50 protein-coding genes (1 of these 50 running past the window's edge) are annotated in these 57,671 nt (G+C 40.5%); 21 read left to right on the top strand and 29 right to left on the bottom strand.

Annotated features, from left to right (window positions below; genetic code table 11):
• Window positions 1-120: the 3' end of a sensor histidine kinase gene (locus OA91_RS22410; protein WP_046017786.1), read on the top strand. It extends 567 nt beyond the left edge of the window; 120 of the gene's 687 nt are visible here — the last part of the coding sequence; its start codon lies off the left edge, out of view; the stop codon is at window positions 118-120.
• A gap of 20 nt (window positions 121-140) precedes the next feature.
• Here OA91_RS22410 and OA91_RS22405 read toward each other — a convergent pair whose 3' ends face one another.
• The 12 genes from OA91_RS22405 to nadC all read right to left on the bottom strand — a co-directional run bounded on the left by OA91_RS22405 (window position 141) and on the right by nadC (window position 11,331).
• Window positions 141-800, bottom strand: a complete 660-nt coding sequence (locus OA91_RS22405; RefSeq protein WP_046017785.1) for a sensor histidine kinase — start codon at window positions 798-800, stop codon at window positions 141-143.
• On the bottom strand, window positions 787-2,013 hold the full coding sequence (locus OA91_RS22400) for a response regulator (protein WP_046017784.1): 1,227 nt from the start codon (window positions 2,011-2,013) through the stop codon (window positions 787-789). The genes OA91_RS22405 and OA91_RS22400 overlap by 14 nt, the downstream gene beginning before the upstream one ends.
• 23 nt (window positions 2,014-2,036) lie before the next feature.
• On the bottom strand, window positions 2,037-2,258 hold the full coding sequence (locus tag OA91_RS22395) for a DNA gyrase inhibitor YacG (RefSeq protein ID WP_046017783.1): 222 nt from the start codon (window positions 2,256-2,258) through the stop codon (window positions 2,037-2,039).
• Window positions 2,248-2,865 (bottom strand): dephospho-CoA kinase, encoded by a 618-nt coding sequence (gene coaE / locus OA91_RS22390; RefSeq protein WP_063339906.1) that lies wholly within the window; start codon window positions 2,863-2,865, stop codon window positions 2,248-2,250. The genes OA91_RS22395 and coaE overlap by 11 nt, the downstream gene beginning before the upstream one ends.
• Window positions 2,866-2,871: 6 nt before the next feature.
• Window positions 2,872-3,675, bottom strand: coding sequence for a prepilin peptidase (locus OA91_RS24140; protein WP_442919133.1), 804 nt, complete (start codon window positions 3,673-3,675; stop codon window positions 2,872-2,874).
• A gap of 24 nt (window positions 3,676-3,699) precedes the next feature.
• Entirely contained in the window at window positions 3,700-4,749 is a 1,050-nt protein-coding gene (locus OA91_RS22380) for a type II secretion system F family protein (protein ID WP_063339904.1), read from the bottom strand.
• A 4-nt stretch (window positions 4,750-4,753) separates the two neighbouring features.
• The gene (locus OA91_RS22375; RefSeq protein WP_231870443.1) at window positions 4,754-5,686 is read right to left on the bottom strand and encodes a GspE/PulE family protein; all 933 of its coding nucleotides are present in this window, start codon (window positions 5,684-5,686) and stop codon (window positions 4,754-4,756) included.
• Window positions 5,683-6,162 (bottom strand): pilin, encoded by a 480-nt coding sequence (locus tag OA91_RS22370; RefSeq protein ID WP_197477858.1) that lies wholly within the window; start codon window positions 6,160-6,162, stop codon window positions 5,683-5,685. Before OA91_RS22370 ends, OA91_RS22375 begins: the two co-directional genes overlap by 4 nt.
• Window positions 6,163-6,236: 74 nt before the next feature.
• Complete coding sequence (locus OA91_RS22365) at window positions 6,237-7,031, bottom strand: putative metalloprotease CJM1_0395 family protein (RefSeq protein ID WP_063339902.1); 795 nt, start codon at window positions 7,029-7,031, stop codon at window positions 6,237-6,239.
• A 117-nt stretch (window positions 7,032-7,148) separates the two neighbouring features.
• Window positions 7,149-9,239: a phosphate acetyltransferase gene (gene pta, locus OA91_RS22360; RefSeq protein WP_046017779.1), complete on the bottom strand. Its 2,091-nt coding sequence runs from the start codon at window positions 9,237-9,239 to the stop codon at window positions 7,149-7,151.
• Window positions 9,240-9,289: 50 nt separating this feature from the next.
• Window positions 9,290-10,480: an acetate/propionate family kinase gene (locus tag OA91_RS22355; protein WP_063339901.1), complete on the bottom strand. Its 1,191-nt coding sequence runs from the start codon at window positions 10,478-10,480 to the stop codon at window positions 9,290-9,292.
• Between the two features lie 2 nt (window positions 10,481-10,482).
• Window positions 10,483-11,331: a carboxylating nicotinate-nucleotide diphosphorylase gene (gene nadC / locus OA91_RS22350; protein WP_063339900.1), complete on the bottom strand. Its 849-nt coding sequence runs from the start codon at window positions 11,329-11,331 to the stop codon at window positions 10,483-10,485.
• 489 nt (window positions 11,332-11,820) lie between these two features.
• Here nadC and OA91_RS22345 point away from each other — a divergent pair, with 489 nt between their 5' ends.
• The 3 genes from OA91_RS22345 (at window position 11,821) to aceF (ending at window position 17,780) form a co-directional block, all read left to right on the top strand.
• Window positions 11,821-12,876: a Leu/Phe/Val dehydrogenase gene (locus OA91_RS22345; protein WP_231870442.1), complete on the top strand. Its 1,056-nt coding sequence runs from the start codon at window positions 11,821-11,823 to the stop codon at window positions 12,874-12,876.
• A gap of 193 nt (window positions 12,877-13,069) precedes the next feature.
• The gene (aceE, locus tag OA91_RS22340) at window positions 13,070-15,736 is read left to right on the top strand and encodes a pyruvate dehydrogenase (acetyl-transferring), homodimeric type (protein ID WP_063339899.1); all 2,667 of its coding nucleotides are present in this window, start codon (window positions 13,070-13,072) and stop codon (window positions 15,734-15,736) included.
• Window positions 15,737-15,824: 88 nt separating this feature from the next.
• Window positions 15,825-17,780 (top strand): pyruvate dehydrogenase complex dihydrolipoyllysine-residue acetyltransferase, encoded by a 1,956-nt coding sequence (gene aceF / locus OA91_RS22335; RefSeq protein ID WP_063339898.1) that lies wholly within the window; start codon window positions 15,825-15,827, stop codon window positions 17,778-17,780.
• A 114-nt stretch (window positions 17,781-17,894) separates the two neighbouring features.
• Here aceF and OA91_RS22330 read toward each other — a convergent pair whose 3' ends face one another.
• Genes OA91_RS22330 through OA91_RS22300 form a run of 7 tightly spaced genes read right to left on the bottom strand, consistent with a single transcriptional unit; the run spans window position 17,895 to window position 24,608 of the window.
• Window positions 17,895-18,914 carry an NADP-dependent oxidoreductase gene (locus tag OA91_RS22330; protein WP_063339897.1) on the bottom strand — a complete coding sequence of 340 codons (1,020 nt, stop codon included), beginning with the start codon at window positions 18,912-18,914 and terminating at the stop codon, window positions 17,895-17,897.
• A gap of 30 nt (window positions 18,915-18,944) precedes the next feature.
• Window positions 18,945-19,712, bottom strand: a complete 768-nt coding sequence (locus OA91_RS22325) for an SDR family NAD(P)-dependent oxidoreductase (protein WP_063339896.1) — start codon at window positions 19,710-19,712, stop codon at window positions 18,945-18,947.
• A gap of 53 nt (window positions 19,713-19,765) precedes the next feature.
• Window positions 19,766-20,530, bottom strand: coding sequence for an SDR family oxidoreductase (locus tag OA91_RS22320; RefSeq protein ID WP_063339895.1), 765 nt, complete (start codon window positions 20,528-20,530; stop codon window positions 19,766-19,768).
• Window positions 20,531-20,588: 58 nt separating this feature from the next.
• Window positions 20,589-21,563 (bottom strand): NADPH:quinone oxidoreductase family protein, encoded by a 975-nt coding sequence (locus tag OA91_RS22315; RefSeq protein WP_063339894.1) that lies wholly within the window; start codon window positions 21,561-21,563, stop codon window positions 20,589-20,591.
• Entirely contained in the window at window positions 21,560-22,657 is a 1,098-nt protein-coding gene (locus tag OA91_RS22310) for a phosphotransferase (protein WP_063339893.1), read from the bottom strand. Before OA91_RS22310 ends, OA91_RS22315 begins: the two co-directional genes overlap by 4 nt.
• A 2-nt stretch (window positions 22,658-22,659) precedes the next feature.
• The gene (locus OA91_RS22305) at window positions 22,660-23,880 is read right to left on the bottom strand and encodes an acyl-CoA dehydrogenase family protein (protein ID WP_063339892.1); all 1,221 of its coding nucleotides are present in this window, start codon (window positions 23,878-23,880) and stop codon (window positions 22,660-22,662) included.
• A gap of 29 nt (window positions 23,881-23,909) precedes the next feature.
• On the bottom strand, window positions 23,910-24,608 hold the full coding sequence (locus OA91_RS22300; RefSeq protein ID WP_063339891.1) for a histidine phosphatase family protein: 699 nt from the start codon (window positions 24,606-24,608) through the stop codon (window positions 23,910-23,912).
• Window positions 24,609-24,790: 182 nt separating this feature from the next.
• Between OA91_RS22300 and OA91_RS22295 the strand changes: the two genes are divergently transcribed.
• A complete protein-coding gene (locus OA91_RS22295) occupies window positions 24,791-25,678 on the top strand; it encodes a LysR family transcriptional regulator (RefSeq protein ID WP_063339890.1) in 888 nt (295 codons plus the stop codon).
• A gap of 57 nt (window positions 25,679-25,735) precedes the next feature.
• On the opposite strand, the gene OA91_RS22290 is transcribed toward OA91_RS22295, so the two are convergent.
• Window positions 25,736-26,821, bottom strand: coding sequence for an extracellular catalytic domain type 2 short-chain-length polyhydroxyalkanoate depolymerase (locus OA91_RS22290; protein WP_063339889.1), 1,086 nt, complete (start codon window positions 26,819-26,821; stop codon window positions 25,736-25,738).
• 293 nt (window positions 26,822-27,114) lie between these two features.
• Here OA91_RS22290 and OA91_RS22285 point away from each other — a divergent pair, with 293 nt between their 5' ends.
• Window positions 27,115-28,371, top strand: coding sequence for a DEAD/DEAH box helicase (locus tag OA91_RS22285; RefSeq protein ID WP_063339888.1), 1,257 nt, complete (start codon window positions 27,115-27,117; stop codon window positions 28,369-28,371).
• 8 nt (window positions 28,372-28,379) lie between these two features.
• On the opposite strand, the gene OA91_RS22280 is transcribed toward OA91_RS22285, so the two are convergent.
• Complete coding sequence (locus OA91_RS22280; protein ID WP_231870441.1) at window positions 28,380-29,294, bottom strand: LysR family transcriptional regulator; 915 nt, start codon at window positions 29,292-29,294, stop codon at window positions 28,380-28,382.
• Window positions 29,295-29,417: 123 nt separating this feature from the next.
• On the opposite strand from OA91_RS22280, the gene OA91_RS22275 reads away from it, so the two are divergent.
• From OA91_RS22275 to OA91_RS22260, 4 genes are all read left to right on the top strand, one after another.
• Window positions 29,418-29,792, top strand: a complete 375-nt coding sequence (locus tag OA91_RS22275) for a YybH family protein (RefSeq protein WP_046017764.1) — start codon at window positions 29,418-29,420, stop codon at window positions 29,790-29,792.
• Window positions 29,793-30,250: 458 nt separating this feature from the next.
• Window positions 30,251-30,748: a GNAT family N-acetyltransferase gene (locus tag OA91_RS22270; protein WP_063339886.1), complete on the top strand. Its 498-nt coding sequence runs from the start codon at window positions 30,251-30,253 to the stop codon at window positions 30,746-30,748.
• Window positions 30,749-30,967: 219 nt separating this feature from the next.
• Entirely contained in the window at window positions 30,968-32,680 is a 1,713-nt protein-coding gene (locus OA91_RS22265) for a SulP family inorganic anion transporter (protein WP_063339885.1), read from the top strand.
• A 193-nt stretch (window positions 32,681-32,873) separates the two neighbouring features.
• Window positions 32,874-33,860 (top strand): GGDEF domain-containing protein, encoded by a 987-nt coding sequence (locus OA91_RS22260; RefSeq protein WP_063339884.1) that lies wholly within the window; start codon window positions 32,874-32,876, stop codon window positions 33,858-33,860.
• 408 nt (window positions 33,861-34,268) lie between these two features.
• Here OA91_RS22260 and OA91_RS22255 read toward each other — a convergent pair whose 3' ends face one another.
• A complete protein-coding gene (locus tag OA91_RS22255; protein ID WP_063339883.1) occupies window positions 34,269-35,453 on the bottom strand; it encodes a vWA domain-containing protein in 1,185 nt (394 codons plus the stop codon).
• A 29-nt stretch (window positions 35,454-35,482) separates the two neighbouring features.
• The gene (locus tag OA91_RS22250) at window positions 35,483-36,322 is read right to left on the bottom strand and encodes an AAA family ATPase (RefSeq protein WP_046017761.1); all 840 of its coding nucleotides are present in this window, start codon (window positions 36,320-36,322) and stop codon (window positions 35,483-35,485) included.
• Window positions 36,323-37,055: 733 nt separating this feature from the next.
• Here OA91_RS22250 and OA91_RS22245 point away from each other — a divergent pair.
• From OA91_RS22245 to rarD, 4 genes are all read left to right on the top strand, one after another.
• On the top strand, window positions 37,056-38,639 hold the full coding sequence (locus tag OA91_RS22245) for a BCCT family transporter (protein WP_063339882.1): 1,584 nt from the start codon (window positions 37,056-37,058) through the stop codon (window positions 38,637-38,639).
• Between the two features lie 112 nt (window positions 38,640-38,751).
• Window positions 38,752-40,623 (top strand): putative nucleotidyltransferase substrate binding domain-containing protein, encoded by a 1,872-nt coding sequence (locus OA91_RS22240; RefSeq protein WP_052702210.1) that lies wholly within the window; start codon window positions 38,752-38,754, stop codon window positions 40,621-40,623.
• Window positions 40,623-41,351, top strand: a complete 729-nt coding sequence (locus OA91_RS22235; RefSeq protein WP_046017759.1) for a 3'-5' exonuclease — start codon at window positions 40,623-40,625, stop codon at window positions 41,349-41,351. The genes OA91_RS22240 and OA91_RS22235 overlap by 1 nt, the downstream gene beginning before the upstream one ends.
• A 235-nt stretch (window positions 41,352-41,586) precedes the next feature.
• Window positions 41,587-42,483: an EamA family transporter RarD gene (gene rarD, locus OA91_RS22230; protein ID WP_046017758.1), complete on the top strand. Its 897-nt coding sequence runs from the start codon at window positions 41,587-41,589 to the stop codon at window positions 42,481-42,483.
• A gap of 16 nt (window positions 42,484-42,499) precedes the next feature.
• Here rarD and codB read toward each other — a convergent pair whose 3' ends face one another.
• A complete protein-coding gene (gene codB, locus OA91_RS22225; protein ID WP_231870440.1) occupies window positions 42,500-43,750 on the bottom strand; it encodes a cytosine permease in 1,251 nt (416 codons plus the stop codon).
• Between the two features lie 766 nt (window positions 43,751-44,516).
• On the opposite strand from codB, the gene OA91_RS22220 reads away from it, so the two are divergent.
• The 5 genes from OA91_RS22220 to OA91_RS22195 all read left to right on the top strand — a co-directional run bounded on the left by OA91_RS22220 (window position 44,517) and on the right by OA91_RS22195 (window position 49,904).
• Window positions 44,517-45,971, top strand: coding sequence for a hypothetical protein (locus tag OA91_RS22220; RefSeq protein WP_063339880.1), 1,455 nt, complete (start codon window positions 44,517-44,519; stop codon window positions 45,969-45,971).
• A gap of 858 nt (window positions 45,972-46,829) precedes the next feature.
• Entirely contained in the window at window positions 46,830-47,174 is a 345-nt protein-coding gene (locus OA91_RS22210; protein ID WP_231870439.1) for a LysE family translocator, read from the top strand.
• Between the two features lie 57 nt (window positions 47,175-47,231).
• A complete protein-coding gene (locus tag OA91_RS22205; protein WP_063339878.1) occupies window positions 47,232-48,209 on the top strand; it encodes a transposase in 978 nt (325 codons plus the stop codon).
• Between the two features lie 370 nt (window positions 48,210-48,579).
• Window positions 48,580-49,206, top strand: a complete 627-nt coding sequence (locus tag OA91_RS22200) for a LysE family translocator (RefSeq protein ID WP_046018916.1) — start codon at window positions 48,580-48,582, stop codon at window positions 49,204-49,206.
• An 8-nt stretch (window positions 49,207-49,214) separates the two neighbouring features.
• Complete coding sequence (locus OA91_RS22195) at window positions 49,215-49,904, top strand: alpha/beta fold hydrolase (protein WP_063339877.1); 690 nt, start codon at window positions 49,215-49,217, stop codon at window positions 49,902-49,904.
• A gap of 62 nt (window positions 49,905-49,966) precedes the next feature.
• On the opposite strand, the gene OA91_RS22190 is transcribed toward OA91_RS22195, so the two are convergent.
• Together OA91_RS22190 and OA91_RS22185 are read right to left on the bottom strand one after the other, a co-directional pair.
• The gene (locus OA91_RS22190) at window positions 49,967-51,223 is read right to left on the bottom strand and encodes an SGNH/GDSL hydrolase family protein (protein WP_063339876.1); all 1,257 of its coding nucleotides are present in this window, start codon (window positions 51,221-51,223) and stop codon (window positions 49,967-49,969) included.
• Between the two features lie 330 nt (window positions 51,224-51,553).
• Window positions 51,554-52,078, bottom strand: coding sequence for a peroxiredoxin (locus tag OA91_RS22185; protein ID WP_046018919.1), 525 nt, complete (start codon window positions 52,076-52,078; stop codon window positions 51,554-51,556).
• A gap of 199 nt (window positions 52,079-52,277) precedes the next feature.
• Here OA91_RS22185 and OA91_RS22180 point away from each other — a divergent pair, with 199 nt between their 5' ends.
• Window positions 52,278-52,754, top strand: coding sequence for a hotdog fold domain-containing protein (locus tag OA91_RS22180; RefSeq protein WP_082828076.1), 477 nt, complete (start codon window positions 52,278-52,280; stop codon window positions 52,752-52,754).
• 62 nt (window positions 52,755-52,816) lie between these two features.
• Here the strand turns inward: OA91_RS22180 and OA91_RS22175 are convergent, their stop codons facing one another.
• The 3 genes from OA91_RS22175 to bluB form a co-directional block, all read right to left on the bottom strand.
• A complete protein-coding gene (locus OA91_RS22175; protein WP_063339875.1) occupies window positions 52,817-54,151 on the bottom strand; it encodes an aspartate aminotransferase family protein in 1,335 nt (444 codons plus the stop codon).
• A gap of 176 nt (window positions 54,152-54,327) precedes the next feature.
• Complete coding sequence (locus tag OA91_RS22170) at window positions 54,328-54,720, bottom strand: MAPEG family protein (protein ID WP_063339874.1); 393 nt, start codon at window positions 54,718-54,720, stop codon at window positions 54,328-54,330.
• Between the two features lie 56 nt (window positions 54,721-54,776).
• A complete protein-coding gene (bluB, locus tag OA91_RS22165; protein WP_063339873.1) occupies window positions 54,777-55,457 on the bottom strand; it encodes a 5,6-dimethylbenzimidazole synthase in 681 nt (226 codons plus the stop codon).
• Window positions 55,458-55,934: 477 nt separating this feature from the next.
• On the opposite strand from bluB, the gene OA91_RS22160 reads away from it, so the two are divergent.
• Window positions 55,935-57,521 carry an ABC-F family ATPase gene (locus OA91_RS22160; protein ID WP_046018923.1) on the top strand — a complete coding sequence of 529 codons (1,587 nt, stop codon included), beginning with the start codon at window positions 55,935-55,937 and terminating at the stop codon, window positions 57,519-57,521.
• Window positions 57,522-57,671: the final 150 nt, after the last annotated feature.

Below are 57,671 nucleotides of genomic sequence, written 5' to 3'. Positions count from 1 at the left end.
GGCTGGCTTTATTGTAATGAAATTGCTAAATCACATGAGAACAGAGGGCGAGCAGGGTATGTCGCGTTAAGTAATGACAGTGTGTTAAGTGGTAGCCGCTTTGCTGTGTGGCTACCTTAAAGCTTCATGGGCGTGAGTAGTTATTGAGGGATATAAATACTCAAACAAGCACCATTAAGGGAGCTCGAGTCAGTTTTAGTTATGTAACCTTCTTTGCCATTGTTGCTATGGGCTTGAGCAGATAACTCGGTAAAATAAAGGCCTAGGCCTGTGCTGCTATCAAGAAAGTTTTCTTCTTCATTATTTGTGTCAGAAAATCCTGGACCATCATCTTCAATCTGAAAGACGAGATAGTTATCAACTACTTCTGCTTTTAGTAGGATTTTACTTTTAGCAAATCGTAATGCGTTATATACGCCTGTACTTATAACAGATGTCAGTAGCCTTTCATCAAAGTTGGCTAATAGGGATTCATCACACTCATAACTAAGGATTAAATGTCTCGCAGTTGCTGACTGACTTAATACAAAAACTTGATCATCTAAAAATTCGCTGACTTGCAAAGTGTCAGTTTGCAGATCATAGCCATCAGAAGCGAGTTTAAATAAGTATAAATATTCAACCCATTCATCGTTAAGTTGCTTGAGGCCTTCCTCGATGTTATTGATCTTTTCGACTTGCTCTATTGGGCCGTCAAACTCAGACTTTAATGTTTGGAGTTGGTACATAAGATTGCCAACGGCATTCTTACTTTCGTGAATTGAGCTGGCGAGTATGACGCTAATATCAACTTTCTTCACTTGACTCTCCCAATAGTGGTTCTAGTTTCTTTTTAAATCTATCTGATTCTGGTGCTGCAAGTCCCATCTCTACATCTTGTTTATAGAGTAAGTGCGCGCTTTTTGCCTGATTCAGTTTATCTTGGGTAATAAATAACTCAATTTCAATTTCATAAGCACCACTTTTGATCTTGGGATTATCTCCAAATAGCTTTTGGATCTTTTTAAGCGTAATTTTAAAATTATCAACTTGTCGGTTTGATAATTCATGCTCTTTTGCAATACCTATAAATGATTTTAGGTGTTGGAAATAGATACTACTATCGCTATATATAGAGTGTTTTGCTAAGAAAACAGCTCGTCTAAATGACATTTCTGAGGTTTCAAAGTCATTAAGTTCAGCACTTAATTCACCTAATTCTATTTGACGTAAAATAGCTTTCGGTGATTTTGCAACAGCATCAATTAAGGTTGCTTGAGCCTCTTCTTTTTTGTCTAGTTTGACTAAACACTTAGCGAGCCAGTCATACGCATTAACAAAAAAGCGATTATCAAGCATAAGTTGTCTAAATCTGCTTTCAGCTTCTTCATAATTACCTTTAAAGAAATAAGCTTTAGCTAAGCCAAATAGTGCCCATGGCATTTTTCGTTCTTTTAATGCTGTCTGAAATAGATCTATGGCATTGTCATACTGCTTAAGCTCTAAAAAGCATTCACCTTTAATTCTTGAACATTTAGATTCTAAAAATGGGTGTTCTTCAACGACCTTAACGGCTTCCTCTATGGCTTGTTCATATTTCTTTTGATCAAGAGCGTGGTTCACTTCATAGAGTTTTTGCTTGCTCTCTACGAGTTTAAGTAATCGTCTTTGAAGCAGTGCTTGCGAAAAAGGTTTGGAAATATAGCCGTCAGGTTGATATTCAATTGCACCCATAACCATTTCAATTGAAGTTTCTGCGGTAACCATTAAGTAGGTAGAAGTATTCGGGATGAGGTTTGAATGGCGTACTTCTTCTAATAGTTGCTGGCCATCTTTACCACTGCCTAAGTTGTAATCTGATAATACAACGTCGTAGGTATTGGACCTTAGTAGTTCTATGGCAGACTCGGCCTTCATAGCCAATTCAATTTGTTTAAAACCAAAGTCAGTTAGCATCTTTTTCTGTAAAATTCTGGCTTCAGCCATATCTTCTATGAGAAGTGCTCTTTGGTTTGAAAAATCAATTTCTGCCATATTTTTCCACTTATATCGTGTTTTTAATAATGTGATCCAGGTGTTTCTAACATACTGGAAAACACCTCATCTTCTTCAGAATGAGTTTGTGCTATTGCATAAGTGCCTGATGCCCATTCACCTAGATCAATCAGTTTGCATCTCTCGCTACAAAAAGGGCGATACTTGTTTTCTTTGTGCCAAACTGATTTGCCTTTACAGTTAGGGCAGCTAATTTCTTTGACTGTTTCTGTGTTAGTTTTCATTAAAATTATTAATAATAAATTGGTTTAATTCATCGACTTTAGCATTCAAATCACTGATATTTCCAGTGTTTTTAATTATAGTATTAGCAAGTTCTGATCTACGCATATCTGATATTTGGTTGTCAATAATTTTATTTGCAAGCTCTTCAGTGCAATTATCTCTCGCTGTGACTCTTTGTACTTGTACTTCTCTTGGAACGCTAATTGCGATGACATAGTCGCAACGTTTGTTTTGTTCAGTCTCAAATAATAAAGGGTGAACTAATAGAGCATACTTGCTATCGGCAGCAAAAATTAATTCTTCAATGCGATTATGAATTTCTGGGTGCGTTACTGATTCAAGCCATTGTTTCTCTGCTTTATCCTCGAAAACTATCTGGCGTAATTGCCTTCTATCTAGTTGCTTATTTTCGAGTAAAATACTTTCGCCATAACGTTCTGTAATTGCTTTTAGGCACTTGCTACCTGGTTCTACCACTTCTCTGGCAACATCATCAGCATCTATGCTAATAATGCCAAGCTCATTGAATAATTTGCTTATGGTTGATTTACCTGAACCAATGCCACCTGCTAAACCTACAACAATTTTTTTGCTTTCTTCTGTCATATAATATTAGTACTGATTTGTAATGAAAAAATTTAATAAGGCTGCAAAACAAAGAAATGGCCCGAAAGCAAGGCTTTGATAGCGTCCCTTCCTGCTCAAAATAGCATACATAACGCCTGCGATACTGGCATAAAAAAGGATGTAGAATAAACTTTCTACGCCTTGCCAAGCTCCTAGGGCTGCTAATAATTTAGCATCGCCTAAGCCTATGGCTTCTATCTTCTTAAATATCAAATATAGCTGACGTATTGAGACAATACATAAATAGCCTAGCATCATGCCTAATACCGCTTCTTTCATTGGTATTGCGTTTTCCATCATATTATAGATTAAGGCAATTCCTAGAAGTAGTAGATTTAGTTGATCTGGTATCCACTGTACCTTCCAGTCAATAACGGAAATGCAAATTAGTAAGCAAAATAGGCAGGTTAGTATTAATAGCGAGAGCCAACTGCTACTTATGTAAAGTAAGGGGAGGCAGATTAACAGACTCGCTAGTTCAGTTAAGGGGTAGGTTATAGCTATTGTGCTTGTGCAGTATCGACACTTACCTCGAGTGCTAAGAAAGCTCAATATGGGGATGAGGTCATAGAACTTTAGAGTATGTTTACATTTAGGACATAGTGAACGGCCAGAATGAAAAGAGGGTGGTGGAGAGTCATTAAATGTCAAATTTAGAAACTCATGGGCCTCTTTACGCCATATAAACTCTTCGTACTTTGGTGTTCTGCTAATGTAGGCGGTCATTGCGCTACCTAGACAGAGGCATATGAGTAGGTATAGTGAAATGGAGATGATAGTTAATTCCAAAAGTGAACTCTCATTGAGTGTTAGTTACCCTATATTAATCAGTGGTAAGTAAATGCTTGTTAGGGTCTTGCTGACAAAAATAGCAGCAATGATTAAGCCCATTATTGGGCATAGTTTCTCAACGATAGCTAGACTAGCTTGCCACCTTTGATGGTGAATATGCGTTGCTGACTCTATTGCTCTAATAATATCGCCTGAATGGCACGATGCTTCTAAGGCTAACAAAGATTCTTTTGGAAACCAATAAGTTGGAAAGCTCACTAGATAGCTATCTCCTAACCTTAGGTGGTAATAAGTAAGTAGAAGTTCATCTTTAAGTTTAGGGTTAGAAAAGTTTTTAGGTAATAAAGTAAGCGCATTTTGTAAATGATTACCTGTACTTAAGGAGGCTTTTAATAAGCTGAATAACTTGTTAAGCCTAAATGCTTGATAATAATTTTCTGTTAAATTAATCATTAAACTTGATTGAAATAAAAGAAATACAATGAACTGCGTGCAAGTGATAGAAGCATAAAGGCTAATGCTAGGGAGTAAACTAATCAGCTCAACGGCATTTAAAAATAAGCTGGCAAGCCAAATAATCAAGGATAGTTGAATAACAAAATAGGGGTAAATGAGGCTTTTTTGTAAGCGTTTTATCCAGCTTCTTAATTGAGCGATTTGTTCGTGCAGCAAGCTTAAGTTTTGTATGAGTTGCTCGCTTGTGCTGTTTTGGATAAATAAATCGCAGTATCCATGCAAAGATGGTTCAACTAATGCTTTGAAGCAGGTGTTAAAGGGTACTCCCATACTGATTTCGTCATTGATAGCATGAGCCACTAATGAAACTTTAGTTTTTTTATGGTTGTGGCTTAAGTAAGTTAATACTTCTTGTAATTTTAATCCTGCTTCTAGCCCTTTTAATAGTTCAGATAAAAAGCTGATAAGTTGCTTACTATCTAAAGGTTTAATCTTTATTTCTTTAATTTTAGTAGACCACTTTTTTTGGTTGAAATGATCTAAATAGGCACTTTCCAAAGAAGGGTAGAAGCGAATGTTCTTTACACCATTATTTTCAATGCTGAGCCAAGGCATATTATTACTCCTGCTTGTTTCCAATAAATGACCAGAGAGTGTCCGTTTGGGTGAGGTCCTTATATTGAGTTGGTCTGTTTTCGATGTGCCAATTTGGCGTCGCTCCGAAGAATATCGGTTTAGCGTTAGCGCAATCAAAGTACATTTTTTGATGTAAAATTAAACGGATTACACTACTGAATGCGAAAAAATCAACCTGCCATGATTGCATTCTATGTATAGCATCAATCACTGAGTTACTGTGTAAGGTAGCGAATACCATGTGGCCTGTTAAAGCTGCAGTTATTGCAAGCTGAGCGGTTTCAGCGTCCCTTAATTCACCAACCAAAATAACATCAGGGTCTTGTCTCATAAAAGATTTGAGTAGGCTTGTGTGAGTAATATTAATGGCGAGTTGAGGCTCACATTGAAAATAATTATCTACTTCGTATTCAATGGGATCTTCGATGGTAAAAATAGCCTTGTTACGTTTGTTTAGCTTTTCTAAACAAGCGTAAAGTGTGGTTGTTTTTCCTGCGCCGGTTGCCCCACATACGAGAAATAAGCCACTATCTTGTAATAACGCTTTATTTATTTCTTCTGATAATTCGTGTGGTAGGTTGAGCTCTTCTAACTGCCTGATTTTATTTTGGTGCAATAAACGTAACGCAATCTTTTCACCTTTTTGTGTCGCAATAATACTGACGCGAATGAAAAACAGCCTTTGGTTAATGCTGTATTTGAACTGACCTTCTTGGGTGCGTCGTGTTTCAGAAAGATCTAAATTTGCCATGATTTTTAGACGATTAATCAGGTTGCCCGGAGCTTGTCGTAAAAATACATCGAGCTTCCCTGCGACTCTAAATAGAACTTTGTACTCTTTTTCTTCAGGGCAAAAGTGGATATCTGTAGCTTGCATTTCTGTCGCATGTTGAAAGATCTCTTCTAACATCATCATAAACTTTCATCCCCATCACCTTCTTCAGTGGTTGAACAATGGCTGGGTAGATAATCTGAAGTGAGTGTCGAGAGACAAGACCAATTCGCACTATCGCTACGTGAAAAAACAAAATAGTGGCCAGCATCAAGGCCAGGAAGTGTGTTTAGTGTGATTTTTAAATCACCCGTAATGCCATCAATATTATCGATCAGTATCTCATCAATATGCTTATCTGTGCTGGCACTAATAAGCCAATCCTCGAATTCAGCGTTTGTTGGAAAGTTATCATTGATCATGATGAACTCTTCAATTGCTGCTTGGTTCTGATTCGCTAAATTATGTACTGACACTAGATTGGCTTTAGCGACTTGCCGAGTTAACTTAGGAGCGCTAAGGCTTGCTAGAATTGAAATGATTGCTATCACAATCATAAGCTCAACAAGCGTAAAGCCGTTCATTCTCGATGAATGGGCCAAGGGGGGTCTTATTTCCATTATTTCCTCCATGAAATTTGGAAATGCTATTTTAAAGGCGCTTTAGGCTCATCCTTAAGCTTAAATCGCCTGCTTTAAACTAATTGGTAGAAGTGAGTTTTGTTTGTGTTATCGCTTTCTGCATCTTTATAAGGGTTTATAATCTGTTTATCTTGCTGTGTCTGGTTAAAGTTGGATTTATTTTGATTTGAGTCCTGTTCACTCTCTTCTGCTATTTCTTTGGCTAATTCTGTTCTTGCTGTATTAATCGATCGTTGAGCCTCAGAGGCAATGCTTCTATCTTGAGAAGAGGGCTCCTGTGGCGCTAATGCAGCACGATATACCTGTTTCATTTTATCGATCGTTGCTTGTGGATTATTGGCAATAACGCTTAGATCTATAGATACTTGGCCATTAATCGCATAGCGGCTACCATTTGGCCCTGTTTCATATTCATATTGGGGCGCGCCTGCGTGGGGGCCGCCTACACTTGCGTGAGCTCTTTCATGGTTTTTTACTTCTTGGTCCCTACGCCTTAGTTGCTCGACTTCTTTTTGTTCAGCGTCACTTAATCCTTGTTCAATTTGAAACTTACTTTGAGGCTGGATATGCGGCTTTTTTTCATATACGAGCTGAGATCCATGGTGCTGATGTGTGTCAGATGCTCTATTTGCTAAGTCCTGTTCAGCATGATTATGTTGAGAGAGATGTCTACCTTGCTCAGATAAGGTGACAAAACGGTTGTTTTCATTGAGAGGAGTGCTTTGACTGGTGGCTTGTTTCGATAACGACTGGTTTGCCTGCTGCTGATCGGCCTCAGATTGATTCTGGGTCGTTGTAGATGGCATTTTAGTGAATGCTTCAATGGCGTGAGGGATGCTCATAGACATAAAACAGCTCGTCAAAAACTTAGTGACTAGTACTTATTATAATGTCTGAGTGTTTTTTGTACAGAAGGTGGGCTGAGCTAACTGATAACCTAATCAGCTAGCTCATTATACTGATAGTTAACTGTGCTCTGACTGAATAGCTGTAATTGCAATAGTGTAAACAATATCGTCGACTAGAGCGCCTCGAGACAAGTCGTTCACAGGTTTGCGAATACCTTGTAGCATAGGCCCTATACTGATAACGTCAGCACTTCTTTGTACAGCTTTATAGGTTGTATTACCTGTATTTAAGTCAGGGAAAATAAAGACAGTCGCGCGGCCTGCAACCTTACTATTCGGTGCTTTTTGCTTGGCAACTTCTTCCATAATTGCCGCATCGTATTGCAGCGGACCATCAATGAGTAAGTCAGGTCGTTTAGCTTGAGCCATTTCTGTGGCTAATTTCACTTTTTCAACATCGTTACCTGCGCCAGAGCCGCCTGTGCTGTAGCTTATCATGGCAACACGTGCGGGAATGCCAAAGGCAATCGCTGAGTCTGCACTCTCAATTGCTATCTCAGCAAGCTGCTCCGCACTAGGGTCTGGGTTGATAGCACAATCTCCGTACACCAAAACTTGGTCCGGTAAGCACATGAAAAAGACTGAAGACACTAAAGATGAGTTTGACGAGGTTTTTACTAACTGCAATGCAGGGCGAATTGTGTTCGCTGTAGTATGAATTGCACCTGAAACTAGCCCATCTACATCGCCAGTTTCTAGCATCATAGTGCCTAAGGTAACATTATCTTCTAATTGCTCACGTGCAACTATGTCTGTTAAGCCTTTATGTTTTCTGATCTCAACCATAGGGGCGATATAGCGATCACGAATAGAGCTAGGGTTCAAAATTTCAACATCTGGATGCAGTACAATGCCATTATTATGGGCAATACGCATAATCTGAGATTCGTCACCTAATAATATACAGCGTGCAATTCCTCGTTCAGTACATATTGAAGCTGCTTCAATTGTGCGCACTTCTTCACCTTCAGGTAGCACTACGCACTTTTTCAGTGCCCTTGCCTGTTCGATAAGTTTATATCTAAAGGCTGGTGGAGAAAGCTTTCTTTCATCCTGATTCAGGGCAAAAGAACTTATCCATTCATGATCAATGCAGCGAGCCATATGCTCTTTTACGAGGGAAATACGCTGCTTATCATCAAGAGGAATTTCCTGATTAAAGGATTGCATGCCAATTGCTGTGTCCCAGCTGTTGGTATCGACTGAAAGAATTGGGAGCCCTTTAGCCATGGCTTTACCACAAAGCTTAAGAAGGTCTTCACTGGGCTGATAACTGCCCGTTAATACTAGAGCCGCTATCTTGGTATCGTTCAATGCGGCAATGGCTGTCGCCATTATGATGTCGGTTCTATCTCCAGGGGTGAAAACAAGCACGCCAGGTTTTAGCGCGGGTAGCGTGTTTTCGACACCACGGGCACATAGAGTAAAGGACTGAACACGGCGAGTATCTAATTCGCCCGCGTTAATCACCTTGGCATTTAAAAAATCAGCTACATCTCGTGCTCTTGGGTAGGTCAGCTCTTCAGTTTTTGGTATTTGCCCTAATAAATTGAAGTTGCGCTTAAAAATAGGGCGCTGGGCAAATGAATCGCCATAGGATTTAGCGCCAAGAGAGCCTGGGATGGTTTTGTTGAGTATGCACCCAATAACATCCTCTGCCTTTATACCACCATAAGATCCAGCTGCAATCTCAACATGGTGTTCAAGCTCATTAACTCGCATATTATTAGGCGCAGTGACAAGCACCAAGGAAGCATCAAGGGTCTTTGCTATGGCTTTGTTTAATCTTGTTGCGTAAGGGTGGCCAGGTATTTGTGCTAGGCCTTCGATAATAACTGTGCTGTCAGCTTCGATGCTTGATTGAAACCTAGCGACCACTTCTTCCATTAACTCTTCAATCTGGTCGTTATATAAAAAGCGTTCGGCTTCATGTAATGGAATGGGGTCTGCAGGTGTTAGGGTTGAGCCTTGTGCAACCATAGCGGTTGATCTGTCGGGACCAAAATCACCTGGCCTTGGTTGTGCGATTGGTTTGAAGAAGCTCGCCTTGAGGCCCTGTTGTTCAAGTGCTCGTACCAATCCCACTGAAACTGAAGTGAGGCCAACACCTGGGCCTGTTGGTACTGTCATTAGGACATTTGTAGACATGTCTATTTCCAAATTCTAATTATATAAGGTGGTCGTATAAGGTTAACGGCCTAAGCTTGAATTAAATGAATGGTATCTAGCGCAATCATTAATTCTTCATTTGTTGGTATGACCCAAACAGTTTTATTATTTTCTGTTTTAGAAATCTTCTGTATCTGCTTTCTTGGTAAATCAATATTAGTTTGTCTATCAATTTCTATGCCAAACAAGCTCAGGCTCTGGCAGACGTGCTGACGAACATAAACAGAGTTTTCACCTATACCACCTGTAAAAACTAAATGGTCGAATGAATTTAAAGAAGTGGCTAAAGCTGCAATGCTTTTTGCTGTGCGAACACAAAACATGTCTAGGGCTAGTTTGGCTCTTTCATCACCTGCTTTCATTGCTTCTTCTAAAGTGCGGCAATCATTTGAAAGCTCTGAAATCCCTAACAAACCACTTTCTTTATTTAGCACCTCTAGGCTTTGTTCTAAGCTTTTTCCTTCTGATTTAGCAATAAAGCTTAATATCATAGGATCTATGCTACCCGAACGTGTTCCCATCATAAGACCATCTAGAGGAGTCAACCCCATACTTGTATCAACAGACTCTCCATCCTGAATTGCGCAAACACTGGCACCATTACCAAGATGCGCAACTATGACTCCCTGATGTAAAGATTGTGTCTCTACTTGAGTAAGGGTTTGACTGATATAACGATAACTTGTGCCATGGAAGCCATACTTCCTAAGGGTTAGGTCCCGATAGAAATGCATTGGAATAGGGTAGAGGTATTGCTCTTGCTTTAAAGATTGGTGAAAGGCGGTATCAAAAACGGCAACTTGAGGGAGATGAGAAAATAAGTCTGCACAGGCTTTAATGCCTTTAACATTGGCTGGATTATGTAATGGTGCCAAATTAGAACAAGCTTCGATTGCATCCATTGTCTTTTCATCAATCAGTACAGATTGACTAAAAGATTCCCCACCATGAACAACTCTGTGGCCAATACCTATGAGTTTTTCAGTTATTTGAGGGTGTTGGTCAAGCCATGATTTTATACTGGTAAGGGCGTCTTGATGTGAGCCAAGGCGAATTGCTACGGATTCTTTTTCTTGGTTATATTCAAAATCAATTGAAGCTGATTCACTACCTAAGCGCTCCGCAACCCCTTCAAGAATAACCTGCTCCCCTTTTTGCGATAGAACAGCAAATTTTAAGGATGAACTACCACTATTAATAACCAGTATAAAATCATTCATTTTTAGTCTTTAACTACTCTTAATGAAAGGTCAATTGCTTGTAAGTGTTTTGTTAGTGCGCCAACAGAAACAAAATCTACACCTGTATTTGCTACATTTAATAAGTCTTGCTTTGTCATATTACCAGAGGCTTCAAACTTAACTTTATCACCATAGGTAGAAACAGCTTCTTCCATCATCTTTAAAGAGAAGTTATCTAGCATGATAATATCTGCACCCGCTTCTACTGCTTGTTCCACCTCAGCAAGGCTTTCTGTTTCCACTTCAATTGTTTTACCTGGCGCTATTGTTTGTGCCTTCTTTACTGCATTTTCAATAGAGCCTGCAGCCATAATATGATTTTCTTTAATTAAGAACGCATCATACAAGCCTACTCTATGGTTTTGTGCGCCACCTACAGTAACCGCGTATTTTTGAGCTAAGCGCCAGCCAGGGATAGTTTTACGTGTATCCAAAACAGTGAGCTTAGTGCCTGCTACTAGTTGAGCATATTCTCTGGAAACACTTGCCGTGTAAGATAGGCTTTGTAAGAAATTTAATGCGCAACGTTCACCTGTTAAAATACTGCGGGCATTACCTGAGAGTGAGAAGATTTTTTGATTGGCGCTAAGTTGTTCGCCTTCTTCTGCAAACCAGCTAATTTCAACACTCTGATCAAGTTGCTTGAATACCTCTTCAACCCAAGCTTTTCCGCATAAAATAGCATTTTCACGAGTAATTACATTCGCTTTAATGTTTTCACTAGATGGAATGAGTTGAGCAGTAATATCACCAGAGCCAATGTCTTCAGCGAGTGCTTGGCTAACTTGAGATGTTATTTGATGCTGAAGTTGGGCATCGTTCGGTGTCATGCTGTGTCCTGTATGTACAAATTTAAAAGAGGCTTATTGTAACGGGTATTGCTTATCTCGTCAGTGCTAAGCTAAGGGTTTTTATTTTCTTATTTGTATGTAAGTCAAATACTAGGGAACCTTCGAATAAGTCCTCCCGCCTCAGCGTGTGGATAAAAGCCCCTAGATTTAAGTCGTTTAGTAAACTGGAAGCTTATCAAGCTAGGCGAATCGACAATTTAATCTCTTTAAGTAAGTAATTGCCATTAGATTGAAAATGCTTGCTGCTTTTCAAAAGGGCGCAGGTTACACTCAAAGTTGATCATTGTTTCATTACCCTGAATAAGGTGATCATCTTTATAAGATATTAGCGTTAGACTTTACTACCCAAAAGATAGCGTTAAGCACTCATAAAGTAGCCAAAAGCTACATAAAAATAAACGCGCAAAACGCGAGAGGTGTTCTATGCATTCAGTTTTATCTCAAGAAATTCCCTCATTCGAGCCTCATTTGGATAACAGTTCATTTCGTATTGTGAAATTAGATGTGAGTGATCATATCGATTTTGATCATCATGAAGCTGTGTATCGTTGCCAAGATGATGAATCTGGTTTAATTGCTTTTATTGGCATTCATAATCGAAACCGTGGACCTGCTGTTGGCGGTTGTCGCATGTGGAATTACCAATCAGAAGCCGATGCGATTACCGACGTTCTTCGTCTATCTAAAGGCATGACCTATAAGAATTCTGTTTCATCTTTAGCTTTTGGTGGTGGTAAAGCCGTAATTTATGGAGTGCCAACTGCAAACAAACGAGAATCTGTTTTGGAAGCGTTTGGACGCTTTGTAAATGCTCTCGAAGGCCGTTATTACACTGCTGAAGACGTAGGCATTTCGCCTAAAGACATGTCGATTGTGAAGCGAAATACAAATTTTGTGTATGGTTTATCAGAAATAAGTGGCGATCCTTCACCTTTTACCGCCTTTGGTGTTTACCAAGGAATCAAAGCCGCCTGTGAAAAAAAATATGGATCAGATTCTCTTCAAGGAAAACGTGTTCTAGTGCAGGGGATTGGGCATGTTGGCTATTATCTTTGTGAATATTTGCATCAAGATGGCGCCCAATTATTGGTTTGTGATTTAAATGAAAAAGCCTGTGAAAAAGCAAAAAATGACTTCGATGCAGAGATTGTTTTTTCAGATCAGTTATTTGGACTTGCAATAGACATCTATGCGCCATGCGCTTTAGGTGGTACTCTTAGCGCCGAATTTGTAAACCAGTTCACAGGGGATATCGTTTCTGGTGCTGCTAATAACCAATTAGTAACGCCAGCTATTGGTGATTTGATACATGAAAAAGGGGTGTTATACGCACCTGATTATGTCATCAACGCCGGTGGAATAATTAACATATCCTTTGAGCCTGATTATTCTTCAGTCGCTGCAAAACAGCGTGTTGCAAAAATCAGGACTACACTTCGAGATCTTTTTGAAAGATCCGAATCGGAAAACGTTCCGACCTATAGGGTGGCTGATGAAATGGCGTTGGAAAACTTAAAACAATAATAATTTCGACCCCAATCATGCTAAACACAAGTCCATTATTTTTAATAGACTAGTGTTTAGCATGAGCGTTAGCTGGTTCCATACTTATCCTAGTGTGGCTCCAACGGTTCGTTTAAAAGGCACTTCGGTTGAAAACAATCAAACTCAACGGTTGCGCCAAGATCTGTTCTAATAGCGGGGGGTTATTAATACTATGACTGAGCAGCATATTCTCAATGATATCGATCCAATTGAAACCAAAGAATGGATAGATGCACTTGAGTCTGTTCTTCGTGAAGAAGGACCGGAACGTGTACAATACATTTTAGACCAACTAAATAAAGAAGCGACTAAAGCCGGCGCACCTATGCCTGCTTCAATCACGACATCTTACCGTAACACTATCTCACCTCAAGATGAGAAGCCGTTACCAGGTGATTTGTTTATGGAGCGTCGCATTCGTTCCATTATTCGTTGGAACGCTTTAGCTATGGTAATGAAGGCAAACCGAGTCGATTCGACACTTGGTGGTCACATTACAAGTTTCTCATCAGCTGCAACCTTATATGACATAGGTTTTAACCACTTCTTCCGTGGTGGCGATGGCAAACAAGAAGCTGATATGGTTTTCTTCCAAGGCCATATATCCCCAGGTATTTATGCGCGTTCATACATCGAAGGTCGTTTGACTGATGAGCAGCTAGATAACTACCGTCGTGAAGTTGACGGAAAGGGTCTTTCTTCTTACCCACACCCTTGGTTGATGCCTGATTACTGGCAGTTCCCAACGGTTTCTATGGGTCTAGGTCCACACCAGGCAATTTACCAAGCGCACGTACTTAAATATCAACAAAGTCGTGGTTTGATTGATCATGGTGACCGTAAAGTTTGGGCATTTTTAGGTGATGGTGAGTGTGACGAGCCAGAATCTTTAGGTGCAATAGCACTTGCTGGCCGTGAAAAGCTGGACAACTTGATTTTCGTTATCAACTGTAACCTACAGCGTCTAGATGGCCCTGTTCGTGGTAACGGCAAAATTGTTCAAGAGCTTGAAGGTGTCTTTAGAGGCGCAGGCTGGAATGTTGTTAAATGTCTATGGGGTCGTCATTGGGATCCTTTATTCGAAAAAGATACAAAAGGTTTGTTAGCGAAACGTATGGACGAAGTCTGTGACGGCGAGCTACAAAACTACAAGGCAAATGGTGGCGCTTATACGCGTGAGCACTTCTTTGGCAAATATCCAGAGTTATTGGAAATGGTCAAAGACATGTCTGATGATGACATCATGAACCTAAACCGTGGTGGTCATGACCCTTACAAAGTGTATGCAGCTTATGCAGAAGCAACTAAGAGTGATGGTCGTCCAACAGTAGTACTTGCTCAAACCGTTAAAGGTTATGGCATGTTTAAAGCTGCTGAAGCACAAAATACAGCTCACCAAACTAAGAAATTGGATGAAGAATCATTGGCAATGTTCCGTGATAAATTCGGTATTCCAATTAGTGATGAAGAGCTTAAAGATCTACCTTACTACCGTCCAGCTGAAGACAGCCCTGAGATGAAATATCTTCGTGCTCGTCGTTCTGAGTTGCACGGTGCTTTCCCTGCGCGTCGTAAAGCCAGTGAAGCATTAGAAGTACCTTCTTTAGAAGCATTTAAAGCACAAATCCAAAATACAAAAGGTCGTGAAATTTCATCGACTATGGCATTTGTTCGTGTCTTAAACACATTAGTGAAAGACAAGAAAATTGGTCATCGTGTTGTGCCGATTGTTGCCGATGAAGCGCGTACTTTTGGTATGGAAGGTATGTTCCGTCAATTGGGTATTTACTCAGCTGAAGGTCAGCGTTATACGCCACATGATCACACTCAGATCATGTACTACAAAGAAGACCAAAAAGGTCAAATCCTACAAGAAGGGATTAACGAAGCCGGCGCTATGTCTGCTTGGTTGGCGTGTGCGACATCATACAGCAACAGTAATTATCCAATGATTCCTGTTTACATCTACTACTCTATGTTCGGTTTCCAACGTGTTGGTGATCTTGCATATGCAGCAGGTGATTCCCGTGCACGTGGTTTCCTAATTGGTGCTACAGCAGGCCGTACAACACTTAACGGTGAAGGTCTACAGCACGAAGATGGTCATTCACATCTATTGGCAGGTACGATTCCTAACTGTGTATCTTATGATCCAACATACTCTTATGAAGTTGCTGTGATCGTACAAGACGGCATGCGTCGTATGTACCAAGAGCAAGAAAGTGTTTTCTATTACCTAACCGTAATGAATGAAAACTATGCTCATGAAGATATGCCTGAAGGTGCTGAAGAAGGCATCATCAAAGGTATGTACAAGCTTAAAGAGCACACTAAGAAGTCTAATAAGAAACAAGTTCAACTATTAGGTTCTGGTGTTATCTTGCGCGAAGTGGAAGCCGCTGCTGAAATGCTTTTCAATGATTATGGCATTAACTCTAATGTTTGGAGTGTGACATCTTTCAATGAATTGCGTCGCGACGGTCTTGATGTTGAGCGTTGGAACCTATTACACCCAGAAGCAGAGCCACGTGCTAACTACGTGTCTGATTGCCTAAACGGTGCAGGTCCAGTTATTGCGTCTACTGACCACGTTAAATTGTTTGCAGATCAAATTCGTCCGTTCATCGATAGCACATACAGTGTGTTGGGAACCGATGGTTTTGGTCGTAGTGATACTCGTGCGAAATTGCGTCACTTCTTCGAAATCAACCGCTACTGGGTGGTTGTTGCGTCTCTTAAAGCTTTGGCTGACGATGGAGAAATTGAGGCATCAGTGGTTCAAGAAGCGATTGTTAAGTTTGGTTTAGACTCAGAAAAACCAAACCCAGCAACTTGCTAATTACCATTTAAATCTGTGCCTGATCTAGGATTAATCTGGATCAGGCTATTTATATTTTTGATGCGTCTTAATGACAAAGGAGATTTCCGTGAGTACAGAGATCATTCATGTACCGGATATTGGCGGTGCAGCCGATGTTGAAGTGATCGAGATTAATGTCCAAGTTGGTGACATGATCGAAATCGATCAGGCAATTATTGTATTAGAAACTGATAAAGCCTCTATGGAAGTACCAGCTTCTGTAGCGGGTAAAGTGACTAGCATTGCTATCGCAGAAGGCGCGACAGTAAATGAAGGTGACGTAATTCTTGAAGTTGAAGTTGCTGGCGCTACTGCAGCACCAGAAGCACCTGCTGTTGCAGCTGCACCAGTAGAGCAAGCAGCGCCTGTTGCTGCGGCTCCAGCTGCTGCGCCAAGTGTTGCTGCTGAAATCGCTGTTGCTGTACCTGATATTGGTGGTGCGACAGATGTTGAAGTTATTGAAGTTTGCGTAAGCGTTGGTGATGAAATTGGTGAAGGTGACTCAATTGTTGTCCTAGAAACTGATAAAGCATCAATGGATATTCCTGCTCCAGCGGCTGGTAAAGTGGTTAGCATTTCAATCAATGTTGGCGATACAGTGTCAGAGGGCGGTGCTATTTTAGTGCTTGCTTCTGAAGTAGCTGCGCCTGCTGTTGAAGCGGCACCTGCGGCTCCTGAAACACCTGTTGCTGCAGCACCTGCTCCAGTAGCTGCGCCTGTTGTTACGGCTGGTGGTGTTGAAGGTGTTACTGTACCTGATATCGGTGGTGCTGAAGGTGTTGAAATTATTGAAATTTCAGTGGCTGTTGGCGATAAAATTGAAGAAGGTGATTCCATTCTTGTACTAGAAACAGACAAGGCTTCAATGGAAATTCCTGCACCAAGTGCTGGTACAGTTAAAGTAATTAAAGTAAGTGTGGGTGATAAGGTTTCTGAAGGTGATCAACTTCTAGATCTTGAAGTAGAAGGATCAGTTGTTGCTGCACCAGCACCTGTTGCTGCGCCTGCTCAAGCAGCGGCTGCACCAGCGACACCTGCTGCTGCACCAGCAAAAGCGGCTCCTGCTGTTGATACTGCTGCTGTTCTAGCGACACCATCTAAAAATGTTCATGCAGGTCCTGCTGTTCGCATGCTAGCGCGTGAATTAGGTGTTGATTTATCTCTTGTTCGTGCAACAGGCCCACGTGGTCGAATCACAAAAGAAGACTTAAATGCTTATGTGAAAGCAGCGGTACAAAAAGCAGTTTCTGCTCCAGCGGCAACTTCTGCAACAGCGGTTGCAGGTGCGGGTATCCCACAAGTACCTGATGTTGACTTCAGCCAATTTGGTGAAGTTGAAATTGTGAAGATGAGCAAGATTCAAAAAATCACAGCTCAAAACATGTCACGCAACTGGTTAAACGTGCCTCATGTAACACAGTTTGATAAAGCAGACATCACAGAACTTGAAGCTTTCCGTAAAGGCCTTAAAGGGGAAATGGAGAAACAAGGTGTTAAACTAACACCACTACCATTCCTGATTAAAGCTGCGGCACAAGCCTTGGTTGAAAATCCAGCATTTAATGTTTCTATGCGTGCAGATGGCGAAAGCTATGTACAAAAAAGCTATGTAAATATTGGTATCGCGGTTGATTCTCCAATCGGCCTTGTGGTTCCTGTTTTACGTGATGCAGATAAGAAATCAGTTGTTCAAATTGCTAAAGAAGCAAATGTACTGATCAAGAAAGCCCTAGATAAGAAACTACTTCCAGCAGACATGCAGGGTGGTTGTTTCACTATTTCTAGCCTAGGCGCTATTGGTGGTACAGGCTTTACACCTATCGTAAACTGCCCAGAAGTAGGTATCTTAGGTGTTTCTAAAGCTGATGTTGAGCCGCGTTGGAATGGTAAAGAGTTTGAACCTCGTACCATGTTGCCACTATGTTTATCTTATGATCATAGAGCAGTAAACGGTGGTGATGCTGGTCGCTTCATGACTTATTTGAATTCAGTACTAAGCGACTTACGTCGTATGGTGCTTTAATTTAGTTTATCTAAGTTTAGTGATTCGGTTAGTCATTTTTAATGGCTAACAAAAAAACCGCACTTAATTTAAGTGCGGTTTTTTTTGTTCTGATTTTTGCGCTTCTTTCGTTAATTAGTGCTCGGGCTCAGCAATTTTTAATAACTGCTTGCCTTGGTTTTTGCCAGTAAAAATGCGCTGGAAAGCCTCAGGTGCATTTTCTAGCCCTTCTTGAATATCTTCTTGAAAGACGAGTTTACCTGTTTGAATCCAACCTAATAAGGCTGAGATAGCTTCGTTTGCTCTAGGTAAAAAGTCTAAAACGATAAAGCCCTGCATAGTGCCTCGTTGCACAATTAAATTACTGGTGTTCTTAAGTGCATAGCTTTGGCCTGAGCTATAACTGGATATGGCACCACAAAGTACAATACGGGCATTGATACTGATTCTAGCTAAGACAATATCTAAGGTTTCTCCGCCAACATTATCAAAAAACACATCAATACCTTTTGGGCATAATGAGCTTAAAGTCTGGCTGATATTTTCTTCTTTATAGTTAATCGCATGATCAAAACCGGCCGTTTGGGTTAACCAATCACATTTCTCTTTTGAACCTGCAATACCAATCACTTTTGCGCCTTTAAGCTTAGCAACTTGCCCTGCAATTGACCCTGTAGCGCCAGCCGCCCCTGAGACTAAGACCGTATCTCCGGCTTTGACTTTACCGATTTCTTTCATACCAAAATAGGCAGTAATCCCTGTGACACCTAATACACTTAAAGGCATGGTTGCGGGGATGTTGGGCGGAATCTTTCGGGTCTGAATAATGCGTTCTTTGCCATCACTTATCGCATAATCCTGCCAGCCAAAGCCGCCTAATACCTTATCACCTACTTGATAGTCCTTATGTTTGGACTTAATGACCTCAGAGACAGTCGTACCACGCATAATCTCGTTAACTTGAATGGCAGACACATAAGAGTCTTTTTCATTCATCCAAACTCTTAAGGTAGGGTCAAAAGAAAGGTACAAATTACGGACAAGAAACTCACCGTCTTCTATTTCTCTAAGTGAGCTTTCGCCAAACTCAAAGTGTTCTCTACCAACTAAGTCTGTTGGGCGTTTACTCATACGCCATTGACGGTTTAGTGTCATAAGAATACTCCTTTAAAAATTTTGAGTTATCTAAACAGCAGTCATGCCGCCATCAACAACCAGTTCCTGGCCTGTCATGTAAGAGTTGTTTTTATCACAGGCAAATAACATAACTTTCGCAACTTCATTTGGCTGGGCAACACGTCTTAAAGCAGATGCTTTACCGTATTTAGCCAGCACTTCTTCGGGGTTATCCAAGGTTTTAAGGTGCTGCTCAACCATGTCCGTCATTGTGATATAAGGACAAACACTGTTTACACGAATGCCTGCTCGACCATATTCATGGGCAGCAGATTTACTTAAGCCGATAACTGCATGTTTGCTCGCTGCATATGCGGACATAAAAGGCGCACCTGAGATGCCTGCAACCGATGACATATTACAAATTGCGCCACCGCCTTGTTTGATCATATGGGGAATCTGATATTTCATGCATAGGTAAACACCTTTAACATTGATATCCATGACACGCTCAAAATCGCGAGTATCCATATCAGCGAGTGGACTGTGTTTAGGGTCAATGCCAGCATTATTAATGGCGACATCTATATGCCCAAAATGAGCGGCAGTGTTATCGATAAAAGATTGAACCTCTTGCTCTTTACTCACATCACAAGGCTGGCTAAATACCTCAATACCTTGTTCAGCAAGTTCAGTACTTAAATCGTTTAACGCAGAGATATTTATGTCACATAGGGCGAGCTTTGCGCCTTGTTGTGCAAACTGTTTCGCGGCTTCTTTGCCTAATCCGCCACTGGCTCCTGTGATGAGAACAACTTGATTTTTAAAGTTCATCATTTTGCTTTCCTTGTTCTTATTGTTGGTTTTGACATCGGTCGTGAGGGATTCAATTAAAGGGTTAGACCGCCGTCTACTACAATGCACTCACCATTGGTGTAACTGCTTGCATCAGATACTAGGTATAAAACGGTTCCTGCCATTTCTTTGGGCTCAGCGTGGCGGCCCATAGGAATGCCTTGAACCACACTTTTGTAAATATCTTCATTGGTAAAAAGTGCACCAGCGAACTTGGTTTTAGTGAGACCGGGAAGTAGGGCGTTGCAGCGTATGCCAAATTGGGCACATTCCTTGGCAAAGGCTTTGGTCATGTTAATAACTGCAGCTTTGGTGATTGAGTAAATCGCTTGACCAGGTCCTGGGTGAACGCCATTAACTGAGGCGGTATTGACTATGGCACCCCCTCCGTTTTTACGCATTAGCTTGCCTGCTTCAATCGACATGAAAAAGTAACCACGAATATTGACATCGACTGTCTTGTTATAGGCTGCAATATCTGTGTCCAAGATATGGCCAAAATAGGGATTGGTGGCGGCATTATTAATGAGAATATCAAGTGTTTGATGCTTAGATTTCACATGTTCAAAAAGTGCGCTGATATCTTCCATATTGCCTACATTGCAAGCAAAGGCTTCTGCACTACCACCAGCACTCAATATCTCATCAGAGATGGCAAGACAGCCCTCTAGCTTACGACTAGAGACAATTACATGGGCACCTTGCTCTGCTAGCAACTTAGCGATCTCTTCACCTATTCCTCGGCTTGCTCCTGTGACTAATGCTACCTTGCCGGTTAAATCAAATAATTGGGTTGTCATATCCACTCCTTCTGATGTCGTCTTTCTTCTTGCTAAGAGTTTAAGCTAGGGGGTTAAGTTATGGCGTTAAAATCAGTTTGCCGATTGATTGGCGATTGAATACTTTAGTAAGTGCCTCTGGTGCTTGGGATAGGGGGAAAACTTGGTCAATGACCACTTTGATTTGGCCTTGCTCATACCAGGTTAAAAGCTCCTGCATATTGACCATGAAATTGGCCGGTTCTTTTTGTGCGAAGCTGCCCCAAAAAACACCTATTACTGAGAAACCTTTAACAAGGGCCAAATTAACGGGGAATTCGGGAATCGAGCCGGACGCAAAGCCGATAACAAGTAAACGGCCATTCCATGCCATGCTTCGAGCACAAACATTAAAAAGGTCACCACCGACAACCTCATAAACCACATCCACGCCTTTATTTGCAGTTAGGGCTTTAATTTTATCTTTAAGGTCTGGGTCGTTGCTTAGTAAGAGTTCATCTGCCCCTTGCTCTTTAGCGGCTAACAGTTTTTCTTGGGTTGAACAAAGTGCAATGACTTTGGCGCCCATGGCTTTACCTATCTGAACTGCGGCTAAACCAGTACCACCAGATGCGCCTGTAACAAGAAGTGTTTCACCTTTTTTAAGTTTTGCTCTTTGCTTTAGTGCATGGTGTGCCGTAGCGTGAGCTGTAATTAACCCTGCTCCTTGTTCAAAACTGATAGTGTCAGGCAAAGGCAGAACCATACGCGAGTTGATAGCTACTTTTTCAGCATAACCACCGGTCATGGTGAGCCCAATCACTCTTTGCCCCAGCTTAAGGTGTTTCACCTTAGTGCCTAGTCGGCTAATAGTACCGGTTACTTCACTGCCAGGAGAAAAAGGGTGCTCAGGTTTCAGTTGATATAAACCCTGAACGAGAAGGCCATCAGGGAAGTTAATGCCACATGCTGCAACATCAATAATTATCTCGTGCTCATTAGGAGTAGGGTCTGGGACCTCTTCATATGAGAGGGAATCGATTGGTGCAAATTCGTGACACATAATGGCTTTCATACTAGGGCTCCTGATGTTTCTTCTTGTTTTGAGTTAGGAAGAGGAATTTCATTTTTAATAATGCCAAGGGCTAGGAGGGCGAGTGGTTCAACCATAGCGCCAACTTTGCCGGCCTGTTTACTCGATGCATTACCAGAAAGTGCGCGTTTAGCTACGCCTTGCGCAATCGCAGCAAGGCGGAAAAAGCTAAAGCAAAGATAGAAGTGCCAGTTATCAATTCGTTCTATGCCCATTCTCTGGCAATAAAGGGCGACATATTCAGCTTCGCTTGGAATACCAAGTGTTTTTGCATCTAAACCCATAAGGCCAGAAATGGCATTTTTATCTGGGTTAATAGGTAGCCTTAATTGCATACATTGATAGGCAAGATCAGCGTAAGGGTGACCTAACGTAGAAAGCTCCCAATCTAAAATGGCTTTTATGCTTTTGTCATCTGGGTTAAAAATCAGGTTGTCTAATCTGAAATCTCCGTGGCATAGGGCAATGCGACCATCATCTTCAGGTAAGTTTTCCTCCAACCAAGTAATGAGTGTTGCCATCGCTTCAATTGGCTTTATTTCAATTGCTTGATATTGGCTCTTCCAACGACTGAGCTGCCTTTCAAAATAGTTGCCGGCTTTACCATAATCGCTTAACCCCGCATTGTGTATGTCCACCTTATGTAGTTTGGTGAGAGCAAGGTTCATTGCATCATACATGGCACTTCGGTCGGCTTTTTTAACTATCTCGGGTAAGGCTGCATCCCAATAAATATTGCCTTCACAGTAATCCATGAGATAAAACATACTGCCTATGATGTCTTTATCTAAGCAAAGGTGGAGCGCTTTAGGGACAGGTACATCTGTGCCCTCCAATGCGGTTAAGACACGAAACTCTCTATCAACAGCATGGGCTGACTTTAAGAGGGTGCCAAAGGGTTGGCGTCTTAAAACATAAGTACCTGAATAGGCACTAATCTTATAGGTAGGATTAGATTGGCCCCCTTCAAACTTAGTTAAACTGATTGGTCCTTTGAATCCTGTGACATTTGATTCTAGGTACTGAGTTAAGCGTGCCTCATCTAGACTGTTATCTTGAGCTTCATTATTTGCCATGATTAATCCTCATTCGCTAGGGCTTGCTGAGCAAGGTTGCGACCTAGCTGCATCATATGAACTTGATCTGGCCCATCTGCAAGGCGTAAGCAACGTTGTCCTGCATACATATGAGCAAGGAAGTGATCTTGACCGACACCTGCAGCACCATGTACTTGAATCGCTCTATCAATAACAGCTAGCGCCATATTAGGAGCAACTATCTTGATCATGGAAATGAGATCTTTTGCCGCCTTGTTGCCGACAGTGTCCATTTTTTGAGCCGCTTTTAAGGTCAGTAGTCTTACCTGTTCTATTTCACAGGCTGACTTGGCAATGTCTTCACGCACAGATTGCTGTTTAGATAAAGGTTTTCCAAATGCAACACGTTCATTGGCTCTTTTGCACATAAGATCTAGTGCTCTTTGGGCCGCTCCAACGGAGCGCATACAATGATGAATACGGCCAGGACCTAGCCGTCCTTGAGCAATTTCAAAACCACGGCCTTCCCCTAAAATAAGGTTTTCAATGGGGACTCTTACATTGTCAAAAATGATTTCAGCATGGCCTTCTGGGGCATCGTCATAACCAAAGACCTTCATGGGTCTAACGATAGTGACGCCAGGAGTATTTGTCGGGACCAATATCTGAGATTGTTGTTGATGTCGGTTAGGGTTATCTGGGTCAGTCTTGCCCATTACGATTAATAATTCACAGGAATCACGACAGGCGCCACTGATGTAAAACTTACGACCATTGATCAGATAATCTTTACCATCTCGTAAAATACGGGTTTCGATATTGGTCGCATCTGAGGAGGCGACTTCAGGCTCTGTCATGGCAAAGGCAGAGCGGATTTCACCCGCTAATAATGGTTCAAGCCATTGTTTTTGTTGTGCCTCATTTGCGTATTTAGCCAGGACTTCCATATTTCCTGTGTCAGGTGCCGCACAGTTAAACACTTCGGGAGCCCACATGACCTTACCCATTTCTTCCGCTAAAGGGGCGTATTCTAGATTAGTTAATCCTGGGCTATGGCTGCCATAGCTTAGAGGGAGGAAAAGGTTCCAAAGTCCTTGAGCTTTAGCTTTGCTTTTCAGCTCTTGCAGAATGTTGGGCGTTTGCCATGGGTTTTCGTTCACCTCCTGATGAAAGCGAGCATCATTAGGGTAGATATGCTCATCCATAAAGTCTTTTACTTCTTGTATGAGGGTTTGAACTTTAGGGCTGTATTCAAAATCCATGGTCATCTCCTTTTTCAAAATTAAGCAAACTAACTGAAACTACGTAAGGTATGGGTATCGGGGGATTGCAAGTGAGGTAAATGGTTAAAATTATCTAAATAAATCTTGTCTTGTTGGCAGACACACTGAGTGATAGCGGTATTTTGAATGCTTAAATTGAGCTCAATGCAATTGCTTGCAGGTATGTTTAATATTTGGCTTACGACCTGAGCAATCGGGCCACCAGAGGTGAAAATCAGCGAATCTTTTTGCTGAAAATCTGATTGGAGTTTTATTAATCCGTTTTTGACCCTGTGTTGAAACTGACTCCAAGATTCTTCTAGCGCTTTACTGTTAGCTTCATTATTAATAAGTGTGTCTTGGCTCCAGCTTAGAAGGCTTGCTTTTAGCAAGTGAAAAAGCGCCTTATCTGAATACTTATCTTTTTGTTTATCAGGGTGCTGGTTAAGGTAAGCCTTAATGATGGCTTCAAAATTAAACTCATTAAATTCTTTCATTATGGTGAAGCTAGAGGTGTCAATTTGAGATTGATATCCAGATAAGAAGGCATGAGCCGTTTGTTTATGGCGTACTTGGCTACCGCAAATTACCTGATCAAAATGTATCTCATGAGTCTTAAAGTACTCACCTAATAGGCGTGCTTGAGTCATGCCCAGTTCAGATAACTGGTCATAATTCTTTGACCCTAAACTGGCTTGTCCATGACGGATGAAATACCAACGTCCCATTCGTTTATCCTTATCTTCCCACGAAAATTTAATAGGTTAGAAACGAGCATAAGCGTCTGAGTATTATTTTAAAAATTTATTATATGAATAAAGTAAAATACACAATGGTTATAATGCTGTGGCATTATTCTGTTTAATGAATGCAAAGATATACTCTTTTTCGGGCTAGCTAAGGACATAAAATGCGACTCAATAAAGTGGATTTGAATCTTTTTGTGGTGTTCGATGCCATTTATATGCAAGGGAACTTGACCCGAGCCGCTGAGGTTTTATGTATCACTCAACCAGCAGTAAGTAATGCTTTAGCTAGGTTAAGGCTGATCTATGATGATGCTTTATTTGTAAGGACAGGAAAGGGGATGGTGCCCACACCTTTAGCTGAAAATATTGTTGTCGGTATACAAAGCGCTTTACAACTTATGGCAACAAGCCTGCAAGAAGGCCAGATATTCGACCCTTTTCAATCTGAGAAAACCTTTCGCTTAAGCATGAATGATATGGCCGAAGCCATGATAATGCCCAAGCTTTTAAGCCTTTTACAAGAATTAGCACCTAAAGCGGGTATTGAGTGCTGTTATGTGCCAAGAGAGGAAATTGAAAGAGAGTTGGCAGCGGGAAGCTTAGACATAGCACTGGATGCACCTTTTGTTGCTGTTGGTCAGATGCAAACTCAAGCACTGCTAAAACAAAGGTATGCTTGTGCTGTTAGGCGAGATCATCCGAAAATTGGGGATACCATTAGCTTAGATGAATACCTTGCTTTAGATCACCTGCAGGTATCATCAAGGCGAAAAGGGCGTGGTTATGAAGATATAGGTCTTAACCGTTTAGGCCGGCAACGTAAAATAAAGATGCGGGTTCAACACTATCAAGTTGCCCCTTTATTGGTTGCGCAAACGGATATGGCGCTGACGGTGCCAATTAGTATGGCGCAAAGCTACGATCTTAAAATTTTAGAGTTGCCTTACTCTTTACCCGCTCTTGATTGGAATATCTATTGGCATAAAAGTGCGGATCAGGACCAAGCAAATCTATGGTTAAGAGAATTAATTTTAGGACTTGAGCTATAAAGCCAGTAATTAAACAGGCTTTAAAGCTCGCTGGGTTTGTATTGGTTAGGCTGTTTATTAGCCTGAAGTTAGGTGGTCTAACATGGCTTTAATTGCCTGCATTTGAATCGCCTCTTTTGTGTAGTAGGTATAAGGTGGCCAGCTATTATTGGTATAGCCCCAAAAGTCCCAGCAACCTTTTGGGTTGTAAGGAATGAAAGAGGATTTATCCACCTGAGGAAAGAGCACAATAAGCTGGTTTGCTTCGGCAACGTCCAGATAGCCAGTGCCAGTGACATACCTATCATCTAAGCTTTGTATGCCTTGCTCACAGCCATGTAGTGCCACATGTACACGGCACTGGGTAGCATCTTGTTGGCAATCTGTTGGTATATAAACATAAGCCTCTGAGTTCATACTGCTGATATTAAATCGATATTGGGGGACAAAGGGCTTTTGCTCAAATTTAATCAGGTTATCTGTTTTGTAAGGTGTCGACTCATCTAAATCGCCATAAATCTGCTCAAGGAGAATTCTTGCCTGACGGTACTGGCAGTCATTGATAAAAGGCGTTTGGCTCAATGGACAATCTAAATCAACTTCTTGATTGGTAATAAAAGCATGGCCTGCATCAACTTGGTTGTCATATAAGATCTGTTCGTCAGAGATACCTAATGTTTGATAAAAATCATTAGCGCTGTCTACAACGGGTGTCAGTACAGTTTTGTCTTGTTTGCCAGAAAATAGATAGATTTTGTCATCTAATACATTTTCTAACTTATCTATGCTGCCTGCTTCTTCGGCCGCTTTGGCCAGATTGTATATTTCACTCACATCAGGGAAAGGTGCCCCAAGATAAGGGCAGGGTAAGCCTTTTAGGCAGGTGCAGGTGCTTGTTGCAGTGGAAAGCGGATTAGGGTTTAGGGGATTACTTGCTGCACATTGCCATGGCCCACCTGCGACAGCCGCAACACCAACCAAGTCTTGTGAGTAGGCAATATGATATTGAGTTGCCATAAAAGCACCTGAGGATAAGCCTGAAATTGAGCTCTGGTTTTTGATAGCGTTAAGTCTGGGTAACTCGTCGCTGGCAAAGCTCAGTGATCCTAAGATGAATAGGGTTAAAGCGAGAGAGATCGAAACCAATCGTTTAAACATTGTCATAAACAGTCCTTGTTATCATTCCTATCTGGTTTGGATAATTGTTTGCATCATGCAATATTCGATTTTACTAATGTGACTATAGAAGTGTTATAAGACATTTTGGTGAAATTATGCGCTATAACCCCTTCGGCTTGCTTGATATCAAGTATTTTCAATGAAACTGGCATTTGGTGCTAAAGCTGCTAAAGGGGCTTTTTAAAGAGTTAAATTGATAGGATACGAAAGACCATGTTGTCAGAGTTAGTGTTACACTTGCCGCGTTTTTAATTGGTTAGTTAGGTAAAGTGAATATCATGAGTTTTACGTCTTTAGGTTTGCATTCTTTATTATTGGAACAGGTTGAATTATTGGGTTATCAAACCCCAACACCCATTCAGCTTGAGGCGATTCCAGCTGTGCTTGCCAATAAAGATGTCATGGCTGGTGCACAAACAGGGACAGGTAAAACAGCGGCTTTTGCACTTCCTCTTTTACATAGATTGTATGAAATACATCAAATAGAAAACCCTGTGCCCAACAACCAAGTATCAGTATTAGTTCTGACGCCAACTCGAGAACTTGCCCAACAAGTTTATAAAAGTTTTTGTGATTATGGCCAAGCATTACCTTTAAGAAGTGTTGCTGCCTATGGTGGTGCCAGTATCAATCCGCAAATAGACGAGATTAAACAAGGGGTCGATGTGCTTGTGGCAACGCCTGGACGTTTACTTGAACTTGTTATGAAAGACTTGGTTGATGTGAGCCAATTAAAAACCTTGGTGTTAGATGAAGCGGATCGTATGCTGGATATGGGCTTTATCATAGATATTCAACGTATTTTAAAGCGCTTACCTCAGCAAAAGCAGACGCTTTTTTTCTCGGCTACTTTTGATGATGCTATTTTCAAATTAAGCAAAACCTTACTGCGAGATCCTGTATTAATTGAAGTTGATCAAAGAAATACCAGTGCAGAGCAAGTTGAGCAGACTTTCTATGCAGTCGATAAAGAGAAAAAAAGTGGCTTAATTTCTTATTTGATCGGTTCAAAGAACTGGCAACAAGTCCTTATCTTTACTCGTACTAAAGAAGGGGCGGATCGTCTTGCAAAAGAAATGAAAAAAGATGGTATCGACACTCAGGCAATTCATGGGGATAAATCTCAAGGTGCGAGAGATAGAGTGCTTGCCGCCTTTAAGGCAGGTGAGTTAAGAGCTTTGGTTGCAACCGATGTGGCTGCCCGTGGATTAGATATTGAGGCTTTATCCTATGTGATAAACCACGAGTTGCCCTATAACGCAGAAGATTATATTCACCGTATTGGGCGAACAGGACGTGCTGGGCAATCTGGGTTAGCCGTCAGTTTACTGACTGAGAAAGAAAACTATTTATTGAAAGACATAGAAAAGCTTCTGGATACGCCACTTGCGTCTCAATGGTTCCCAGGTTTTGAGCCTGACCTTGATAAGCCTGAATCTAAGTCAAATAAAAGACCATTATCTAATAAGGAAAAACGTAACCAAGCCTTGGGTATTAAACCTAAAGCTAAAAATAAACGCCCTAGAAGGCGCTAGTTTTAATTTTAGGATGATAAGTTTCCTAAGGCTTTTTCAATCTGAGTAATCGCCATTTGTACCGCGATAGGAGTGATACCTTGATAAGGGTGTAAGGCGTAAATCGGATTTTCAGCTAACTCACAATCTTCCAATACTGGCATAAGTGTCTTGATGTGTTTACGACAAATGAAGTCAGGCACTATGCCGATACCAAAACCTTGCTCAATTAACTCAATACAAGATTGCAGGTTATTTGCCTGATGGGTTTGATGAAACGTAAGATGCTGCTTTTTGAGGCTTATCTTAGATGAAAACTCATGTGTAATTTCTTTACCTTGCCATGAGTTTGCAATGTAAGGCGCTCGCTCAATTGTCTCAGATATAGGCATGTTGGAGCTAAAACTAGTTTCAGATGAGCCTTTTAAAGTAATGCTGTCTAATATTGGAAATAGTCTTGATTGGCATACTTGGTCACGAAAGCTACCAAGGCGCTTTTGCTTTAAGTTACTCGCATCTGACAGGCCAATTCGAATCGTTAAATCGATATCTTCTTGCATGAGATCTTGATGGGTATCACTACTGATAAGCTCTAAATTGAGTTTTGTATTCCCTCTAAACGTTTCGGCTAATGCTGGAATAATCAAGGTATTCATTAATGCGTGAGGCGCACTGATTTTCAATTTGCCTTTTGGCTCCTCTTGCGCTTCTTTAGCTTGTAGCCAAGCTGATTCAGTTATCTTATTTAGCTCGCAACAGTCTTGATAAAAGGCCTCTCCAGCAGCGGTGAGATGCTGTTTTCTCGTGGTGCGCTTTAATAAGGTTACGCCTAGCTCTTGTTCTAAGAGTTTAAGCTGGTGGCTAACCACAGACTTAGATACGTCTAACTTCTCTGCCGCTTTAGTGATGCTCCCCGATGACACTATATGCATAAAAAGGGTCATATATTTAGCTTTGTTCATATTTTAATTGTTCTGTTTAAGTTTACAGTTATTTCTGATTCTTCTGTTTTTTGCTGGTAATAGCAAGGGTAAAGTACTTCAAAACATATAACAGAGGTGTAAATAATGTCTGATTCAAACGTTTTAGAAACATGTAAAGCAGGTATCGCGGCTTGGCAAGTAGCGTTTAATAACCAAGATGCAGCAGGTTGTGCCGCTCAGTATTGTGAAGATGCGAGTATGGAAGCGAGACCTATGGGAACTTTTACTGGTCGCTCTGAGATCCAAGCATTTTGGCAAAATATCATGGACCAAGGTTTTAAAGATGTAGATTATTCAGATGTAAACTGGGTAGCTGAAGGAGAAGATGGCTATATCTTAAGCTCTAACTGGACCATGAATAAAGCTTTTGGAGCAGTGCATAGAGAGCATTGGCAAATACAAGCTGATGGTAAAGCAAGACTGGTGAGCGATGTATTTGAAATACTAGGTGAGCGCTAATCGCTAGTTTTGATAAGTATCATGCTTAGCAAAAAATGAATAAAAAGCCGCAAGAAATTGCGGCTTTTTTTGTTTATAGATGAACGAATAAATTAAGGTAAAACGAGTTATTAAGCTAAGCCATGAGCCTAATTTGCTTAAAAATTGATACTGTAAAAAAGCTTAATTTAGCGCACTTTTAATATTTTTTTATATTGCTAATATAGCTCCCAAATTGACTTAATCGCAGGTTCTCTAGGGAGTCTATGAATAAGTCCTCCCGTCTCAGCGTTTGGTAAAAGTTTCCAGCGGTATCAATGTATTACATTAGAATCATTGATCATAAAAAAACTTTATGAGATGGTTATTAATTGGACAAAAGCTTACTGGATGAGAGACGAAAAAATTCAATCATGTCTAAGCTTCTCGCTGCCAGTTGTTATCACTGCCTTGTTTAATTGGATATTGGAGTGTATTAAATGGAATTTTCTTTACAACAGTTATCTCTTGTTGAACTTGCTACCTTATTCCCGCAAAGGGATGTTTCTCAAAGCCAGTATACTTTTGCTGAAGAAGCCTTACCTCCTAATCATGTTTTTTCAAGGTCAATTGCCTTAAGTGAAGAGGGTAAAGCATTATTTTGGTCCATGCCTTATTTTATGAAAGACAGCTCGGGCTGCGTGATTGGAGCCTGTGGTTTTAACTCTGAGCCAGAAGGTGGTGAAGTGGATATTAGTTGTCATGTCTCTCCCTCCTATCAAAATCTTGGTGTAGCAGAGGAAGCCGTAAAGCAATTATTAGAACGAGCCTTTTCTTATGCGAGTCAGGCGGGTCATGAACTAAATAAAATTCTGGCTTTAATTCCCGAAGATAATATCGCTTCAAAAAAAGTGGCTGAAAAGATTGGCTTTGTATTAAACCAAGACAAGCTATTAAGCCTTAAAGGGATTGAAAGGTGGTCATATAGTCGAGTCTAGCAACCCGTCATCTTAAAAGGAGCCAGTGAGGCTCCTTTTTTTATGGAAAGATAAAAGTTTATATTAGAAAATTGTATAAGCTCAATTGGTAATATCAATATTCATTTTTGGAATAAGTGTCGAGATTTAACCTTTATATATGATATTTTGAATTTAGAGGAAGCTACCTTCAGGAAAGAAGGTGGAAGACAAAGACATTCAAATACATAGAAGATAGCCATGTTATACCTAGATAAATTGCCTTTAGCCTTTTGGTTTAAATCGTATCAAAAGCAAGACTTCGTCAGTGACTTTATCGCTGGCTTAATTGCTACCATCATAATGGTACCGCAAGGTATGGCGTATGCTTTGCTAGCTGGGGTACCTGCTGAGTATGGTTTGTATTGTGCTATTTTACCGTCTTTCTTCTATGCCATTTTAGGCAGTAGCCGCAGCTTATCTGTAGGGCCTGCCGCACTTATCTCTATCATGGTTGCCTCCAGTGTTGGCGCATTAGCACCAGAAACTGGCCAGATGTATCTTATTTATGCCATTAATATTTCCTTTCTTGTGGGGGCTTTTTTGTTGTTAATGCGCTTATTAAGGCTAGGTAGCATGACCAACTTTATTAGTCTGCCTGTGATAAGTGGCTTTACTAGCGCTTCTGCCATCATCATCTTAACGAGTCAACTTAAGCACCTGCTAGGCGTTTCTGTTCCAACAGGACTAAATTTTGCTGAAACGCTTAAGGTCCTATTCGATCAAGTATCTATCATTAATTACACGACACTGAGCATAGGGATAGGCGCCTGTATTGGTCTTTGGTATTTCAAAAAACTATTTCCGGGTCAGTTAAAGCGCTTAGGTTTAAATGCCTTGCTTGAACAAGCGCTCGCAAAAGCTGGCCCTATGTTTATCGTATTGGTCTTTGCTTATATTGTATTTTTTGGCCAACTGAATGATTTACACCAAGTTAAGGTAGTTGGTGCGATTCCAGAAGGGTTCCCTTCTCTGCAAGTGTTTCAGCTAGATGTGAGTTTATGGCAGGAGCTGGCTTTACCTTCATTGTTGATTGCGCTTATGTGCTTTGTGACAAGTATCAGTGTCGGGACAACCTTGGCGAATAAACGCAAAGAACGTATCAATGCTAATCAGGAATTGTTAGCGCTTGGTGCGGCAAACCTGATGGCGGCGTTTAGTGGCACATTTGCCCTTGCTGCGAGTATGAGCCGTTCTGCGGTTAACCATAGTGCGGGAGCTCAAACTACCCTGGCCAGTATTGTGTGTGCTTTAGGTGTACTCATTACCTTATTATTTTTAACTCCCTTCTTTTATTATTTGCCACTCGCTGTTCTTGGCGCAATTGTTGTTATGTCTGTGGCTTCCATGATCGAAGTTGAACAACTTAAGCGATGCTGGCGAGTAAACCGTACCGATGCTTATAGCTTGGTCGCGACATTTTTTACTGTTTTAGTCTTTGGGATCGAGATTGGTATTACAGTGGGTATTTTGGGTTCAGTTATGTTGGTTGTGTATCGCGCGAGCCACCCACATATGGCGGTTGTTGGTAGGGTAGGTAACAGTGAGCATTTTAGAAATATCAAACGTCATCAAGTGAATACTGAGCAGGGTATTCTGGCAATCAGAGTAGATGAGAGTATTTACTTCTCGAATGTGCAATGTATCGAAGATTATATCTTTACCCAGATTAATCTAGCCTCTGAAATACAGCATATTGTTTTGATCTTTAGTTCGGTGAGCTTTATTGATACCACAGCTTTGGATGCGTTTGAGGCTATGAAAACCAAACTGGAAGATTTAGGGATAAACTTGCATCTAGCCGAGGTGAAAGGGCCCGTGATGGACCAACTAAATCAGACCAGCTTTATTGAGCAGCTAAAGCCAGGGCAAATCTTTTTTACCACGGATGATGCCTTTAAACAGCTAGCCTAATAACCTAGGTTAGCATTAGCTGTCTCTTCTTTACCTTTTCTTTAGTAAAGGGCAAAAACAGGTATAAGCGGCTACACTTCAAACAAGTAAGTCGCTTTCAACTTGATGATCGAGGGCCCCATAGTTTCGTACATTTTAAGGGATAATATCGGTTTGTATGAGGCATTAACGCTAATTAGTAAGGTTTAATTAGATGCCTAATCCGCGAGTAGATTCGTACTTAGAGCAACTAAATCAACTGCTAAACTTTCAAGGTCTGAGTTGGTGGTTGATTGATGTAAGAGAGGACCCAGACTCCTTCTATTGCAACCACACTATGGCGCAAGCCTTTTCACTGGATTCTAACTTAGAAAAGCACTCTGTGAGTGAGACCTGTCCTATCGCAGGTGACTTTATCAGGAATGTTGAATTAAAGTCGGGACGTCAGGCTAAATTAATTTTCACAGAATATCGACAGTTACTAAACCAAGAAATCAGCGAATATAACAATCAGTTTCCTTATTATAATCATACGCTTAAAGAGAATAGTTATTTTAAAAGTCGTGCTCGGGTACTCGACTATGAGGAAGACGGTAGCGTGTCATTAATCTTTGGCATCATTGAAGATATTAGTGAAATTGAAGCTCAGCGTTTAAAAATAGAGCAGCAAAAAAGCAAGTTTAAACATCTAAGCGAAAAGGATGCAGTCACTACCTTATTTAATCGTCGTTATTTCATGGCGTTATTTAAGCAAGGTTATGTTCAAGCTCAGCGAGAGCAATATCCTATTGGGATATTGATGATAGATGCTGACAACTTTAAAGACTATAACGATTATTATGGTCATCTTAAGGGAGATGAGTGCCTTATGATGATAGCCAAGTGCATACGATCTATTTTTAATCGTAAGACAGATGTCGTTGCAAGGTTTGGGGGTGATGAGTTTATTGTTTATATCGTCGATATAGACATTATTAAGTTGGAAGAGACGGCTTTAAAGCTAAAAACTAAGCTGTTAAATGAAAAGCGAGTACAGCCAAAAGATGAAGGCGTACCCCAAATCAGTTTAAGCATAGGCGCTTATTTTGCCGTACCAAGAGTGGGTGACAATGATATAGAGACCTATATTAAAATTGCTGACGAGAACTTATACAAAGCAAAATCGAAAGGGAAAAATTGCCTTGAAATAAGCCAAGGTTAATTAAGGAGGTGTACTGATAATTGCTTAAGGAACCTGCGATTAATTCACCTCTTCTCAGTCTGCTCTTCTAAGGTATATGAGAAAAAATATCACACAAGGCGTTACTTTACGTTTACTAATAGAAAACAAGTGTAGGTACCTTTCGAGAAGTGACAACACAGGGTGTTACTTTTTCTGAAATGCCGTTTAGGTATTATTCAAAGACCCGAAGGGCGTGGTCTAAAAGCCCTATCTTTATGTTGAGAACCTTATCAATAGAATAACTATTAAGTTGCGCTCCTCGCCATAAATCTAGCCGCTTTTATCCACACGCTGAGGCGGGAGGACTTATTCGCAGCTTCCTTAAACTTAGCTCACAATAGAAAGGCTAGGAATAAGCTATATTCCTAGCCTACTAAAACGTTAAGTCTAAAGCTCTTTTATGGCGCGGCCAATGCCATCCAAGGTTAAAGGGTACATTTTATCCTTCATCAAAGACTTCATCATGCCAATCGAATAATGATATGACCAATGCTCTTCAGGTTGTGGGTTTAGCCAAACCACATTATCAAAATGATTGGTTATCTTATTAAGCCAACTGGAGCCAGATTCCTGATTCCAATGTTCCACACTGCCGCCTGGCGCATCAATTTCATAGGGCCCCATAGTGGCATCGCCTACAAAGATCACTTTATAGTCGCGGCCAAAGCGATTAATTAAACTCATGGTATCGATTGATTCACTGCGGCGTCTAATGTTGCCTTCCCAGACATGCTCGTACAAACAATTATGGAAATAAAAAAAGGAAAGGTGCTTAAATTCGCTATGGGCTGCGCTGAAAAGCTCCTCACAGGTTTTAATGTAATCATCCATTGATCCACCAATATCAAAAAACATTAATACTTTTACCGCATTATGCCGCTCTGGCTCCATATGAACATCAAGCATTCCGCCTTGTTTTGCTGTCGCACTAATGGTGCCGTTTAAATCGAGCTTTTCACTGGCACCAGTACGGGCAAAACGTCGTAGTTTCTTAAGGGCTAGTTTCATAGTGCGACTACTGATTTCTGTATTCGCATCCAAGTTTTTGTATTGCCTTTGTTGCCAGACTTTTACCGCTTTTCTTTGTCTTGGCTGATCTTCGCCAATACGAACCCCTTCTGGGTTGTAGCCACCAGATCCAAAAGGAGAGGTGCCGCCTGTCCCTATCCACTTACTGCCACCTGCATGGCGTTCCTTTTGTTCTTCAAAACGCTTTTTCAGGGTTTCCATCAGCTTATCTAGGCCGCCCATGGCTTCAATTTGGGCCTTTTCTTCTGGACTTAAGTTTTTCTCGAACTCTTTTCTAAGCCAATCTTCAGGAATTTGATAAGCCTGTTTTAGAGCAGAGAGAACATCTAAGTCTTGAATGCCGCTAAAATAGTCAGCAAAGGCTTTATCAAATCTATCGTATTGAGTTTCATCTTTGACTAAGACGGTTCTGGCCAAAAAGTAAAAGGCATCAATATCCGCGAAGATAGCCTGATTTTTGAGTGCATTAATGAGATCTAACAATTCACGAATACTGGTTTTTAGCCGGTATTTTCGCAGTGTTAAAAAGAATTCAATCAGCATGATGCAATATCTCCCACATGAGGCATTAACTAACGACGTTTACTCATAAAGGCGAGTTTCTGTAGCAGGCTGACATCTTGCTCATTTTTAAGTAGGGCACCAAAGAGAGGAACTAAACCACCTTTATTGCTTTTATCTCTAAGTACTTCTGGTTCGATATCTTCGGCGATGAGTAGTTTTAGCCAATCGAGCAACTCACTAGTGGAAGGCTTTTTCTTTAAATGTGGTAGTTCACGTAATTGGAAAAAAACTTCTAAAGCCGTTGTTAGTAGATCTTGCTTAATATGAGGGTGGTGTACTTCTATAATTTGCTGCATTTCGTCTTTATTTGGAAAGTCGATATAGTGGAAAAAGCAGCGTCTTAAAAAGGCGTCAGGTAGTTCTTTTTCATTGTTCGATGTAATGATAACAATAGGTCTTTGCTTGGCTACGATTCTTTCTTGAGTTTCGTACACATGGAATTCCATCTTATCTAACTCAAGTAGTAAGTCGTTTGGAAATTCAATGTCAGCTTTATCTATCTCATCGATAAGCAGTACTGGGCGTACGTCAGCATCAAATGACTGCCACATTTTTCCCTTAACAATATAGTTGGCGATGTCATGGACTTTTTCGTCGCCGAGCTGGCTATCTCTAAGGCGAGATACCGCATCATATTCGTATAAGCCTTGTTGGGCTTTAGTTGTTGACTTGATATGCCACTGAATCAATTCTGTGCCAAGAGAATCTGCCAGCTCTTGGGCCAACATGGTTTTACCTGTGCCTGGCTCACCTTTGATCAAAAGTGGTTTTTCTAGCAACATGGCTGCATGAACTGCCAGTTTAAGAGACTCGCTGGCAACGTAGTTTTTAGTACCTTCAAATTTCACGGATAACCCCTAATGTATTAGCTCACCTAGTTAGCTAGGCTAACAATAAGTGTAAGTGATTTTATTTAAACAGAATCATCCCACAAAAGTTATGAAATACCAATAATGCATATTTTGAAGGGTAGATATTTGAAATTGTTATTTGGCTGAATTGGCTAAGTTGAAAAACTGAACGAATGTGCAAATAAAGAGATTAGAAGTTGGAACGACCGGTCAACTTCTATTAAGTCTGGCATTATTTTTTTATAATAATCCTATATTAAGTGAAGCAACTTTTTACTTGATTTCTCTTTGTTTTAAATTCCCTTTTGCTTATACAATTTGTTTCAAGCAAACCCAGAGCATTTATGCTCTGGGTTTTTTTATGCCTATTATTTAATCAAACCTCATATACATTCTTTATAGAAGATTCAAACTCCTTATAAAGCCTGATAAATGATACACTTAGCTTCAGGTGAAACGACTATTAAGGTGTCGTAACCTCATGTCTTTAATATCTATCAAAGTTTCTTCTCTTAAAAATAGAGTTAAATCTTAATGAAAGGCTATTTAGTTTCACTAAATGCTAATAGGTATTAAATTGCATATTTCGACACACTAAATAGAGAGCCTAAATCACTAATGTTGGACTACCAAGGGACATTCGGTGACGTTAAAAGAACAATTGCGCTAGGTTAATTTTATAATACTTTCTAGTGCAACATATAATTATAATTAATAGGAAGCCAACAAAATGAAGCTGAAAGAATCCAGTAATGGTAGAGCAGAGTATAGTACGGCGTATAAAGTAGGTCAGGACAATGTGCAAGTGATGGGGTTGGATTTCCTTAACCCTGTATTCATGAGCAGTGCGTTTATTATTTTTGCTTTTATTTTAGGTACCATTTTATTTCCCGCTGATGCGAAAGAAATATTAGTCGGTGCTAGAGGGTGGTCAATTAATAACTTTGATTGGCTGTTTATGATAAGTGGTAATATTTTTGTATTATTCTGCTTAGCATTAATTGTATTACCAGTGAGTAAAATCCGTTTAGGGGGCACAGAAGCAAAACCTGAGCACTCAACTCTGACATGGTTTTCCATGTTATTTGCAGCGGGTATGGGCATAGGCCTAATGTTTTGGAGTGTTGCTGAGCCAGTGGCTTATTATACCGGTTGGTATGGCACACCTTTGAATGTTGAAGCAAGAACACCAGGTGGTGAGCAGCTCGCAATGGGTGCAACCATGTTCCACTGGGGTCTTCACCCTTGGGCTATTTACGGTGTTGTCGCTTTATCCCTAGCATTTTTTGCATATAACAAAGGGCTACCTTTAACCATACGTTCTGCTTTTTATCCGCTACTAGGCGAAAAAGTATGGGGTGTGATTGGTCACTTTATTGATGTACTGGCCGTAATTGCTACCATCTTTGGTTTGGCAACATCACTTGGTCTAGGTGCTCAACAGGCAACCAGTGGTCTTAACTTCTTATTTGATGTTCCCAACACGCTTACGACTCAAATTGTTGTTATTTTAGTCGTCACTGCTGTGGCAATAGTTTCTGTTGCTAGAGGGTTAGAAGGCGGTGTTAAATTATTGAGTAACATCAATATTATGATTGCTGCTGCGCTAGCGTTGTTTGTTTTAGTTGTCGCAAATACGGGCGCTATTTTTGGTTCAATGGGAACTATCTTCCTAGGCTATGTTGAAAACATTATTCCATTAAGTAGCTGGATTGGCCGTGAAGACCAAACTTTCTACCATGGTTGGACTGTCTTCTACTGGGCTTGGTGGGTATCTTGGGCACCATTTGTCGGTATGTTTATCGCACGCGTTTCTCGCGGCCGTACCGTACGTGAATTCTTAGTTGCTGTATTGTTAGTACCTACGTTTGTCTCTCTAATCTGGATGGCAATCTTTGGTGGTTCTGCAATCGATCAAGTGAATAACGGTGTAGGCGAATTAGCAAACGGCATTTCTGATGCGTCACTTGCTATGTTCCAAATGTTTGAGCATTTACCTCTGACTGGTTTGATCTCATTTGTTGGTATTGTATTAGTACTTGTCTTCTTTGTTACCTCTTCTGACTCTGGTTCATTAGTTATTGATGGCATTACAGCAGGGGGTAAAACAGATGCACCTATGATTCAGCGCGTTTTCTGGGCTGTTCTAGAAGGTATTATCGCAATTGCCTTGCTTATTGGTGGTGGATCGGAAGCGTTATCCGCGATCCAAGCCGCAGCGATTACAATTGGCTTACCATTCTCCGTGTTAATGTTGGTGATGTGTGTCAGCTTGTATAAGGGTCTGCAATCTGATTTGCACCTGGTTAAGTAATACGCTTTAAACATGTTGCTCTAATAAAGCGGTGTATGGCTTCATACATCGCTTTATTTATTTTAGATCTGTATAAATATGCTTGATTGTTTAAGCTAGGTGGTGAAGAAGTATGATGGAAGTGGAATTAACAGAAATGTTGGATGCCTTAAATCAGTATCCGCCCTTTAGTGAAATGCAAGAGCCTGAGCTGATAGAGCAAATGGTCCATGAAATTGAAATTCAATATGTACGAAATGGCGAGTCCATTATCGTACCCAATACCATTAACGAGCACCTTTATTTTATTCGAAGCGGTGCGGTTGAAGTTTTATCAACCAAAGATCAGTTACTAAGACGCATGGAAGAGGGGGAGCTTTTCGGTTATTTATCCCTACTACGTGATGGTAAAGTCAGTCAGGAAATCAAAGCAATTGAAGACTGTTTATTTTACCTCATTCCTGCTCATTGGTTTAAAAAACTTTATGTAGAATACGATATCTTTTCAGACTTTTTTGAGTTGATTCGAGAGAATCGTTTGCGCACAGCCATAGAGGCGCAAAACCAAAACTCTAATCAAGATGTCTCCTTAATGACATGCCCTGTAAAAAGCTTATTAAGACGCCCACCGATTAGTATCGAAGATGATGTCAGCATTCAACAAGCGGCACAAAGAATGGCGGATAAGCGTGTTTCAAGCTTACTGATTACCCATGAGGAAGAATTGGTCGGCATAGTAACCGATAGAGACCTAAGAACCCGAGTGATAGCCAAAGGCCTAAGTTATGATGAATCAGTAAAGGTCATCATGACGGAAGATCCAATTACATTGGACAGTGGTGACTTTGCTTCAGAAGCTGTGATGAAAATGATGGCCCAAAATGTTCACCATTTACCTATTACTAAAAATGGCAAAGCCATAGGGGTAATAAGTACCGGGGATATAGTGCAAAAAGAAAGTCACGGTAGTATGTATCTCATCAGTGACATCTTTAAACAGCAAGACGTGAGTGCGTTACAGGCTATCAGCCGTAAAATGACCCATACCTTTACCCAATTGGTACATGCTGATGCTAACAGTGTCATGATAGGCAATGCCTTGTCCCGAATAGGTACTACCTTCATTGAACGCTTATTGCAGTTGGCTGAGAAGAAATTTGGCCCAGCGCCTATTCCATTTTGTTTTATTGCACTAGGTTCTCAAGCTAGAGAAGAGCAAACGATCAGCACAGATCAAGACAATGCCTTTATCTTATCGGATGATTATGATGAGGAAGTGCATGGGGAGTATTTTAAAACCCTTGCTGATTGGTTATGCCAGAGTTTAGATCAGTGTGGTTATCCACTTTGCACGGGCGATATTATGGCCAGCAATACTTTGTGGCGCCAACCTTTGTCACAATGGAAAAGCTACTTTAGCGATTGGATTCAAAACCCTAAACCAGAAGCCTTGTTAAGAAGCTCTATCTTTTTTGATTTGCGCTGTGTGTATGGTGAGCAATCATTAGCAAGACAATTAACAGACCATATTCACTTACAGACTCAACAGCATAGACGCTTCTTATCTCATATGTCTCGCAATGCTAATCAGAGAAAGCCGCCTTTGGGTTTCTTTAGGCAGTTTGTACTTGATGGAAGTGGTAAACAGTCTAAAACATTTAACCTAAAAGAAAGGGGCATAGCGCCCATTATTGATATTGTTCGAGTTCATGCTTTAGCCTGTGGTAGTCGTAAACTTAATACCATGGAGCGCCTGCAAGATATTGAAGCGGCAGGAATTCTACAAGAAGGTCGAGCACGTGACTTAGCCATGGCATTAGAGCTTATCAGCATGGTGAGAATACGACATCAAACCGAACAGATTGATCAAGGCTTAACACCGAATAACCATGTTAACCCAGAGCATTTATCTAGCCTTGAAAGGCGTAATTTAAGGGATGCTTTTCATGTCGTATCGCGCCAGCAAGAGTTTATTAAGTTTCGTTATGCAGGTGAGCGTTCCTAATGTTAGCCAAGCTGTACGATAATTTTAGACAAGATAGTAATCAGGCCTTTGATTGGCATGATTACTATTTAACTCAAGCACAAACCTTACCCGAAGGGCCGCTAAAGCGTTTTTATCAAGCGGGAGTGCCTGCACTTGATACTAAGCTTGCAGACTCTCCCATGCTAGCTTTAGACCTTGAAACCACAGGGCTTCGAAGTCAAAAAGATACCATAGTGAGTGTGGGTTCTGTGACCATGAGTACTAAGCGGGTGAAATGTGCCAGTGCTCAATATTGGGTGGTTAATCCTGGTGCTAGGCTGTCTGCCGAATCCATTACTATCCATGAACTAACACATTCAGATGTGGAGCAAGCACCGCCTTTAAGCCGTTACTTTGAGTCAATTTTAGAGGCAATGGCAGGGAAGGTTGTCGTGGTGCATTGTGCTGCAATTGAAAGGCAGTTTCTTTATCAAGCGGCCAAAAAACTATACGGACAAGATTTATTCTTTCCCATTTTAGATACTTTGGCAATCGAGCAAAAAGTACTCAAACAAAGGTCTTTGTTAAAGCGAATTTTTACCGCAAATACGTCTGTACGTTTAGATGCCTGTCGTCAAAGATATGGCCTACCTAGATATAAAGCCCATCATGCCCTAACCGATGCTTTCTCATCCGCTGAATTGTTACAAGCGCAAATTGCCCATCATCTTGATGCAGATAAACCGCTAGCAGACTATTGGAGTTGAACTCGCTAGGAAACTTGCGAATAAGTCCTCCTGCTTCAGCGTGTGGATAAAAGCCTCTAGATTAAGTGTCTTAAAAATAAGACACTTAATCTTCTAAGAGGTTAACCTGCAATGTAAATACACTTGGCTCAATCTGAACCTTGTTTTACAATCCATTTTTCCCTGACTTATTTCTTAGGTTAGGAAATAACTGCTTACTAGAATCTTTCTATTCGTTTCAAATCATAGGGACATTATGAATACGTCGGTGAATAAAGGCATAGTGCCTGCTCTGTCTGCCTATATTTTATGGGGGATAACGCCTATTTACTTCAAGTGGATGGCAGATGAAAATCCACTGGATATTGTGGCGAATAGGGTTATTTGGTCTGTTGCTCTGTTAGCGATCGTGATTACATTTATGGGTAAGTGGGGCAACGTAAAAAGCGCACTTGCTTCAAGTAAAACCGTTAAAACCTTGTTAGCCACTACCTTTTTAATCGGGGTGAATTGGTCTGTTTTTATCTATGCTATCGCAACAGATAGAATGATAGATGCAAGCTTAGGCTATTATATTAATCCGCTTATTAGTGTCATATTGGCTTATTTCTTTTTGAGTGAGCGCCTGAATAGAGTTCAACTTATCGCTTTAGGATTGGCTGTGATAGGGGTAGGTATACAGGTTGTCGCTTTAGGTTATTTACCTTGGATTTCGATACTCTTAGCTTTGTCATTTGGTTTTTATGGCCTTTGCCATAAGAAAACACCGACAGACAGTTTTACCTCTTTATTTGTTGAAACCAGTCTTCTCATGCCAATTGCCTTTATCATTATGGGCTACTTGTACAATGCTGGTGGTAATGTCGCAGAGCGAGAGTTAACAACTTGGATGCTATTTATGCTTGCTGGCCCTGTGACAACACTGCCTTTATTGCTATTTTCGCTTGCCTCTAAAACAGTCAAGTTATCGACCTTAGGTTTTATGCAATACATTGGACCAACCATGATTCTAGGGTTGGCTATCTTTGTTTATGGGGAAGAGCTAGAGCCAGCTAAGGCGCTGACCTTTACCTTTATTTGGATCGGCCTACTGCTTTATGGGTTTGATTCAGTAAGACGAGATTCAAAACGCCATAAACCCGCCAATCATTAACTTAGGCCTTAATAGTTTAGGCCTCTATCTGGACCTGCTTTCTTAATAGCAGGTCCAATAAACCATAGCTGATAGCAGCAACGAGAATACCAATAATAGGTGCAACCCATTCGCTTAAGTAAGCGGCACCAGACCCCATCGAATAAGCTATAACCCCTGCATAATTTATCTTTGAGAAGGTGACATCTTCAAAACTAAGCGTATCGTGACGTCGCTTAAGCCAGAAGTCGGTGATAATAATAGCGCCGATAGGTGGAATGAAGGTGCCTAATAGAATCAAAAAGGGAATGAGGAATTCATACATACCAAATACAGCGAGTAGTGTACCTATGCTTGCTCCGGCTAGAATGACTCGGCTTCTTTGCTTAGTTCGCAATAAATGGCAGCCTGCAGCGGCAAAGTTATAAATAGTATTGTCTTGAGTTGTCCAAATATTGCTAAATAACATCAAGACAGCAATCAGCATAAACCCTTGGCTAACAAGCACATCAACCATATCTGCTTGTTGGTAAACTAAACTACCAAAGGCTCCAATAAACACCATCAAGCCATTGCCTATAAAGAATGCCAATAGGGTACTTGTAATCGCAATTTTTCCAGATTTTGAGAAGCGACTCCAATTGGTGGCTTGCGTTGCACCACTAACAAAGGTGCCAAATACCAGGGTGATCGCGGCTGAATAGCTTAAGCTCTGTTCGGGCGTTTGACTGATTAGTGCCTCTATTCCACCTATATCAATTGCCCCTTGAAAGAGGCTTAAACCAATGAAAAAGAGCATGGCAGGGACAGATATCTTAGATAAAATTTCTAAGCCTCGATATCCAATGAGAGCAGTGAGACAAAAGGCGAATCCAAAGAAAAGCATTAATGGCAGAGTAAGGCTTTGAGATAAATTAAGTAATTCAACAAGCACAATGGCAATGGTAGCTGTGCCCCAGGCGTACCAACCTATTTGAGTAAAACCAAGTATGAGGTCGACAAGCTTACTACCTTGGTTACCAAAGCAATAACGACTAAGAAGAACAGTATTAAGACCAGTACGATAGGCAATATAACCTAGGCTTGCAGCGTAACTACCCAGTAATAAGTTACCAATAACAATGAGACCAATAAGCTCATAAAAACTAAAGGATGAGCCTAATTTCCCCCCAGCCCACATAGTTGCAGTAAAAAAGGTGAAACCTAACAATACGCTTGTCATTGAGACAAAGCCCTTGCGTTGATCTAAAGGCACAGGGCTTAAGGGGAAGTCATTATTTGAGAGCATGTCACTATCCATATTGTGTTTAAACTAGATTCGTACAAAGCGAAAAAGGTTGCAAGCAATATGCAGAAATCCCCTTTTTAGGTTAAGGCGTTAGCGGGCTTTTAAAGTAGGGGGCTTTTAAAAGAAGAGACTATTTAAAATAGCGGTCTTGTTTAAAACTATTCCTCATCCATTCTTAAGTGCCAAATAAGCTCGCAAGCACATAGAAAAGCCGCATAAAAAGGGCCAAGCCAAAAAGTGAATAAGAGTAGCGGTGAAATATTCTGTAATACTGATGGATTTCAAATAGGTTTATAAAGATGGGTTTCCTATAAAACTGAGCCTGCCTTTAATTGAGTTGTTTTAATATAAGTTGTTGTTATAGTTAGACTAACTGTTAGATTAATAAGACTGAAATTGATTGAAATGTGGAGAAAACTGAGTAAGATTATTTTTCCATTATGTACGCAAGGTGTGGTTTTTTGATCTGATAGCTTTAGCACTAACGGAGGAAACATTCCGTGATATGACCTACATTGTCAATTTTAAAATTATTTAGAATCAATAAGTTATGGAAGGGCGCGAAAATAACCCTGCCTGGCATGCATAAATAAGAGTCGAAATAACGCGAATGCGCGTTTAGCCAGGAAGGTTTTCCTTATATAAGTGACCTTTCCTTTTAAAATCTTATCTAAAAAAGAGTAATGTGGCGTTTTGAGTGCGGTGGTCAAATCGAGCGTGCGCATTATTAAAATGTTATATTTTTAATTGAGTTCAGAGGTACTTGATGGCAAAAGCTAAGTTGTCTCGAGATCAGAAAAGAAAGAAGAAGCTTGAAAAGAGACGTAAAAAAACTGATGTGGCAGTTAAATTGCTATCAGGAGTGAGGAGTCTTTCTAGGCGCCAATTTGATGCTTTTTGTTTTTCACGTCATCCTATGGCGAGAAGTACAGCAGATGAAAAACAGTGGTTTATTGCATACGATAAAAAAATTCTAGCGACTGTTTTTAGAGATGCAATCGATAATGATTATGGCTTTGTCATTATGGGGCGCGATACTAGAAAAATATTTAGGGCGCTAGAAGTCAGCAAAACATTTAAACCTAGTGAACTAGGTGCTCGAAATGAACTAATCAAAGCTATTAAAAAATACAAAAATGATGGTCAATCCTTTTACCCTCAAGGAGATGAAATTAAATTAACCAATGAACTTTTTAAGCCTTTAGTTGAGCGAGAAAAGTTGAACCCCATCTATGTAGCTTTAGCTGAAGAACCTAGGATGGAAGCAGCTCGAAATTTGATAAAGGAAATTGTGTATACTTTTGATGACCCTGATGGTCATTATATAAAAGAATTTCAAACTCATGGCTTTGACGCTCGCCTTTGGGAGTTGTATCTATATATCTATTTCCACGATAAATTCACTCAAATTAAAGGGAATGCTGCACCTGACTTCCACATTACTAATAGGGTGCATGAATATTTAGTTGAAGCTGTGACAGTGAATCCGAGTGAAAATCAAGCGCGTCCAGATGAAGAGGCGCCGGAAGATCCCGAAAAGTTACGAGAACTTCTCAACAGCTATATGCCAATTAAATTTGGTAGCCCTTTATATTCTAAGCTCAAGAAGAGATATTGGGAAAAACCTCATGTTCAAGACAAGCCATTAGTATTCGCAATACATGACTTTCATAGTACAGGCTCTATGACTTGGTCTAGAACTGCCTTAATGGAATACTTATATGGTTTTAGGACATCGACTGTAGATGGAAAGCCACAAATTACCCGTATAGAGACTCATGAATGGAAAGGTAAATCAATTCCTTCTGGCTTTTTCAATCAGCCTGATTCTGAGAATGTTAGTGCTATCTTATTTAGCAATGCAGCAACTATTACAAAGTTTAATCGTATGGGTAAGCTCGCTGGTATGGGTGGGGAAGATATTAAAATCTTGAGGGCTGGCACTCGTTTTAATCCTGATCCAGAAGCTTTTGCTGGCATACCTTTCCATGAAGATGTAGATTCGCCTGAGTATACGGAATCATGGTCAGAGAGTTTGGTAATGTACCATAACCCAAATGCCTTGCATCCTGTTGACCCTAATGACTTTCCAGACATTTCACACATATTTTCGTGCGATGAAAATGGGAATCAAGGTTTCTTTCAACCATACGATGTGTTGAATTCAACTTCATTCGTTTTTTCTACAAAGGAACCGATTCCTGAGTTAGCAAAAATATAACAAACGCTTTAACCAAAGGACGTAAAATAGCAGGCTCGTGTCACTAACGGGACAGGCATGCCAATTTGATCTTTTTTGAACAATGAGAAGTTTGATCTTTTGCTTTCAAAGTTAGTTGTTCAAGGGTATTAATAGGGCAGTCATAATAATTTCTCAAAAGGTCGAATAGCTTTATCGGGACAGGTATGTCAATTTATGGGACAGTTACCTTGATTTGGAGGCCCGTAGGCGTTAGAAATCATTGACATATACCTCAATTTCTTTAGACTGGTTGAAAATTTTATTTAATACATACTACACAAGGTATGTTCGGGCGCCAAAGGAGTGGCGGATATCTGTCAGAATGGGGGCAGCCGTGACTCTTAAAGATCACCTTTCTTTTTCTATCGTCATCGTTTTTCTATTTAGCCTAATCAGTCTTATTTTTGCTTTATCATTAAGCTGGGCGGGCAAACCTAATGTGTTATATTTTTTGCTTTCTTCATTTATGCTGTCTGTTCTTGGTTCTATTCTTTGTACCAATAAAAAGCTCTCAATATCAGAGGCTATAAAACTAGTAACTGTGCTACGTGGAAAATAAGGTTATAACGTGTACTAATAGGACAGGCATGCCAATTTGAAGGTTTAACTCCTTCATATGAAGAATTCTCATTCGGCGTTAATGTCCTTAAGTGTTTTTTAATATGCCTGTCTTGTTCAAAAGGGCAGGAGAGATAGAGAGCATTGTCATTGCCATAGTGGCTTCCGTTTTGAGGAAAATCGAAAACTAATGAGCAATTTGCAAATGCAGCCCTAAATAACTTGGCTAATGTTGCTTGAGTGGGATAGAGTCTTTTTATTAACTAAAAGGAGTTTATTATGTTCCCCATTGCTGTTTGGATGAGTTTTACATTAGCCTGTTTATTGCTGGTTATTACCCCAGGGCCAGATAATTTATTAGCCATTGGACGTGGTTTAAGCCAAGGTAAAGTGGCTGCTGCGCTATCTGGATTTTCTTCTGGTACCGGTATTTTATTCCATGTCTTAGCGGCTACCTTTGGTTTAACCCTCTTGATACAAACCTCTGAAGTTGCTTTTTACGCGGTTAAAATTATTGGTGCGGCTTACTTAATATTTTTAGGCATTAAGGTGCTGAGATCCCGAAATCTCTTTAGCTTAGAGCCGGTTAAAAGGAGCATTAATAGGACAGGCATACCAATTTGACCTTCTTCTAATCACAATCTAGCTTTATTAAATTCACTCAAGGATGAGGAATCTAAAATGCCAAAACCACGAAAGTCCCTAATTAGCCTACAAGATACGCCTTACTACCATTGTGTTTTACGTTGTGTCAGACGTACTTTTCTGTGCGGAGTAGATGAATCTACTGGGAGAAGTTATGAGCACAGGCGAGCTTGGATCGAAGATAAAATGCTAGCCTTAGCTAAGGTTTTTGCTATCGATATATGCGCCTACGCCGTCATGAGCAATCATACTCATTTGGTACTTCACATTGATGCTGATAAAGCGAGAAGTTGGTCAATCAGAGAAGTGCTTGAGCGCTGGCATAGTTTGCATAAAGGCACTCAATTCACTCAAAAGTATTTAGAAAACAGAAGATTAGAAGAGTTTGAGTTAGCTTTAGTTTACGAAAGGTGTGAGAAGTACCGAAAGAGACTGATGAGCATCAGTTGGTTCATGAAAGAGCTCAACGAGCCAATCGCTCGGATGGCGAATAATGAGGATAAGTGTACCGGCCATTTCTGGGAGGGCCGCTTTAAATCTCAAGCCTTGCTAGACGAAGCTGCACTGGTTTCCTGTATGGCGTATGTCGATCTAAATCCGGTTAGAGCTAAGATGGAAAAAACACCAGAAACCTCGAAGCATACAAGCATCAAAACTCGTATTGAAGTGGCTAAAGCACATCAAGTTCAGCCCAAAACTTTGTTTCCCTTTATCGGCTATGAGAGAGAAGATCAGCCAGAGGGGTTGCCTTTTAAGCTTGAGGATTATCTTGAATTGATTGATCTAACAGGCAGGGTGATTAAGGAAGACAAACGAGGTTCATTGGATATTTCGCTAGCACCAATCTTGCAGCGAATAAACATAACGTCTGAGCAATGGCTGGAGATAAGCACAGGCTTTGAAAAGCACTTTAAATCTGCGGTTGGTTCAGAGCTACTTCTTGCTAAGTATTGTGAGCATACCGAATTACAGCGACGATCGGGTTTAGCCGCTTGTAGGCGCTTGCTCACTTAAGTTTTAGTATCAGTACTTTAAAATCTTCTATATCGCTAACGCGAGAGATACTTTTGCCTTCAATTTTAAAATCTGCAATTAATGCTCTGAAATTAGCCGCTAAATTAAGGGTATCTCTTTCTTCTCTGTAATAAAGCGCCAAAAAGACCAAGCGAATGTAATTAAAGAGGTGGGCAGTATTTCATCCCTTTTAAAATGCCTGTCTCGTTTAAAAAGAGAGGAGAGATAGGGAGTGTTGTCATTGCAATAGTCGCTTTTGTTTTGAGAAGTATCGAAAAGTAATGAGCAGTCTGCAAATTCGACCTTAAATAACTTGGCTAATGTTGCTTGAGTGGGATAGAGTCTTTTTATTAACTAAAAGGAGTTTATTATGTTCCCCATTGCTGTTTGGATGAGTTTTACATTAGCCTGTTTATTGCTGGTTATTACCCCAGGGCCAGATAATTTATTAGCCATTGGACGTGGTTTAAGCCAAGGTAAAGTGGCTGCTGCGCTATCTGGATTTTCTTCTGGTACAGGTATTTTATTCCATGTTTTAGCGGCCACCTTTGGTTTAACCCTATTGATACAAACCTCTGAAGTTGCTTTTTATGCCGTTAAAATCATTGGTGCGGCTTACTTAATATTCTTAGGTATTAAGGTACTGAGATCCCGAAACCTCTTTAGCTTAGAGCCGGTTAAAAAACAGTCATTAACCAATATCTTTTCGACAGGGTTTTTGTCCGCTGCGCTTAACCCAAAACCGGGTATGTTTGTCCTCGCCTTTATTCCTCAATTTGTAGATCCTAAGCTTGGCTCAGTGAGCCAACAAATGCTGGTATATGGCGTTTGGTTTGCTTTGTTAACTGCCGTTGGTTTTGCGCTAATGGGGATTTTTGCCTCTAAACTTTCTAGCTTTTTAGCGTCGAGACCAAGGCTCGTTTCTGGTATGAATATCAGTGCTGGCTTGACCTTTATTAGCTCAGGTTTAGCCATAGCATTTATGAAACAAAAATAGTGAGAGAGATGAAAACCAAGCTGTACCTTATTCCTGGCACCATGTGTACAGAGCAATTATGGCAATTTTTATTGCCTTCATTATCTGATGAGTTTGAACTTTGTTATCTCACAATACCCAACAAGATGAGCTTAGATGACATTTCAGATCATCTTGTTGCTCAGTTTGAAGAGGATAGGGTTAACCTTTTAGGTTTTTCCTTAGGTGGCTATATTGCCAGTTTAGTAGCGAGTCGCTTCCCCGAAAGGCTAAATAAACTCATGGTGCTCGCTAACAGCCCTTGCGCTCTCAATGCTGATGAACTTAGCTTGCGTAAACAGACAGTCTCCATACTCAAACGCTTTGGCTATAAAGGTATGTCAAGAGTGAAAGCAGAAGCCTTATTGGCAGAGAAGTCTGCTTTGCATATCGATCTTATTTTGGAGATGGATAAAACATTGGGGGCAGATACATTGTTGAGTCAGCTTGAAAATACTTCTTCGCGTGATGATCTTATGCAGCCTTTATTGGCATTAGATTGTGATGTTCGTTTTATTTATAGCCAAAAAGATAACTTAATTAATCTTGCTTGGATGCAGGAACTTAAGGCCTTGGCGGGTCACAAGATGTCGCAAAAAATGGTGGCAGGTAGTAGTCATATGTTGCCGCTTGAAGAGCCTATCATGATAAGTCGTGAGATAAATGCATTCTTTAACTAAAAAAGCAGGCCTTAAGTGAAAGGCCTGCTTATCTCTAATTTTAATGACTAACGTTTAACGTATTAGAAATTAAAGTTTGGTAGTGCATTTTCAACTACAGCATCAGAAATGATTTTGTGTGTTTGCGTTGTAGGATGGGTTACACCCCAGAATAAGTAAGTATCAGAACCATAGGTATCGCAATCAGATCTAAGGTCATGAGACTTTAAGTAATCAGAAGACGAGCTCTGATTAATATCTAGGCAAGAATCACTGGTGTTACGTAAGCCATAGTCACCTGGTGACGCAACAATGTCTTCAAATAAGCTGAAAGTATCGTAAAGTACGAAGTTAAGGCCTTGTGCTTGATACTCAGCTACTTTGCCTTCTACAAAGGCATTGTATTCAACTATTTTCGCTTTTACTTCATCGGCTTTGCTTGGATCAGCATATTTGAATTGAGGCGCAATAGAGGCATCAACAAGTGCCAATACCAGCATATTTTCAATACCATTAGCGATGAGATTATCAACTGCTTCGGTAAAGTCTGCGCTAACTTCAGCGACACTTCTGTCATAGTTAACAAAGTCGTTCAAGCCTATCTCTAACGTAACAAGAGTGTCTTTAGTGTCGTAATTTTTCGCTAACTGCATGTATTCAACATAGGACTCTACTTGGCTAGTTAAACCCGATAGCACTACGTATTGATCGGAGCCCGCTGCACCGCCAACCGCCCAGTTATAGTTAGGCAAACCTTTTGCTAATGATAAATACTCATTCCAAACCAAGCCATTTGAGAAGTGGCCTAGGAACCAAGTTTTATCATTTGGGAATATCCATTGAGAAGCGTTATAGATGTTGCCAGCATCTGAGATACTGTCGCCAAATGTCACCACTTTATTGATTTTACTTACGTTGTCATCATTACTGGCAACATCATTTGTCCAGATAGTGTGGTTATAAGATAAACGCGTATCTGCCGCGTAAAAAGTGATATCTGCGCCATCGTAATCGGCATTAAGAGTGGCTTCACAACGCTCACGGATAGTGGCGTTTTCAACATCCGTATAAAACATGTTTTTCCAAGAGGTACTTGAATACCAGTAACCTTTTATCGAGTAGTAACTACCATCATCTTTTAATGCCCACTCCCAGCTTGTTCTTGCATCATTGTGATCGCCAGAAGGGCGATACCAACACCTAACATAGGTTTTTGTCTCGTCTGCTTGTAGATTAGCTATTTGCTTACTTGATAAGTCTGCAGCGGCATTCGCTGTTGCACCATAGAAAGGCAAAATTAGAAAAGGTAATAAGCCGAATTTTTTTATTGTTTGATTCATTCGTTAACTCCATAAAAAGTGTAAAACCTCTATGACTGAAAAATTTGATGTTTGTGATCAAATATTAAACAGAAATATTACAAATTTTTATATCAACAAATTTTATAAATTACCAATAGGAATATCTCCGGGCTCAAATTCTTTTTATTAAAGGCTCATTTAATAAAACTGAGAGCTGTTAACATCTCTAGAATATTTTGTAATATGAAATTTAAAAGGAGGGGAAAAGCGAGGTAAGTTTAGAATAACGCAAGAAATCGCACGCTAAAAGCACTCAATAAAGTGTGCCATAGCTTAACAATATACTCATTAAGCTATGGCCTGATTAGCTTATCTTTGCTTTAGGTAAGCTAACATTGTATCTGCATCAGAGACTTCAAATGGATCTGCTGGTGCATCATCCTGATAGCCTTCTTCAGAGAACATTTTGGTGATTGAGCCATCTTCAACATACATAGCATAACGCCAGCTACGCATACCAAAGCCAAGGTTATCCTTCTTAACTAGCATGCCCATTTGTCTTGTGAAGTCGCCATTACCGTCAGGTAATAGGAATACATTTTGAGCATTCTGGCTTTTGCCCCATTGGAACATGACGAAAGCATCGTTGACAGAAAGACAAACAACAGCGTCTACACCTTGTGCTGTAAATTCATCGTACAACTCTTCAAAACGAGGAAGGTGAGAGGTAGAGCATGTCGGTGTGAATGCGCCAGGTAGAGAGAAAACAACAACATTCTTACCTTTAAAAACATCATCAGTGGTGAGGTCTTTCCATTCAAATGGGTTAGGACCACCTAATGCTTCATTTCTTACGCGAGTCTTGAACGTGACCTGAGGGACTGTGCTTCTCATGTGTTAATCCTTGTTTAAGATACAATTTAGACATTTAAGTAGAGCTTTAAGTCTCTAATGGATTAGCGCCTGGTGCAAGTGAATTGCGCTTAAATTCCAACAAGCTGAAGCTTATTGTTAGCTATTTTGCCTTTTTTTAACCTGTTGAATTAAAAAGTGATTGGTTAAGGTGAAACTTCAACTAGGCAGGAGTGGATTTATGAGTTATCAAGCATCAAGGAGTATGGCGCTAAATTTATGGGGGAAATTAGGTAGCAACCCTATTGGGCGAACCTTATTTTCAAAAGCTGTCTGTTTTAAAGCACCTTATTTTGCATCGATACATCCTTACTTCTATCGTTTAGAACCAGGCTTGGTCGAAGTACATGTTAAAAAGCGTCGCAGCGTGACTAATCACATTAATACTGTTCATGCGATTGCTATGTGTAATGCTGCTGAGTTGGCGGCTGGTACTTGTTTAGATGTTTCACTAGATGCTAGATATCGTTGGATTCCTGTCGGTATGGAAGTGAAATATCAGAAAATGGCAAAAACTAACTTAAGAGCAGTCTGTGAAATAGCAAATTATCAAAACTTGCAGGAAGGGGATCATGTCTTACCTGTCAGTGTGCTGGATACTCAAGGCGTGGAAGTGTTCAATGCGCAGATTAAGATGAAGGTGAGTGCTAGAAAATAGCATAAGATAAGCTCACAAAATGGTATAAACAGCAGGCAAGTTGCCTGCTGTTTAAAACTAAATTACTTCGCTTTATGTGTCTCGATCGCTTCTTGCATAGCAGACATGGCGGTTGCTTCTAACCAGTCTAGATCAATGTTTTGATGGGCTTCACAAATGAACCAAGGTTCACGAGAATCAGGTTCAAGCATGATGCCTTTTTTAATCAGGTTAAAAGCAAACTCAGTGTAAAGCTCTGAGTCTGTTTGCTTCCAATCACGGTAGTTTTGAGGAACAAAAGTACCAAAGTGAATGCCAAACATAGCATCAGGACCAGCGAATTTGTGCTCTATTCCAAAGTGACTGAATACTTTACCAAGGCGTTCTTGGATTGCACGGCCGTTCGCATCAACAGTGGCAAGTGCGTCGGTATCACGTAATAGTGTTAACGTTGCTTTAGCCGCGCTTAAAGCGATCATGTTAGCCGTATAAGTACCACCATGGGTCACGCCATTTTTACCAAAGTTGATCTTATCCATGATGTCTTTTTTACCGCCAAAAGCAGCAACAGGGTAACCATTGCCCATGGCTTTTGCGTAGGTGGTTAAGTCTGCATAAATACCATAAAGCTCTTGAACGCCACCTTTAGCAACGCGGAAACCTGTCTTCACTTCATCCATGATAAGCAATGATTCATTCTTGTCAGAAATATCACGCAAAGCCTGAATATAATCTTGAGTTGCTGCAATACTGCCGCAGTTACCCATAATAGGCTCGATAACAATCGCAGCGATGTCATGACCAACTCGCTCAAAAACTTCTTTTAATGCCTCTAGATCATTTAAAGGAACGGTTTCAAGATGTTCTTTGCTGCTTTCTGGAATACCAATACCAAAAGCGGCCACTTCAGGTGCTGCTTGAGTGTTCGCATCCCAATTATCAACATCTGATTTCCACATCATTTCATCGTACAAGCCATGAAAACCACCTTCGACAACCACAATTTTATTGCGACCTGTAAAACCACGCGCTGTTCGTACTGCACCTAATACCGCTTCTGTGCCTGAGTTAGCAAAACGAAGTTTTTCAATTTGAGGGCAAAGATCTTTGATTAAGGTTGCAACTTCAGAATCTAGTTCGGTAGAAAAACCAGAAATAGTGCCCACTTGAGTGATCGCTTTAATCACTTCCTCATCAACACGTGAATCACGGTAACCTAGAATAATAGGGCCATAAGCAAGACGAAAGTCGATAAACTCTTGATCATCACAATCTGTGATGGTCGCGCCTTTAGTACTTTTTACAAAAACAGTTTTATCTTCGCCCCAATAACGGTAGCTATCGGCAACGCCCATAGGCATATGTGTATGGGCTGTTTTAAGTAGTTTTGCAGATTGAGGTTTAGCTTGATCAGTCATGGGGCTCTTGCATATATAAAGGAGATGATGTGGCTGGTTATACACCAGATTTTGCGAGCGCATCATACCTGTTTCACCTAGGGTTTTCCACTTGGTGAAACAGAAAATGGCTGACTAATTCATGTTAAAAGGCAGGCTTAAAAAGCTGTGTGTAAAAAATGCTTGAGAATTGGATCTTAAAAAGAAAATATCTTGTGATAAGGCAGAATAATCAGGTTAGCAATAACCAAAATGAAAACAATGGCATAGGTTATTTGCATGCCAATGGCGCGACCACGGCATAAGCCTTTCAAGGTGCTTTTTGCATGCATGATACGAGCGAGAAATAGACCTATCGCTAGGGTGTGAAGAAACCAGCTCGGCGCCTGATTTATTTCAAGGTTAGCCAATAATAAGAGTGCTAAAGGGATATTTTCTAAGGCATTAAAGTGGCTAGCTCTGGCCCAGATAAGTGGCTTGTAGCCGCCGTCACCATAAGGCACACGGTAAATACGTCTTTGCTTAACAACGTTAAAGGATAAGGCCAAAATCAAGAGGCTAAATAAACAAAGATAAAAACCTATTATCATAATAAACTCTTATTCGTTAAGTGAGGGTGCTGTTACTTTTTGTTTAGTTTAAAACCTTATACATCTGCGTACTGCTCTTTAATCACGACTTGTTCGGCCTTTTTTCGGGCTTCCCATTTTCGGATTTCTAGCTCAGGCTTGTCATAAAATTTATCAACATAGCCTAAGCACAGATAGGCAATTAGCTCTCTATCTTCAGGTGCATTTAAAATAGACTTAACCTCATCAGGGTTAACTATGCTGACCCAGCCCATGCCAATATTGAGAGATCTGGCCATTAACCACATATTTTGAATCGCACATACCACGCTAAAGCGACCCATATCCGGCATACTTGTTTGGCCAAGAACGGGAGCATTATTGGGCTTATAAAAAACCGCCAAGTTTAAAGGTGATTCTTGTATCCCTTCTAATTTTAACGATTGATAAAGTGCTTGCTTGTCGTTATCAAGACTTTTGGAGAGGGTTTCTTTTGCCTTTTCATTTTCACGTTGAAAGCTTTGACTAATTTGTTGCTTGATTTCATCTTTGTGGATTAGAACAAATTCCCATGGTTGGGAGAAACCGACAGAGGGTGCATGCAAGGCGGCATCTAGAATCTGTTTAAGATCGTCTTTTTTTATCGCGTTTTTAAGAAAACGGTTACCACGAACATCGCGCCTGTGTTGGATGATTTGACTTAAAATATCGCTAGCAGTTTGGTCAAATTGTTTGTTGGAATCAAAGGTATTATTCATTGGTTATATAAGCTCTAACAGGCTATCAGTCAGTCGATTTATTTCAATAATAAACGGCTTAACTGAGTTCCACCAATAATCCCTCATTTGGTTTAATAAAATTTTAACCCTAGATACTAGACTAGATTGTTCTCTTTTTTAACCATTCTTTACAGAAGCTGCGGTGAATTTTATTCACTGCTGACAATTCAGGCTTAAATTCGAAAGATCTAAACTAAGTTGTGAGATTTACAGGGCTTTTTCTAATGCTTGGCGTTTTATCATAGTCGGGTTTTAGCTAAAAGGTGCGAGGGTAATTTAAAAACATTGGCATGCTGTGACTAATTCTTAAGCGAGTGCTGATGTCTGGATTCATTTGTGCGATAATGCCGCCAAATTTTATTTGATACTGGCTAGTGCTGTTTTTTTATAAGTGAATAGCTGCCTATAGACAGTATCGATCAACACTTTAATTGATAATTTAATCGGAAGACGACCTTGCTAACTACTGCAAATCTAACTATTCAGTTTGGTGCTAAACCACTTTTTGAAAATGTATCTGTTAAATTCGGCGAAGGCAATCGCTATGGTTTAATTGGTGCTAACGGTTGTGGTAAATCCACCCTAATGAAAATTCTTGGGGGCGATTTAGAGCCAACATCAGGTAATGTTTCAAAAGACCCTAATGAGCGTCTTGGTAAATTGAAACAGGACCAATTTGCTTATGAAGAATACAGTGTTATCGACACAGTAATCATGGGTCATGAAGAGCTTTGGGCCGTTAAGTCTGAGAAAGATGCTATCTATGCTAACCCTAACATGACTGAGGCGGACGGCCTTCGTGCGGGTGACCTTGAAGCTGAATTCATGGAAATGGATGGTTACTCTGCAGAAGCACGTGCAGGCGAGCTTTTAATTGGTGTAGGTATTCCGGTTGAACAACATTATGGTCCAATGACCGAAGTGGCACCTGGTTGGAAGCTACGTGTATTGCTAGCGCAGGCGCTATTTTCTGAACCAGAAATTCTGTTACTTGATGAGCCTACCAACAACTTGGACATTCATACTATCGAATGGCTAGGTGGTGTGCTTAATGAGCGTAACTGCACAATGATCATTATTTCCCACGACCGTCACTTCTTAAACAGTGTATGTACACACATGGCTGACTTGGATTATGGTGAATTACGCCTATTCCCGGGTAACTATGATGAATACATGACAGCAGCGACTCAATCTCGTGAGCGTCTATTGTCTGATAACGCGAAGAAGAAAGCGCAAATTAATGAACTTAAAGCTTTCGTTAGCCGTTTCTCTGCCAATGCATCTAAATCTAAGCAAGCGACGTCTCGTGCTAAGCAAATCGATAAGATTCAACTTGATGAAGTTAAACCTTCTTCTCGTCAGAACCCATTTATCCGTTTTGAACAAGAGAAAAAACTTCACCGTAATGCCTTAATGGTTGAAGGTTTAGGAAAAACCTACGAGGAAGAGATCTTTAAAAATCTAGACCTTATGGTTGAAGTGGGTGAGCGTATTGCCATCATTGGGCCAAACGGTATTGGTAAATCAACACTGCTGAAATGTTTGGTAGGTGATACTGAGCTTAATGCTGGTACCGTTAAATGGTCTGAAAACTCTCAGATCGGTTATTACGCTCAGGACCATGCAGCAGACTTCGAAGAAGATAAAACGCTGATTGATTGGATGTGGCAATGGGGCCAAGAAGGTGATGACGAGCAAGTTATGCGTGGCACCTTAGGTCGTTTGTTGTTCTCTCAAAAAGAGATCGAGAAATCCGTTAAGGTTATTTCTGGTGGTGAGCAAGGCCGTATGTTGTTCGGTAAGATCATGCTTCAACGTCCAAACATTCTATTAATGGATGAGCCGACTAACCACTTGGACATGGAATCTATCGAGTCATTGAACTTGGCTTTAGAAAACTATGCAGGCACCTTGTTGTTCGTCTCTCATGACCGTGAATTCGTTTCCTCTTTGGCAACGCGTATCATTGAAATCACACCAACAGGCATTGTTGATTTCCACGGTACTTATGATGAGTACCTTGAGAAACAAGCTGTATAAATTCTAAAAACATTCGTTTTTGGTTGACTAGTCCTGATATAGGTTGACACTTATTTCAGTTAAAACGCTCGATGTACCTCATCGGGCGTTTTGTATTTTAGGCTTAAATGCGGCCTACTTTCATTATAAAGTGTGATTGATTCTTTCACC

It is taken from the genome of Marinomonas sp. SBI8L, assembly GCF_001624705.1.
GTDB lineage: Bacteria > Pseudomonadota > Gammaproteobacteria > Pseudomonadales > Marinomonadaceae > Marinomonas.
The sequence above is the reverse complement of the archived record's forward strand: the minus strand, read 5'-3'. Positions and strand labels throughout refer to the sequence as shown.

Coding starts and splice junctions, on each gene's coding strand:
- OA91_RS22370 (WP_197477858.1), bottom strand. CDS start 6,162: ATGGAAATAAGACCCCCCTTGGCCCATTCATCGAGAATGAACGGCTTT.
- OA91_RS22190 (WP_063339876.1), bottom strand. CDS start 51,223: ATGAATCAAACAATAAAAAAATTCGGCTTATTACCTTTTCTAATTTTG.
- OA91_RS22195 (WP_063339877.1), top strand. CDS start 49,215: ATGAAAACCAAGCTGTACCTTATTCCTGGCACCATGTGTACAGAGCAA.
- codB (WP_231870440.1), bottom strand. CDS start 43,750: ATGCTCTCAAATAATGACTTCCCCTTAAGCCCTGTGCCTTTAGATCAA.
- OA91_RS22175 (WP_063339875.1), bottom strand. CDS start 54,151: ATGACTGATCAAGCTAAACCTCAATCTGCAAAACTACTTAAAACAGCC.
- OA91_RS22320 (WP_063339895.1), bottom strand. CDS start 20,530: ATGACAACCCAATTATTTGATTTAACCGGCAAGGTAGCATTAGTCACA.
- OA91_RS22170 (WP_063339874.1), bottom strand. CDS start 54,720: ATGATAATAGGTTTTTATCTTTGTTTATTTAGCCTCTTGATTTTGGCC.
- OA91_RS22295 (WP_063339890.1), top strand. CDS start 24,791: ATGCGACTCAATAAAGTGGATTTGAATCTTTTTGTGGTGTTCGATGCC.
- OA91_RS22285 (WP_063339888.1), top strand. CDS start 27,115: ATGAGTTTTACGTCTTTAGGTTTGCATTCTTTATTATTGGAACAGGTT.
- OA91_RS22310 (WP_063339893.1), bottom strand. CDS start 22,657: ATGGCAAATAATGAAGCTCAAGATAACAGTCTAGATGAGGCACGCTTA.
- pta (WP_046017779.1), bottom strand. CDS start 9,239: ATGTCTACAAATGTCCTAATGACAGTACCAACAGGCCCAGGTGTTGGC.
- OA91_RS22300 (WP_063339891.1), bottom strand. CDS start 24,608: ATGGGACGTTGGTATTTCATCCGTCATGGACAAGCCAGTTTAGGGTCA.
- OA91_RS22270 (WP_063339886.1), top strand. CDS start 30,251: ATGGAATTTTCTTTACAACAGTTATCTCTTGTTGAACTTGCTACCTTA.
- OA91_RS22255 (WP_063339883.1), bottom strand. CDS start 35,453: ATGCTGATTGAATTCTTTTTAACACTGCGAAAATACCGGCTAAAAACC.
- rarD (WP_046017758.1), top strand. CDS start 41,587: ATGAATACGTCGGTGAATAAAGGCATAGTGCCTGCTCTGTCTGCCTAT.
- OA91_RS22365 (WP_063339902.1), bottom strand. CDS start 7,031: ATGTCTATGAGCATCCCTCACGCCATTGAAGCATTCACTAAAATGCCA.
- OA91_RS22210 (WP_231870439.1), top strand. CDS start 46,830: ATGTTCCCCATTGCTGTTTGGATGAGTTTTACATTAGCCTGTTTATTG.
- OA91_RS22205 (WP_063339878.1), top strand. CDS start 47,232: ATGCCAAAACCACGAAAGTCCCTAATTAGCCTACAAGATACGCCTTAC.
- nadC (WP_063339900.1), bottom strand. CDS start 11,331: ATGACACCGAACGATGCCCAACTTCAGCATCAAATAACATCTCAAGTT.
- aceE (WP_063339899.1), top strand. CDS start 13,070: ATGACTGAGCAGCATATTCTCAATGATATCGATCCAATTGAAACCAAA.
- OA91_RS22315 (WP_063339894.1), bottom strand. CDS start 21,563: ATGAAAGCCATTATGTGTCACGAATTTGCACCAATCGATTCCCTCTCA.
- OA91_RS22380 (WP_063339904.1), bottom strand. CDS start 4,749: ATGCCTTGGCTCAGCATTGAAAATAATGGTGTAAAGAACATTCGCTTC.
- OA91_RS22330 (WP_063339897.1), bottom strand. CDS start 18,914: ATGACACTAAACCGTCAATGGCGTATGAGTAAACGCCCAACAGACTTA.
- OA91_RS22235 (WP_046017759.1), top strand. CDS start 40,623: ATGTTAGCCAAGCTGTACGATAATTTTAGACAAGATAGTAATCAGGCC.
- OA91_RS22400 (WP_046017784.1), bottom strand. CDS start 2,013: ATGGCAGAAATTGATTTTTCAAACCAAAGAGCACTTCTCATAGAAGAT.
- OA91_RS22275 (WP_046017764.1), top strand. CDS start 29,418: ATGTCTGATTCAAACGTTTTAGAAACATGTAAAGCAGGTATCGCGGCT.
- OA91_RS22325 (WP_063339896.1), bottom strand. CDS start 19,712: ATGATGAACTTTAAAAATCAAGTTGTTCTCATCACAGGAGCCAGTGGC.
- OA91_RS22265 (WP_063339885.1), top strand. CDS start 30,968: ATGTTATACCTAGATAAATTGCCTTTAGCCTTTTGGTTTAAATCGTAT.
- OA91_RS22240 (WP_052702210.1), top strand. CDS start 38,752: ATGATGGAAGTGGAATTAACAGAAATGTTGGATGCCTTAAATCAGTAT.
- coaE (WP_063339906.1), bottom strand. CDS start 2,865: ATGACAGAAGAAAGCAAAAAAATTGTTGTAGGTTTAGCAGGTGGCATT.
- OA91_RS22355 (WP_063339901.1), bottom strand. CDS start 10,480: ATGAATGATTTTATACTGGTTATTAATAGTGGTAGTTCATCCTTAAAA.
- OA91_RS22260 (WP_063339884.1), top strand. CDS start 32,874: ATGCCTAATCCGCGAGTAGATTCGTACTTAGAGCAACTAAATCAACTG.
- OA91_RS22220 (WP_063339880.1), top strand. CDS start 44,517: ATGGCAAAAGCTAAGTTGTCTCGAGATCAGAAAAGAAAGAAGAAGCTT.
- OA91_RS22200 (WP_046018916.1), top strand. CDS start 48,580: ATGTTCCCCATTGCTGTTTGGATGAGTTTTACATTAGCCTGTTTATTG.
- OA91_RS22305 (WP_063339892.1), bottom strand. CDS start 23,880: ATGGATTTTGAATACAGCCCTAAAGTTCAAACCCTCATACAAGAAGTA.
- OA91_RS22395 (WP_046017783.1), bottom strand. CDS start 2,258: ATGAAAACTAACACAGAAACAGTCAAAGAAATTAGCTGCCCTAACTGT.
- OA91_RS22185 (WP_046018919.1), bottom strand. CDS start 52,078: ATGAGAAGCACAGTCCCTCAGGTCACGTTCAAGACTCGCGTAAGAAAT.
- OA91_RS22375 (WP_231870443.1), bottom strand. CDS start 5,686: ATGATGATGTTAGAAGAGATCTTTCAACATGCGACAGAAATGCAAGCT.
- OA91_RS22290 (WP_063339889.1), bottom strand. CDS start 26,821: ATGACAATGTTTAAACGATTGGTTTCGATCTCTCTCGCTTTAACCCTA.
- OA91_RS22245 (WP_063339882.1), top strand. CDS start 37,056: ATGAAGCTGAAAGAATCCAGTAATGGTAGAGCAGAGTATAGTACGGCG.
- OA91_RS22280 (WP_231870441.1), bottom strand. CDS start 29,294: ATGACCCTTTTTATGCATATAGTGTCATCGGGGAGCATCACTAAAGCG.
- bluB (WP_063339873.1), bottom strand. CDS start 55,457: ATGAATAATACCTTTGATTCCAACAAACAATTTGACCAAACTGCTAGC.
- OA91_RS22180 (WP_082828076.1), top strand. CDS start 52,278: ATGAGTTATCAAGCATCAAGGAGTATGGCGCTAAATTTATGGGGGAAA.